Annotated in this window: 54 protein-coding genes and 1 pseudogene (1 of these 55 cut by a window edge); 39 read left to right on the top strand and 16 right to left on the bottom strand. The window is 72.1% G+C overall.

Features of this window, described 5'->3' with window-relative positions; all coding sequences use genetic code 11:
* Positions 1-642 (bottom strand): annotated as a pseudogene (locus ACGF0J_RS14885) (hypothetical protein); the annotation flags it as partial.
* Between the two features lie 66 nt (positions 643-708).
* On the opposite strand from ACGF0J_RS14885, the gene ACGF0J_RS14890 reads away from it, so the two are divergent.
* A complete protein-coding gene (locus ACGF0J_RS14890) occupies positions 709-1989 on the top strand; it encodes a hypothetical protein (protein ID WP_393145863.1) in 1281 nt (426 codons plus the stop codon).
* Between the two features lie 187 nt (positions 1990-2176).
* Here ACGF0J_RS14890 and ACGF0J_RS14895 read toward each other — a convergent pair whose 3' ends face one another.
* Positions 2177-3103, bottom strand: coding sequence for an MBL fold metallo-hydrolase (locus ACGF0J_RS14895; protein WP_393145865.1), 927 nt, complete (start codon positions 3101-3103; stop codon positions 2177-2179).
* A 109-nt stretch (positions 3104-3212) separates the two neighbouring features.
* On the opposite strand from ACGF0J_RS14895, the gene ACGF0J_RS14900 reads away from it, so the two are divergent.
* Positions 3213-3611 carry a single-stranded DNA-binding protein gene (locus ACGF0J_RS14900; protein ID WP_393145867.1) on the top strand — a complete coding sequence of 133 codons (399 nt, stop codon included), beginning with the start codon at positions 3213-3215 and terminating at the stop codon, positions 3609-3611.
* Positions 3612-3873: 262 nt separating this feature from the next.
* Here the strand turns inward: ACGF0J_RS14900 and ACGF0J_RS14905 are convergent, their stop codons facing one another.
* Entirely contained in the window at positions 3874-5310 is a 1437-nt protein-coding gene (locus ACGF0J_RS14905) for a DUF1015 family protein (RefSeq protein ID WP_393145869.1), read from the bottom strand.
* Positions 5311-5429: 119 nt separating this feature from the next.
* On the opposite strand from ACGF0J_RS14905, the gene ACGF0J_RS14910 reads away from it, so the two are divergent.
* A complete protein-coding gene (locus ACGF0J_RS14910; protein WP_393145871.1) occupies positions 5430-5858 on the top strand; it encodes a tetratricopeptide repeat protein in 429 nt (142 codons plus the stop codon).
* A gap of 472 nt (positions 5859-6330) precedes the next feature.
* Positions 6331-7302: an HAD-IIA family hydrolase gene (locus ACGF0J_RS14915; protein WP_393145873.1), complete on the top strand. Its 972-nt coding sequence runs from the start codon at positions 6331-6333 to the stop codon at positions 7300-7302.
* 97 nt (positions 7303-7399) lie between these two features.
* Here the strand turns inward: ACGF0J_RS14915 and ACGF0J_RS14920 are convergent, their stop codons facing one another.
* Complete coding sequence (locus ACGF0J_RS14920) at positions 7400-7747, bottom strand: SCP2 sterol-binding domain-containing protein (RefSeq protein WP_393145875.1); 348 nt, start codon at positions 7745-7747, stop codon at positions 7400-7402.
* 129 nt (positions 7748-7876) lie between these two features.
* Here ACGF0J_RS14920 and ACGF0J_RS14925 point away from each other — a divergent pair, with 129 nt between their 5' ends.
* The 13 genes from ACGF0J_RS14925 to ACGF0J_RS14985 all read left to right on the top strand — a co-directional run bounded on the left by ACGF0J_RS14925 (position 7877) and on the right by ACGF0J_RS14985 (position 20848).
* Positions 7877-8035: a hypothetical protein gene (locus tag ACGF0J_RS14925; RefSeq protein ID WP_393145877.1), complete on the top strand. Its 159-nt coding sequence runs from the start codon at positions 7877-7879 to the stop codon at positions 8033-8035.
* Positions 8032-8844: a TlyA family RNA methyltransferase gene (locus ACGF0J_RS14930; protein ID WP_393145879.1), complete on the top strand. Its 813-nt coding sequence runs from the start codon at positions 8032-8034 to the stop codon at positions 8842-8844. The genes ACGF0J_RS14925 and ACGF0J_RS14930 overlap by 4 nt, the downstream gene beginning before the upstream one ends.
* Positions 8841-9758 carry an NAD kinase gene (locus ACGF0J_RS14935; RefSeq protein ID WP_393145881.1) on the top strand — a complete coding sequence of 306 codons (918 nt, stop codon included), beginning with the start codon at positions 8841-8843 and terminating at the stop codon, positions 9756-9758. Before ACGF0J_RS14930 ends, ACGF0J_RS14935 begins: the two co-directional genes overlap by 4 nt.
* A 30-nt stretch (positions 9759-9788) precedes the next feature.
* The gene (gene recN / locus ACGF0J_RS14940) at positions 9789-11534 is read left to right on the top strand and encodes a DNA repair protein RecN (RefSeq protein WP_393145883.1); all 1746 of its coding nucleotides are present in this window, start codon (positions 9789-9791) and stop codon (positions 11532-11534) included.
* 137 nt (positions 11535-11671) lie between these two features.
* Positions 11672-12868 (top strand): putative cytokinetic ring protein SteA, encoded by a 1197-nt coding sequence (gene steA, locus ACGF0J_RS14945; protein WP_393146593.1) that lies wholly within the window; start codon positions 11672-11674, stop codon positions 12866-12868.
* A complete protein-coding gene (locus tag ACGF0J_RS14950) occupies positions 12865-13842 on the top strand; it encodes a copper transporter (protein ID WP_393145885.1) in 978 nt (325 codons plus the stop codon). Before steA ends, ACGF0J_RS14950 begins: the two co-directional genes overlap by 4 nt.
* A gap of 2 nt (positions 13843-13844) precedes the next feature.
* Positions 13845-14696, top strand: a complete 852-nt coding sequence (locus ACGF0J_RS14955; RefSeq protein WP_393145887.1) for a hypothetical protein — start codon at positions 13845-13847, stop codon at positions 14694-14696.
* 142 nt (positions 14697-14838) lie between these two features.
* On the top strand, positions 14839-16554 hold the full coding sequence (gene murJ / locus ACGF0J_RS14960; RefSeq protein WP_393145889.1) for a murein biosynthesis integral membrane protein MurJ: 1716 nt from the start codon (positions 14839-14841) through the stop codon (positions 16552-16554).
* A 103-nt stretch (positions 16555-16657) separates the two neighbouring features.
* On the top strand, positions 16658-17815 hold the full coding sequence (locus ACGF0J_RS14965; RefSeq protein ID WP_393145891.1) for a glycosyltransferase family 4 protein: 1158 nt from the start codon (positions 16658-16660) through the stop codon (positions 17813-17815).
* A gap of 179 nt (positions 17816-17994) precedes the next feature.
* Positions 17995-18981 carry a TerC family protein gene (locus ACGF0J_RS14970; protein ID WP_393145893.1) on the top strand — a complete coding sequence of 329 codons (987 nt, stop codon included), beginning with the start codon at positions 17995-17997 and terminating at the stop codon, positions 18979-18981.
* A 136-nt stretch (positions 18982-19117) separates the two neighbouring features.
* Positions 19118-19729 (top strand): phosphatidylserine decarboxylase, encoded by a 612-nt coding sequence (locus ACGF0J_RS14975; protein ID WP_393145895.1) that lies wholly within the window; start codon positions 19118-19120, stop codon positions 19727-19729.
* Positions 19716-20540 carry a CDP-diacylglycerol--serine O-phosphatidyltransferase gene (gene pssA, locus ACGF0J_RS14980; RefSeq protein ID WP_393145897.1) on the top strand — a complete coding sequence of 275 codons (825 nt, stop codon included), beginning with the start codon at positions 19716-19718 and terminating at the stop codon, positions 20538-20540. Before ACGF0J_RS14975 ends, pssA begins: the two co-directional genes overlap by 14 nt.
* 35 nt (positions 20541-20575) lie before the next feature.
* On the top strand, positions 20576-20848 hold the full coding sequence (locus ACGF0J_RS14985; protein WP_393145899.1) for a hypothetical protein: 273 nt from the start codon (positions 20576-20578) through the stop codon (positions 20846-20848).
* Between the two features lie 144 nt (positions 20849-20992).
* Here ACGF0J_RS14985 and ACGF0J_RS14990 read toward each other — a convergent pair whose 3' ends face one another.
* Positions 20993-21649, bottom strand: coding sequence for an MBL fold metallo-hydrolase (locus ACGF0J_RS14990; RefSeq protein ID WP_393145900.1), 657 nt, complete (start codon positions 21647-21649; stop codon positions 20993-20995).
* Positions 21646-22428: a maleylpyruvate isomerase family mycothiol-dependent enzyme gene (locus ACGF0J_RS14995; protein WP_393145902.1), complete on the bottom strand. Its 783-nt coding sequence runs from the start codon at positions 22426-22428 to the stop codon at positions 21646-21648. The genes ACGF0J_RS14990 and ACGF0J_RS14995 overlap by 4 nt, the downstream gene beginning before the upstream one ends.
* A gap of 215 nt (positions 22429-22643) precedes the next feature.
* Here ACGF0J_RS14995 and uvrA point away from each other — a divergent pair, with 215 nt between their 5' ends.
* The 8 genes from uvrA to whiA all read left to right on the top strand — a co-directional run bounded on the left by uvrA (position 22644) and on the right by whiA (position 32612).
* The gene (gene uvrA / locus ACGF0J_RS15000) at positions 22644-25484 is read left to right on the top strand and encodes an excinuclease ABC subunit UvrA (RefSeq protein ID WP_393146595.1); all 2841 of its coding nucleotides are present in this window, start codon (positions 22644-22646) and stop codon (positions 25482-25484) included.
* A gap of 216 nt (positions 25485-25700) precedes the next feature.
* Positions 25701-26321: a Rieske (2Fe-2S) protein gene (locus tag ACGF0J_RS15005; protein WP_393145904.1), complete on the top strand. Its 621-nt coding sequence runs from the start codon at positions 25701-25703 to the stop codon at positions 26319-26321.
* 113 nt (positions 26322-26434) lie between these two features.
* Positions 26435-26920 (top strand): ubiquinol-cytochrome c reductase iron-sulfur subunit, encoded by a 486-nt coding sequence (locus ACGF0J_RS15010; RefSeq protein ID WP_393145906.1) that lies wholly within the window; start codon positions 26435-26437, stop codon positions 26918-26920.
* A gap of 47 nt (positions 26921-26967) precedes the next feature.
* A complete protein-coding gene (locus ACGF0J_RS15015) occupies positions 26968-27444 on the top strand; it encodes a Rieske (2Fe-2S) protein (protein ID WP_393145908.1) in 477 nt (158 codons plus the stop codon).
* Positions 27445-27516: 72 nt separating this feature from the next.
* Positions 27517-29463, top strand: a complete 1947-nt coding sequence (uvrC, locus tag ACGF0J_RS15020) for an excinuclease ABC subunit UvrC (RefSeq protein WP_393145910.1) — start codon at positions 27517-27519, stop codon at positions 29461-29463.
* 73 nt (positions 29464-29536) lie between these two features.
* Positions 29537-30403: an RNase adapter RapZ gene (gene rapZ / locus ACGF0J_RS15025; protein ID WP_393145912.1), complete on the top strand. Its 867-nt coding sequence runs from the start codon at positions 29537-29539 to the stop codon at positions 30401-30403.
* 239 nt (positions 30404-30642) lie between these two features.
* Positions 30643-31560: a uridine diphosphate-N-acetylglucosamine-binding protein YvcK gene (gene yvcK, locus ACGF0J_RS15030; RefSeq protein ID WP_393146597.1), complete on the top strand. Its 918-nt coding sequence runs from the start codon at positions 30643-30645 to the stop codon at positions 31558-31560.
* Positions 31561-31631: 71 nt separating this feature from the next.
* Positions 31632-32612, top strand: a complete 981-nt coding sequence (whiA, locus tag ACGF0J_RS15035) for a DNA-binding protein WhiA (protein ID WP_393145914.1) — start codon at positions 31632-31634, stop codon at positions 32610-32612.
* A 236-nt stretch (positions 32613-32848) separates the two neighbouring features.
* Here the strand turns inward: whiA and ACGF0J_RS15040 are convergent, their stop codons facing one another.
* Positions 32849-33478 carry a hypothetical protein gene (locus tag ACGF0J_RS15040; protein WP_393145916.1) on the bottom strand — a complete coding sequence of 210 codons (630 nt, stop codon included), beginning with the start codon at positions 33476-33478 and terminating at the stop codon, positions 32849-32851.
* A 184-nt stretch (positions 33479-33662) separates the two neighbouring features.
* Here ACGF0J_RS15040 and gap point away from each other — a divergent pair, with 184 nt between their 5' ends.
* The 5 genes from gap (at position 33663) to ACGF0J_RS15065 (ending at position 37393) form a co-directional block, all read left to right on the top strand.
* Complete coding sequence (gene gap, locus ACGF0J_RS15045) at positions 33663-34667, top strand: type I glyceraldehyde-3-phosphate dehydrogenase (protein ID WP_393145918.1); 1005 nt, start codon at positions 33663-33665, stop codon at positions 34665-34667.
* Positions 34667-35854 (top strand): phosphoglycerate kinase, encoded by a 1188-nt coding sequence (locus ACGF0J_RS15050; protein ID WP_393145920.1) that lies wholly within the window; start codon positions 34667-34669, stop codon positions 35852-35854. The genes gap and ACGF0J_RS15050 overlap by 1 nt, the downstream gene beginning before the upstream one ends.
* A 3-nt stretch (positions 35855-35857) precedes the next feature.
* Positions 35858-36634, top strand: coding sequence for a triose-phosphate isomerase (gene tpiA / locus ACGF0J_RS15055; RefSeq protein ID WP_393145922.1), 777 nt, complete (start codon positions 35858-35860; stop codon positions 36632-36634).
* Positions 36635-36733: 99 nt separating this feature from the next.
* Complete coding sequence (secG, locus tag ACGF0J_RS15060) at positions 36734-36964, top strand: preprotein translocase subunit SecG (RefSeq protein ID WP_101786920.1); 231 nt, start codon at positions 36734-36736, stop codon at positions 36962-36964.
* 84 nt (positions 36965-37048) lie between these two features.
* On the top strand, positions 37049-37393 hold the full coding sequence (locus ACGF0J_RS15065; protein WP_393145924.1) for an RNA polymerase-binding protein RbpA: 345 nt from the start codon (positions 37049-37051) through the stop codon (positions 37391-37393).
* Positions 37394-37564: 171 nt separating this feature from the next.
* Here ACGF0J_RS15065 and ACGF0J_RS15070 read toward each other — a convergent pair whose 3' ends face one another.
* Complete coding sequence (locus ACGF0J_RS15070) at positions 37565-37903, bottom strand: MmcQ/YjbR family DNA-binding protein (protein ID WP_393145926.1); 339 nt, start codon at positions 37901-37903, stop codon at positions 37565-37567.
* A gap of 85 nt (positions 37904-37988) precedes the next feature.
* Entirely contained in the window at positions 37989-39611 is a 1623-nt protein-coding gene (locus tag ACGF0J_RS15075; protein ID WP_393145928.1) for an amidohydrolase, read from the bottom strand.
* 124 nt (positions 39612-39735) lie between these two features.
* On the opposite strand from ACGF0J_RS15075, the gene ACGF0J_RS15080 reads away from it, so the two are divergent.
* From ACGF0J_RS15080 to add, 3 genes are all read left to right on the top strand, one after another.
* Positions 39736-40761, top strand: a complete 1026-nt coding sequence (locus tag ACGF0J_RS15080) for a GNAT family N-acetyltransferase (protein WP_393145930.1) — start codon at positions 39736-39738, stop codon at positions 40759-40761.
* 81 nt (positions 40762-40842) lie between these two features.
* Positions 40843-41673 carry a hypothetical protein gene (locus tag ACGF0J_RS15085; RefSeq protein ID WP_393145932.1) on the top strand — a complete coding sequence of 277 codons (831 nt, stop codon included), beginning with the start codon at positions 40843-40845 and terminating at the stop codon, positions 41671-41673.
* 177 nt (positions 41674-41850) lie between these two features.
* Positions 41851-42912 (top strand): adenosine deaminase, encoded by a 1062-nt coding sequence (gene add / locus ACGF0J_RS15090; RefSeq protein ID WP_393145934.1) that lies wholly within the window; start codon positions 41851-41853, stop codon positions 42910-42912.
* Between the two features lie 61 nt (positions 42913-42973).
* Here the strand turns inward: add and pgl are convergent, their stop codons facing one another.
* The 5 genes from pgl to tkt form a co-directional block, all read right to left on the bottom strand.
* Positions 42974-43747: a 6-phosphogluconolactonase gene (pgl, locus tag ACGF0J_RS15095; RefSeq protein WP_393145936.1), complete on the bottom strand. Its 774-nt coding sequence runs from the start codon at positions 43745-43747 to the stop codon at positions 42974-42976.
* Positions 43748-43899: 152 nt separating this feature from the next.
* Positions 43900-44814 carry a glucose-6-phosphate dehydrogenase assembly protein OpcA gene (locus ACGF0J_RS15100; protein ID WP_393145938.1) on the bottom strand — a complete coding sequence of 305 codons (915 nt, stop codon included), beginning with the start codon at positions 44812-44814 and terminating at the stop codon, positions 43900-43902.
* Positions 44814-46445, bottom strand: a complete 1632-nt coding sequence (gene zwf, locus ACGF0J_RS15105) for a glucose-6-phosphate dehydrogenase (RefSeq protein WP_393145940.1) — start codon at positions 46443-46445, stop codon at positions 44814-44816. The genes ACGF0J_RS15100 and zwf overlap by 1 nt, the downstream gene beginning before the upstream one ends.
* A gap of 85 nt (positions 46446-46530) precedes the next feature.
* The gene (tal, locus tag ACGF0J_RS15110; RefSeq protein WP_393145942.1) at positions 46531-47622 is read right to left on the bottom strand and encodes a transaldolase; all 1092 of its coding nucleotides are present in this window, start codon (positions 47620-47622) and stop codon (positions 46531-46533) included.
* A 2-nt stretch (positions 47623-47624) separates the two neighbouring features.
* Positions 47625-49655, bottom strand: a complete 2031-nt coding sequence (tkt, locus tag ACGF0J_RS15115) for a transketolase (RefSeq protein WP_393146599.1) — start codon at positions 49653-49655, stop codon at positions 47625-47627.
* Positions 49656-50010: 355 nt separating this feature from the next.
* On the opposite strand from tkt, the gene ACGF0J_RS15120 reads away from it, so the two are divergent.
* Both ACGF0J_RS15120 and ACGF0J_RS15125 read left to right on the top strand, forming a co-directional pair.
* A complete protein-coding gene (locus ACGF0J_RS15120; protein ID WP_393145944.1) occupies positions 50011-50979 on the top strand; it encodes a heme o synthase in 969 nt (322 codons plus the stop codon).
* A 65-nt stretch (positions 50980-51044) separates the two neighbouring features.
* Positions 51045-52208, top strand: coding sequence for a PrsW family intramembrane metalloprotease (locus ACGF0J_RS15125; RefSeq protein ID WP_393145946.1), 1164 nt, complete (start codon positions 51045-51047; stop codon positions 52206-52208).
* On the opposite strand, the gene ACGF0J_RS15130 is transcribed toward ACGF0J_RS15125, so the two are convergent.
* A complete protein-coding gene (locus ACGF0J_RS15130; RefSeq protein ID WP_393145948.1) occupies positions 52180-52875 on the bottom strand; it encodes a vancomycin high temperature exclusion protein in 696 nt (231 codons plus the stop codon). The genes ACGF0J_RS15125 and ACGF0J_RS15130 overlap by 29 nt on opposite strands.
* 61 nt (positions 52876-52936) lie before the next feature.
* A complete protein-coding gene (locus tag ACGF0J_RS15135) occupies positions 52937-53926 on the bottom strand; it encodes a heme A synthase (RefSeq protein WP_393145950.1) in 990 nt (329 codons plus the stop codon).
* A 96-nt stretch (positions 53927-54022) separates the two neighbouring features.
* Between ACGF0J_RS15135 and ACGF0J_RS15140 the strand changes: the two genes are divergently transcribed.
* The 4 genes in view from ACGF0J_RS15140 to ACGF0J_RS15155 are tightly spaced (each overlapping or abutting the next) and all read left to right on the top strand, a layout consistent with a single transcriptional unit that may run on beyond the window.
* On the top strand, positions 54023-55171 hold the full coding sequence (locus ACGF0J_RS15140; RefSeq protein ID WP_393145952.1) for an NAD(P)/FAD-dependent oxidoreductase: 1149 nt from the start codon (positions 54023-54025) through the stop codon (positions 55169-55171).
* On the top strand, positions 55168-55416 hold the full coding sequence (locus tag ACGF0J_RS15145; protein WP_393145954.1) for a (2Fe-2S)-binding protein: 249 nt from the start codon (positions 55168-55170) through the stop codon (positions 55414-55416). The genes ACGF0J_RS15140 and ACGF0J_RS15145 overlap by 4 nt, the downstream gene beginning before the upstream one ends.
* Positions 55413-56924, top strand: a complete 1512-nt coding sequence (locus tag ACGF0J_RS15150) for an NAD(P)/FAD-dependent oxidoreductase (protein ID WP_393145957.1) — start codon at positions 55413-55415, stop codon at positions 56922-56924. Before ACGF0J_RS15145 ends, ACGF0J_RS15150 begins: the two co-directional genes overlap by 4 nt.
* A protein-coding gene (locus ACGF0J_RS15155) for a dihydrodipicolinate synthase family protein (protein ID WP_393145959.1) crosses the window boundary here: on the top strand, positions 56921-56944 show its beginning. 870 nt of this gene lie beyond the right edge of the window; the window shows 24 of its 894 coding nt (coding positions 1-24); its start codon is at positions 56921-56923; the stop codon falls past the right edge of the window. The genes ACGF0J_RS15150 and ACGF0J_RS15155 overlap by 4 nt, the downstream gene beginning before the upstream one ends.

A 56944-nucleotide genomic window follows, 5' to 3' on the forward strand; every position in this document is an offset into this window, starting at 1 on the left:
CCGGGCGGGTTCCGCGATCGTGATGACCGTGGCCCCCGTCGTGACTTCCGTGATGATCGCGGCCCGCGTCGTGACGACGACCGGCGTCCGTACCGCGAGCGTGATGATCGTGGCCCGCGTGGGGAAGGCGGGTTCCAGGATCGCCGCGAGGGCGGCTTTCGTGATGATCGGGGTCCGCGTCGCGAGGGCGGCTACCGGGATGACCGTGGCCCTCGTCGCGAAGGCGGGGTCGGGGGTGACCGTGGTCCGCGTCGTGAGGGCGGGTTCCAGGATCGTCGGCCGGGCGGGTTCCGCGACCGCGATGACCGCGGGCCGCGTCGTGACGATGACCGGCGTCCGTTCCGTGACCGCGATGACCGTGGTCCCCGTCGTGAGGGCGGCCCTCGCGACGACCGCGGGTCCAGGCCTGGGTTCCGTGACGATCGTGGTCCGCGTCGCGAGGGCGGCGCCTACCGGGATGATCGCGGCCCTCGCCGTGAGGGCGGCTTTCGTGATGATCGTGGTCCACGTCGCGAGGGCGGCTACGGGGACGACCGTGGCCCTCGTCGCGAAGGCGGATACCGGGACGAACGAGGCTCCCAGCGAGAGGGTGGTTACCGGGGCGACCGCGCCAGGCCCTTTTCGCGCGACCGTGACGAGCAATCGGCCGGCGGATCGCGGGCTCGCTACGGCAGGCCGGACCGGGATGAGGCGCCGCAGCGTGAGAGGTTGCCCGACGTCGCGCCCGACATCACCGCGGACGAGCTCGACAAGGAGGTGCGCGACGAACTGCGGTCCCTTCCCGGCGACCTGGCCGAGCTGGTGGGCAGGCACCTCGTCGCGGCAGAGCGCGCCCTCGAGGACGACGATCCGGACCGGGCGCACGAGCACACCAACGTGGCGCGGAGGTTCGCGGCTCGGATAGGTGTCGTTCGCGAGGCGGCCGGCATCGTCGCCTACCGTGCCGGTCACTACTCCGAGGCGCTCAGCGATCTGCGGGCCGCTAGGCGGATGACCGGTTCTGACGCCTATCTGCCTGTCATGGCAGACTGCGAGCGTGGTCTCGGCCGACCCGAACGCGCCCTTGACCTGGTACGTTCGCCCGAGGCAGAGCGTCTCGACAGGGCCGAGCGCGTCGAGCTGGCCATCGTGGAGTCCGGCGCCCGTCGTGACCTCAACCAGCACGACGCCGCGGTCATCACCCTCCAGCGCCTTCCCGAGCTCCGTGACCCGGAGCCGAAGCCCTGGTCGGCGCGGCTCGCGTTCGCCTACGCTGACGCGCTGGCCGACGCAGGCCATCAGGAGGCGGCGACCGACTGGTTCGCGAGGGCGATGGCGTTCGACGAGGAGGGTGAGACCGACGCGGCCGAGCGCTACGCCGAACTGACCGGCGCCGTCATCGAGGACCTCGAAGAGGACTTCGACGGCGAGCCGGGCGAGGTGGTCGACCAGGCGGACGAGGAGGAGGAGCGGATCGAGGACGAGGCGGGGTTGGCCGAGGCCGACGATCTTCTCGCCGACGCCGACGCCGACGCCGACGCCGACGCCGACGCCGCTGACGACACCGAGGACGCCGACGCTGGGGCGCAGCCCGGTGATGAGACCGACGCGGGTGACCTCAGGGGCGCCGACATCGCGGACGAGACGGAGTCTGTCCTTGAGGACGACGCTGAGGACGTGGTGGCAACCGGCGATCTGAAGGACGACGCCGAGGACGACGGCTCTGACGACGCCGAGGACGACCGACGGGCCCAGGGGCGCGGCACACGTGACGATGTCCTGACCGCCGAGAAGGGCGCCTCGAAGCCGTCCACTTCTGGAGTTCCGGGTACGCTCGCAGATGAGAAGCCGGTCGAGGGCGCTTCGGCGATCGGCGAGGACACGTCCAAAGCGCAGCCGGCGGAAGCGGCCCCGGACATCAACCCGTCCTTCATCGAGCCGAACTTCGGCGACATCCTGGACGAGCCCGGAGACGCGGCGACCGCGGACAGGCCCAAGCGCGACGACTGACGTCCTGAGGCCTCCGCGCTGATGAGCCGCCGTACCTCCCATCAGGGATGTACGGCGGCTCGTTCGTGTCAGGGGTTGCCGTGCGGAACGGCCCGTCGAGAGCGGTCCCGGGGAAGGCGCGGCGTGGTCGGGGCGGCGCGGTGGACGGGGGAGCCGACCGCCGCTGACGGCCGTCCCTCCGTCGCCGCTACGGCGAGACGCGGTCGAGCCAGTGGAGGATGCCGGCGACGTTCGACGGTGCGCCGCTCAGCAGTTCGAATTGTTCTGCCGTCTCGTCGCCGTCCTTGAGCGCGCTGTAGCGCTCCTTCGTACGGTCCCGAACCATGGCCACCGCATGATCGAGATCCAGGCCTTCGGCGTGTGCCTGCCGGGTCAGGTCCACCCAGACGCGCAGTTCCTCGGCGGACCGTTCGAGCGTCTCCTGGACCGCGTTCACGGGGCCGTAGTGGCTGAACAGCAACCGCTGCGGTCCCAGCGCCTCGAAGAGCGCGATCGAGTTGAGCGCCGTCTGCAGGTCGAAGTCGGGTGGCGGTGTGGCGGGCCGCAGGTCACCGGTCTCGGGGAGGTAGACGCCGGCGGCGTCGCCCACGTACAGGTCGCCGGTGCCCGAGTCGACCAGCCCGACGTGGTGCTTGGCGTGTCCGGGTGAGTAGTGGCTGCTGAGGGTTCTGCCGTTGCCCAGGTCGATGGAGCCGGTGTCGCCCAGCGCGACGATGCGTTCGGCCTCGGTCGGCGACAGCTCGCCGAACAGCGTGTCCAGCTTGTCGCCCCACACCATACGGGCGCTGGCCATCAGCCGCGACGGATCCGCCAGGTGCCGGGCGCCCTTCTCGTGCACGACGATCTGGGCGGAAGGGAAGAACGTGGCGATGTCGCCTACCCCTCCGGCATGGTCGAGGTGGATGTGCGTGACCACCACCGTCGCGAGGTCCTGCGGGCCCACGCCGAGCGAGGCGAGGGCGTCGCGCACCACAGGCGCCGACGTGGACGTGCCCGTCTCCACCAGGCAGGGGCGGTCGCCCAGGATCAGGTAGCCGGCCGTGATGCCGGTGTAGCCGGCCATTTTGGTGTCAATCTCATAGACGTCGCCGCCAAGGGCGGTGATGTTGTCCACAGGCGCTCCAAGAGCCGTGTCCGCTATCCCCAGAACGGCGTTCGGGCCGATCCGGTCTCCCCTTCATCGTAGATAGTGATCTCCACCTGAGCATCGATGGGAGGCGGCAGTGGACCGCAACGAGGTCGTTCTGGTGGGAAGGCTGTCCGGGGCAGCCGAGGACAAGACGTTGCCGAGCGGCGACACCCTGACGAGATGGCGCCTGGTGGTGCGCCGACGCCGCCGTCACAGGCGGGGCGGCACCCTGACCGACAGCATCCCCTGCGTCACGTTCGATCCGGAGACGGCCGAACTGGTCCGGAGCCTGCGGCCGCCTGCGCTGCTGGAGGTCACGGGCGCGTTCCGATGCCGCATCTATGGGCCGTCCACCGCGAAGGTCTGGCGCTATGAGGTGGAGGTCCTCTCGGCCAGACCCATCGAGGCGGATCCGACGCGGCACGCGGATCCGGGGAAACCTCCGCAGCCTTCCCCGCCTCGTCCGGTGGCTGCACTCGCCGGGGTGGGGTGACGAGACGCCGCCATCTGCGTCGTGGGGCATGTCATCCCACTGGGCCCGCCCCAGCACTCGTCCGCATACGACCGGCAGCCTGCGTCGCCCAGCGCGTCGGATCGCGTGCACCCGGTTCAGGTCGCGCCGGAGCCGGAGAGGGCGAGGCATGCCGCGGCGCAGGCACCCCGGCTGGCAGGGACGGCGGGCTCTGCATGCCGACCAGAGGCGTGTGCTGGGAGCTTCGGCCCCCGGGCGTGCCCCACGGTGACGGCGTATCCCCTCACCCGGTGGCGAACGTGCGCAGGAGCAGGCCCGTCCGGGGCTTGGGGCCGAAGGAGGTCGACTTCCGGGGGACCCGTTCCCCGGCCGCCGCCACGGCCAGCACGTCCTCGACGGCGAGCGGCTTCAGGATCACCGCCGTGCCACCGGATCGGATGGCCAGGTCGGTGGCGGCCTGAGCGTCGTGATGCACGATGCGCACGGCGTGCTCGTCGTCCTGCATGCCCCACACTTTGGGCAGGACGAAGCAGGTCAGGATGGAGGTGTTGAGCGAGTTCCAGCGGTCGGAGCGGTCGGCCGGCATGGCGTGGGCCAGTTGCACTGGATCGGGGTCGGTGAGCAGATGGCTGCCGCCCTCGCCCGCCAGCAGGAAAGCGGGCTCCGCGGCGGCGTCCAGCGCGGCCAGGCCGTCGGCGAGCGTGGGATGGTCGTGGACCTGCCATGACCCCTTCGCCCTGGCCGCGGCCTCACCCAGCGGCAGCCCGGGGATGACGCGGTGGATGGCCTTGAGGTCCGGTGGGTACGCGGTGGAGTCCACGAGCAAGGCGAGCCCGAAGTCCCACGGTCCCGCCGGGGTGCCGGCCGGTGAGGTCGACGTCGAGCGGGAGGCGTGTTCCTGGCGCTGGAGGATGCGGTAGGTCGCGTACCGGTGATGGCCGTCGGCGATGAGGGCCTGCCGGGGACGCAGGTCGGCGTTGACGGCGTCGATCTCGGCCTGGTCGGTGATCGCCCACAGGCGGTGGGTCAGGCCGTCGTCCGTGCGGGCGTGGACCAGGGGAGGACGGGTGGTGGCCACCTCTTCCACGAGGCGGGTCGCTGCGCCGTGATCGCCGCCGTAGAGGAGGAAGATGGGTTCGAGATTGGCCTGGGTGGTGCTCATCAGCGCCAGACGGTCGGCGACGGGGCCGGGGAAGACGTCCTCGTGGGGGAGGATGACGCCCTGCGCCGGGTCTGCCAGGCCCACGTCGCCGATGAGGCCGCGTTGCAGGACACCGGGACCGCTCTGCTCGTAGGCATACAGGGCCGGGCGTTCATCCCGTTCGAGGACACCTGAGGACATCCAGGCGCGCAGGGTGTCCCGGGCGGGGCCGTACTTCTGCGCGGGGTCCGAGTGATCATGAGGTTCCGGGGCGTGCAGCTCGCCGGTGGGGTGGGCGGTTGGCGAGGCGCGGCGCGGGGTGGCGGCGGGCGCCGGCCCGGCCGCCGGTGTCGGGGGCGGACCCGCTTGGTCCGCGGACGCGGGCTCGGGCGGCGTGCAGGGAAGGATGAGCCGTACGACGTTGTTGGGATGGGAGTCAAGGAGCGCACGGACATCGCCGTCGGAGATCAGGTCGTAGGGCGGAGACGTCACCTTGGCTGGATCGTCGACGACGAAGCGGACGCCGCGGAAGGGCCGTAGCACCAGCCCATCCGGTACCGGCAGTTCAGGAGTGCCCATACCGGGCATGCTCCCATAAAGGCCCGAGTCTTCTGGAAGTCGCCCCAACGCCCCAGCCGCGCCCGGTGACGCGGCGAACCGAGCGGATCCGTCGTCTGCCGATGAAGGAGACCTCACGCATGGTCCAAGGAACGAATCCCCACGATGATTCCCATGGTGCCCCCGAGGGCTACGTATACGACTGGTACCAGCGCGGCGTGAAGTTGCTGCAAGAGGGCAGTCCGGCGGCTGCGGCCGCGCTGCTCGAACGTGCCGCCTCGGCCGAGCCGGACTCGCGGAGCATCCGCGAGGCGCTGGCCCGGGCCCAGTTCAACTCCCGGCAGTACGCGGAGGCGGCGGAGAGCTTCCGGCAGATCGTCGATGCCAACCCCGCTGAGGACTATGCCCACTTCGGGCTCGGGCTGGCGCTGTGGCGGACGGGAGATGTCGAGGGTGCGCAGGAGCCACTGGCGATCGCCGTGGCCATGCGTCCCGATGAGCGTAACTATGTGTCCGCGTTGAAGAGCGTACGGGCTACCTTGCGGGCCCGGAGAGAGATGTCGAGGTAGGGCTGAAGCTCAGAGGGCTGGCGCGGCCGTACGGCGGGGCGGGAGGCGGCGGGCGTTGGCGGGCGTCTCTGGGCGTTCGGTGGGCGCTCCTGGGCGGCCTTCCCGGGTGTCGGGGGGCGTCCTCGGGTGTCGGGTGGCGTTCCCGGGTGGGCTGGGCGGTGTACCTGGGTGTCGGGCGGTTCCCGGGTGGGCGGTGTTTCCAGGTGTCGGGCGGTTCCCGGGTGGGCGGTGTTTCCGGGTGTCGGGTGGCGGCCTCGGGCGTCGGCGGAACTCGCGCCTCGGCACCCGGGCGGCCGCTCCTCGGGGGCCCACGCGGCTGGCCGAGAGCGTCGGATGGGGCGCTGTGCGCAGCCGGTTGCAGGCTGAACCCTCCGCGAGGAGGGCTGGCTGTCGGTGAGGGTGCTGGGCGGCGTTAGAGTCGCTCAGGCGTGAGAGTGCGACGAGGCGTGAGAGTGCGACGAGAAGGGGCCACGTGCTGATCGACGGCTACGACACCCTGCTGCTCGACCTCGACGGGGTCGTTTACCTGGGCAGGCACGCGGTGCCGGGGGCGCCCGAGGCGTTGGAGGCGGTCCGAGGGAGAGGCGCCCGGCTGGCGTACGTGACCAACAACGCCTCGCGGACTCCGGCGGCGATCGCCGCGCACCTGCGGGAGCTGGGGGTGGCCGCGCGCGCTGCCGATGTCGTGACGTCCGCCCAGGCCGCCGCCCGGGTGGTGTCGGAACGGGTTCCGCCGGGCTCGAACGTGCTGGTCGTCGGCGGGTCCGGACTACGGCTCGCCGTACGGGACCGGGGGCTCAGGCCGGTCAGCACGGCGTTGGAGGCGCCCGCGGCCGTGGTGCAGGGGATAGCGCCCGGCCTGTCGTACGGGCTGCTGGCCGAGGGGGCGTTGGCGGTGCGGCAGGGGGCGCTGTTCGTGGCGTCCAACGGGGACAGCACCATGCCGACCGGCCGTGGCGTGCTGCCGGGGAACGGGTCGATGGTACGGGTGATCGCCGCCGCGACGGGGGTGGAGCCGGTGTACGCGGGCAAACCGGACCCGCCGCTGCACCGCGAGTCGATGATCCGCACCGGAGCGCGTCGGCCGCTGGTCGTGGGGGACCGGTTGGACACCGACATCGAGGGGGCGACGAACGCGGGCGTGGACAGCATCGTGGTGCTCACCGGGGTGGCCACACCGCTCGACCTTCTCACGGCCGCTCCGCAGCACCGGCCCACCTATGTCGCGGACGGGCTGTCCGCGCTGCTCGAACCGTACCCGGAGGTGCGTGAAGGGGTGTGCGGCGGCTGGCGGGCCCGATGGGCGGACGACGTCCTGCGTCTTGAGGGCGACGGCAGCCGGATCGACGGGCTGCGGGCAGCGTGCGAGGCGGCCTGGAGCCGGGCCGGGCGGGGACGCGTCGAGGAGGACGCGGTCAAGCAGGTGCTCGACCGCGTCGGCTAGGCCCAGGAGGTCTCGATGATGTGACCCATGCGCCCGCCCATCGCCAGATGGTTAGCGCGAGCATCAAATATCTTGGGAGTGGACGGGTCAACCACCGTCAGAGCAGGCGGCGCAGGCGCAACAGGTCGCCGAAGCTGGCCTCGACCTTCACCCGGCCGCCGAGCAGCGCGCGCGCCAGGTCGAGCTCCCCGTCGACCAGTGCGATCAGGTCGTCGCTCACGATCGTCAGCCGCACGTCCGCCGCCCGGCCGCCGGCCGGAGGGTCCTCGGCGAACGGGTCGAGCCCGTCATGGTGCAACCGGCCGTAGTAGGTCACGCCGAGGTCGGAGACACGGCAGCTCAGCGTGCGCTCCACCACGTGCTTGGCCCGGTCCTCCTCGTCGATCTCGTGGAACTGGGCGACGAGCTTGGCCAGTGCCGCCCGGCACTCCTCGACGCTTGCCATGGTGCGCATCCTTTCTGGGCCTTGTCCGGGGACGTAGCGTTCCACATCCGCGGCACCCCGTATGCCCCCTCAACGCGTGACACACCCGCCGAGGTGCCGGGCGCTCGCGTGAGGCGTTACCGTCGTGTCATGAGTGCGCTGCCTGAGCAGACCGGAGACGACCGGGTCGACGCGGTGCTCACCGGCCTCGGCCGCCTGGCCGGGCTGCCGGTGAGTGAGCACGTGGGGGTGTTCGAGGAGGCGTTCGCCGGGCTCGAGACCACGCTCGCCGCCGTGGACGACCAGTGAGTCGCCGGCTACGCCTGGACAGCGAGATGGTGCGCCGGGGCCTGGCCCGCTCGCGCGAGCAGGCGAGCCAGCTCATCGAGGCCGGCCGGGTCACCGTGGGCGGACAGCGGGCGGGCAAACCGGCCACCCAGGTCGACACGGCCTCGGCCATCGTCGTCGCCGAGTCCGCCGACGGGCCCGACTACGTCTCGCGCGGCGCGCACAAGCTGCTCGGGGCGATCAGCGCGTTCGGCGGCCTGTCCGTCGAGGGGCGGCGCTGCCTCGACGCGGGCGCCTCGACCGGCGGGTTCACCGACGTGCTGCTGCGCCACGGCGCCGGCCACGTGCTGGCGGTGGACGTCGGCTACGGCCAGCTCGCCTGGTCGCTGCGCACCGACGAGCGGGTGACCGTCATGGAGCGCGTCAACGTGCGCGACCTGACCCCGGACATGGTCGGCGAGGCGCCGACGCTGATCGTCGGCGACCTCTCGTTCATCTCGCTGCGGCTCGTGCTGCCCGCCCTGGCCTCGGTGGCCGCCGCGCGGGCCGACTTCGTGCTGCTGGTCAAGCCGCAGTTCGAGGTCGGCAAGGACCTCGTCGGCGCGGGCGGCGTGGTGCGCGATCCGCAGTTGCGGACGCGGGCCGTGCGCGACGTTGCCGGACGCGCCGGGGAGCTGGGCCTGGCCGTGCGCGGCGTCACCGCCAGCCCGCTGCCCGGCCCCTCCGGCAACGTCGAGTACCTCCTCTGGCTGGGCAAGGGAGAAGGCGCGCCGCCCCTCGCCGACCTGGAGGCGGAGATCGAGCGCGCCGTCGCGGAAGGGCCGCAATGAACCGTACGAGCCGGGGGGACCGCACAGTCCTGGTCACCGCGCACACAGGACGTGAGGCGGCGGTCGAAAGCGCCCGCCTCGTCATCACCCGTCTGGTCGACGCCGGCTTGACCGTCCGGGTGCTCGACACGGAGGCCCCCGAGATCGGCTGCGCGGGCGTCGAGGTCGTGCCCGGCGACCCGAGCGCCGCCAAGGACGCCGAGGTCCTCATCGTGCTCGGCGGCGACGGCTCGCTGCTGCGCTCGGCGGAGCTGGCCCGGCCCACCGGCACGCCGCTGCTCGGCGTCAACCTCGGCCACGTCGGCTTCCTGGCCGAGGCCGAGGTGGCCGACCTCGCCTCGGCCGTCGACGGCGTGGTCGAAGGCCGTTACGACGTCGAGGAACGCATGACGATCGACGTGCTCGCCCGGCAGAACGGCCAGGTCATCGCCGACACCTGGGCGCTGAACGAGGTGTCGGTGGAAAAGCGGGACCGCATGCTGGAGGTCGTGGCCGAGATCGACGGCCGGCCTCTGTCGCGCTGGGGCTGCGACGGCGTCATCTGCGCCACGCCCACAGGTTCGACGGCCTACGCCTTCTCCGCCGGCGGCCCGGTCGTCTGGCCCGAGGTGGAGGCCCTGCTCCTGGTGCCGATCAGCGCGCACGCGCTGTTCGCCCGGCCGCTCGTCGTCTCGCCGCGTTCGGCCATGGCCGTCGAGATCCTGCCCGACACGCCCGGCGGGGTGCTGTGGTGCGACGGGCGGCGGCGGTTCGACCTGCCGTCCGGCTCGCGCGTCGAGGTCCGCCGCGGCTCCGAGCCGGTCCGGCTGGCGCGGCTGCACGGTGTGGAGAGCACCGGCGCGCCGTTCACCGACAGGTTGGTCGCCAAGTTCGAACTACCCGTTCAGGGCTGGCGTGGACGGGTGCGTCCCTGAGTCAATGGGCTGGCAGGCGCGTAGGATCACATGCGCACAGGTGTTCGGAGCGACGGGAGTGGGCAGTTGCGACCCAGGGTCGAGGAGGTCCGCATCCAGGGGCTCGGCGTCATCGATGAGGCCGTCCTCGAGCTTTCGCCGGGCTTCAACGTGGTCACCGGTGAGACCGGCGCCGGCAAGACGATGGTCGTCACCGGCCTCGGGCTGCTGTTCGGCGGCCGGGCCGATCCGTCGCGCATCCGGCCCGGCGCCGACCGGGCCACGGTCGAGGGCACGCTCGTCATCGAGCCGGGCGGGCGCGTCGCCCAGCAGGTGGAGGACATCGGCGGCGAGGTCGACGAGGGCGAGCTGATCATCTCCCGCACCGTCTCGGCCGAGGGCCGCTCCCGGGCCTGGCTCGGCGGGCGCACCGTGCCCGTCGGCACCCTGACCTACCTGGCCGACGACCTGGTCGCCGTGCACGGGCAGATGGACCAGCAGCGGCTGCTCCAGCCGGCCAGGCAGCGCGCCGCGCTCGACCGCTACGCCGGAAACGACCTCGTCAAGCCGCTGCGGGCCTACACCCAGGCGTACAAACGGCACAAGCAGGTCGCCGCGCTGCTGGAGGAGCTGACCACCCGGGCGCGCGAGCGGGCCCAGGAGGCCGACCTGCTGAGGTTCGGCCTGGAGGAGATCGAGAAGGTCGACCCCAAGCCCGGCGAGGACGTCGAGCTGCGCGGCGAGGAGGAGCGGCTCTCGCACGCCGACGCGCTGCGCGGCGCCGCCACCAGTGCCCACGCCGCGCTGCTCGGCGACCCCATGCAGACGGCCGACGGCTCGCGCGACGTGATCTCCCTGCTCGGCGAGGCGCGCGCGGCCGTCGACGCGGTGCGCGACTTCGACGCCGAGCTGGCCGGGATGGCCGACCGGCTCGCCGAGGCGGGCTACCTGATCGCCGACGTCGCCACCGATCTCGCCGCCTACGCCGAGTCCGTCGAGGCCGACCCGGCCCGGCTGGCCGCCGTGCAGGAGCGGCGGGCGCTGCTGTCCGGCCTGATCCGCAAGTACGGTGAGGACAGCTCGGCCGTGCTGGCCTGGGCCCAGAGCTCGGCCGCCCGGCTGGCCGAGCTGGAGGGCGACGACGAGCGCATCGACGAGCTGGCCCGCGAGCACGAGGAGCTGACCGGCCGGCTCACCGAGCTGGCCGCCGAGCTGACCAGGGTGCGTCAGGCAGCCGCCGAGCGGTTCGGCCGGGCCGTCACCGAGGAGCTGACCGCCCTGGCCATGCCGCACGCCCGCGTGGTCGTCCAGCTCACCCGGTCGGCCGACTTCGGGCCGGAGGGCGTCGACGAGGTGGAGCTGCGGATGGCCGCCCACCCCGCCGCGCCGCCGCTGCCGCTCAACAAGGGCGCCTCCGGCGGCGAGCTCAGCCGCGTCATGCTCGCCATCGAGGTGGTCTTCGCGGGGGCCGATCCGGTGCCCACGTTCGTGTTCGACGAGGTCGACGCGGGGGTCGGCGGCAAGGCCGCGGTGGAGATCGGGCGCAGGCTGGCCCGGCTGGCCCGCACCGCCCAGGTCATCGTCGTCACCCATCTGCCGCAGGTGGCCGCCTTCGCCGACCAGCACCTGGTGGTGGAGAAGACCAGTGACGGCAGCGTCGTGCGCAGCGGTGTCGTCACGCTCGACCATGAGGGTAGGGTGCGCGAGCTGTCGCGCATGCTGGCCGGCATGGAGGACTCCGAGCTGGGCAGAGCCCACGCCGAGGAGTTGCTGGACCTCGCCGCCGCCGACCGCTGACCGAGGTGCTCGCGCGAGGTGGCGGGGCAGGACCGAGTGACGTGGGTGACGGGCCGGACGGATGAGCTGAGTGACATAGCGGACACGCCCCGCGATGCGTGGCCGCTCAGCTGTTTCCCTCTGGCAGGATGTTCATGATGAAGGTTCCGGGGAGCAGGATGCCGGGCCTCCGCGGCAGGAAGGTCGACGACCTTCCCGGTGTCACGGCAGTGGCGAGAATCGATCGGCGGACGAAGAGGCTTACCAAGCGCCTCCAGCCCGGCGAGATAGCGATTATCGACCACGTCGACGTCGACCGGGTCAGCGCGGAGGCGCTTGTCGCGTGCGGTGCGGCGGCCGTGGTGAACGTCGCGGCCGGTATCAGCGGCCGCTACCCCAACCTGGGGCCCCAGATTATTCTGGAGGGCGGAGTCCCGTTCGTGGACAACGCCACCCCGGAGCTGTTCGAGCGGGTCAAGGACGGCGACGTCGTCCGCCTGCACGAAGGCATCGTCTACCTCGACGACGAGCCGGCGGGCAAGGGCGAGGCGCAGACCCTGGAGGCCGTCGAGGCGGCGATGGCGGAGGCCAGGGCCGGGCTGGCGGTGCAGATCGAGGCGTTCGCCGTCAACACCATGGAATACGTGCGCGGCGAGGGCAAGCTGCTCATCGACGGCGTCGGCGTCCCCGAGATCCGCACCCCCCTGGAGGGCCGCCATGTCCTCATCGTCGTGCGCGGCTACCACTACAAGGAGGACATCGCCACCCTCCGCCCCTACATCCGCGAATACCGCCCGGTGCTCATCGGCGTCGACGGAGGGGCCGACGCGCTGCTGGAGGCCGGCTACCTGCCCGACGTGATCGTGGGCGACTTCGACTCCGTCTCCACCAAGGCCCTCACCTGCGGCGCCGAGCTCGTGGTGCACGCCTACCGCGACGGCAGGGCGCCCGGCCTGGAGCGCGTCCACCAGCTCGGCCGCGAAGCCGTCATCTTCCCCGCCACCGGCACCAGCGAGGACATCGCGATGCTGCTCGCCGACGACAAGGGCGCCGAGCTGATCGTCGCCGTCGGCACCCACGGCACGCTGGAGGAGTTCCTCGACAAGGGCCGCTCCGGCATGGCCAGCACCTTCCTCACCCGGCTGCGCGTCGGCAGCAAGCTCGTCGACGCCAAAGGGGTGAGCCGGCTCTACCGCAGCCGCATCTCCACCTCGCAACTGCTCCTGCTCGTGATCACCGCCCTGACCACCATGGGCGTAGCGATCTTCCTGTCGCCGATCGGCCGCGGCTGGCTGAACGGCCTGCAAGTCGTCTGGAACGCGTTCATCTTCTGGCTGGTCGGACTCTTCTCGTGATCGATTTCCGCTATCACCTCGTCTCCATCGTCGCGATCTTCCTGGCGCTGGCCGTGGGCATCGTCCTGGGCACCACCCTGCTCCAGGAGCCCGCGATCGAGACCGTCAAGAGGACCAACGAGCTGATGGCCAAGGCCAACGACGGGCTCACCGCCGACCTCGACGCGCTGCGCAGCAAGGAGGGCGGCAACAACGAGTTCGTCACCGCCCTGACGCAGAAGCTGGTCGAGAACGAGCTGAACGGCGAGCGCGTCCTCATCGTCGAGGCCCCCGGCTCCAGCACCGCCTACCGGGAGGCCCAGCACCAGGTGCTCCTCCAGGCGGGCGCGGCTATCGCCGGGCGGGTGACGCTGGCCGAGAGCTTCCTCGACCCCAAGAGCACCGGCGTGATCGACGGGCTGGCCACCCAGCTCAAGCCCGAGGGCATGGCCTTCGCCCCGACCGCGACCGCCTACGACAGGGCCGGCGCCCTGCTCGCCGCCACCCTCATGACCACCGACGCCGCGCAGGCCGGCACCGCCAACGCGACCACCCCGGGCGTGCTCGAAGGCTTCGAGGCCGGCGACCTGCTGAGCGTCGAGGGCGAGCCGGGCAAACGGGCCACGCTCGCGGTGCTGTTCGCCCCCGAGAAGCCGTTCACCGGCGGCAACGCCGACACCCAGGCCGAAGCCCTGGTCTCCCTCGCCGCCGCGCTCGACGCCCAGGGCAAGGGCACCGTGGTCACCGGGAGCGCCGCCACGGCGGCCGCCGCCGGTGGCCTGATCAGCGCCGTGCGCGACGACGGCGACACCGCCAAGCGCGTCTCCACCGTCGACACCCCCGATATCCCCGCGGGCCGCGTCGTGACCGTCTACGCTCTGCGTGAGCAGGTGAGCGGGCGCGCCGGCCAGTACGGCATCGGCCCCGGCGTCTCGGCGTTCACCCCCGCGCCGCCCACCGCGGCGACCCCGACCCCCTCCGAGGCAGGGAGCTGACCATGGCCCGAGGCCTGTTGTCCGCGCTCGCCGGCGCCGCCATCGGCGCCGTCGCCGCCCGCGCCGCCTACACCGCCCTCACCAGGGCCAGGCCGCTCGACCCCGGCGACCGCTGGACCCGCAAGAACCACCGCGGCGAGCCGCTCACCCTCCTGGAGGGCCCCGCCTTCGTCGCCGGCTCCGCCGCCGCCGTCGCACTCGCCCCCGGTCTTCCCGGCCGCGTACGGGCTGCTGCGCTGCTGGCCGGCGGCGGCAGCGGGGCGTTCGGCGCTTACGACGACCTCTACGGCACCACCGCGTCCAAGGGCTTCAAAGGTCACCTGAGCGCGCTCGCCCGCGGTGAGGTCACCAGCGGCGCCGTGAAGATCCTCGGCATCGGCGCCACCGGGCTCGGCGCCGCCGCGCTCGTCTCCGACGGGCCCGCCGACACTCTCGTCAACGGCGCGGCCATCGCGGGCGCAGCCAACCTCGCCAACCTTTTCGACCTGCGGCCCGGCCGGGCCATCAAGGTCGGGCTGCTCACCGGCGGGCCGCTCCTGGCCGCCTCGCTGCTGCGTGAGCGGCCGGTCGCCGCCGCGCTGGCCGCCGCGCCCCTCGGCGCCGCCGCCGCGCTGCTGCCCGACGACCTCGGCGAACGCGCCATGCTCGGCGACGCCGGAGCCAACGCCCTCGGCGCCCTCCTCGGGCTCGCCGCCGTGACCCGGCTCGGCCGTCCCGGCAGGCTCGCGCTGCTCGGCACCGTCGCCGCGCTGACCGCGGCCTCCGAGAAGATCAGCTTCACCAGGGTCATCGCGGGCAACCGCGTCCTCAACCACCTCGACATGCTCGGCCGCCGCCCGGTCGACCCCGTGTGACCTCAGCGACCGTTCCCGGGCGCGCGCATGTCGGTGCGGCCTGCCAGGATGTTCCCGTGATCGGGGAACGGGGGCGGCGGCCCGGCTCGGCGCGGACGCCGGGCGGCCGGGACGGTGGGCACGAGGCCGGTGGTGAGCCGACGTGGTGACGGCCAGGCTCGCGCGGGGCGTCGCGGGCGGGGCGATGCTCATCGGCGCGATCACGATCCTGGCGCGCGTCACCGGCTTCGCCAAGCAGTACGCCTTCGCCCAGACCGTCGGCACCGACTGCCTCGCCACCGCCTACTTCACGGCCAACCAGATCCCCAACATCGTCTTCGAGGTCGTGGTCGGCGGCGCGCTGTCCGGCATGGTCGTCCCCGTCCTCGCCGGAGCGGCCGCCGCGAGCGCCGCCACCGACGGAGCGGTCTCGTCTTCCGGCGGCGCGGTCTCGTCTTTCGACGGCGGGATGCGGGCACCCGACGGCTCGCCGGCGGCGCGGCGGCGCGTCGAGTCGATCAGCTCGGCGCTGCTGACGTGGGTGCTCGTCGTACTGGTGCCGCTCGGCGCGCTGGTCGCCCTGCTCGCCGGGCCCGTCATGGGGCTGTTCTTCCACGACGGCGTGGCCGGCTGCGAGACCGGATCCGTGCATGCCGTCGCCACCCGCATGCTGGTCGTCTTCGCCCCCCAGATTCCGCTGTACGGTGTCGCGGTCGTGCTGTACGGCCTGCTCCAGGCGCACCGGCGCTTCGCCGGGCCCGCCCTGGCGCCGCTGGTCTCCAGCATCCTGGTCATCGTGGCCTACCTGGTGTTCGTCCCGCTCAGCGGGAACGAGACCGACCCGGCGGACGTGCCGAGGGCCGCCGAGCTGGCGCTGTCCGTGGGCACCAGCCTCGGCGTGCTTGCCCTGGTGCTCACGGTGGCCGGTCCCGTGGCCGGGCTCGGCCTACGCTGGCGGCCCACCCTGCGCTTCCCGCCGGGCGTCGCCCCGCAGGTGCGCCGGCTCGCCCTGGCCGGGGTGGCCGCGCTGCTCGCCCAGCAGGCGGCCATGATCGTGGTGCTCCTGCTGTCCAACCAGGCCGTCGGCAGCGGCGCCATCGCGGTCTACAACTACGCGTGGGCCATCTACCTCGTCCCCTACGCCGTGCTCGCCGTACCGATCGCCACCAGCGCGTTCCCCGGGCTGTCGGCGCAGGCGCAGGCCGGTGAGGCGGCCGCCTTCGCCCGACTGGCGGCAGGCGCGACGCGGGCCGTCGTGCTCGTGTCCGGGCTGGCCGCGGGTGTCCTGGCAGCCGCCGCCGAGCCGGGGGCCGTGGTGTTCCTCGGCACCGACACCAAGGTGCCTCCCGACCAGTTGGCGCGGACCATCATGCTGTTCGCGCCGGGGTTGATCGGCTACGGGCTGATCGCGCACCTGAGCCGGGTGCTGTACGCGGCCGGTCATGGCCGGGCCGCGTCCATCGGCACGGTCACCGGGTGGGTGGTGGTGATGGCCGGTCAGACGGTGTTCGTGCTGGTGCTGCCCGACGACTGGAAGATCGCGGGGTTGGCGCTCGGCATGACCGCGGGGATGACCGCCGGAGGCGCGCTGCTGCTGGCCTTCGTCGTGCGGGCCAGGGGCCGGTCCGCCGCGGCGGGCCTGGGGCGGGCCGTGGCGGCGGCCGTCGTGGGCGGGGCCGCCGGCTACCTCGCCGGGGCCGCCGTGGTCGCGGCGCTCGACGCGCGGGGCATCCTGGCCAACGCCGGGGCGGTCGTGCCGACGGCGCTCGCGGCGCTGGCGGCCGGGGGGCTCGCCGTGGCCCTGGTCGACCGGGACGACGCCAGGGCCGTGGCCGGCCGGCTCGCGCGGGGAAGGAAGACGGGCGGGGCCGGCGAGTGACCCCGCCGCCCGGATCGCCGACGTGGCGGTCCGGGCGGTCGCCGGTACGAGGGTGGCGTGACAGATGGTGGCGGGATCCTGCGAGAGAGGAACGACAGTGCGGGTGGCATTCGTCCTGGGCACCACGTCCGGCGGCACGGGCCGGCACGTGCGGATGCTCACCGAGGGGCTCGTCAAGCTGGGGCACCAGGTGCTCGTCGTGGGGCCGCCCAGTGTGGAGGAGCGGTTCGCCTTCACCGGCGCCGGCGCCCGGTTCGTGCCCGTGCCTGTCTCCGATCGGCCGCACCCGCTCAACGACGCCCGTGCCGTGCTCGCCCTCAGAAGACTGACCAGGAACGCCGATGCCGTGCACGCCCACGGGCTGCGGGCCGGCGCACTGGCGGCCCTGGCGGCACCGGCGCTCCCGGCCCGGGGCGGCCGGGCGCCGCTCGTGGTGACGCTGCACAACGCGCTCACCGCGGGCGGGTTCGTCGGCCTCGTGTACGGGACGCTGGAGCGGATCGTGGCGCGGCGGGCCGACCGGGTGCTGGTCGTCTCGCCCGACCTGGGAGAGCGGATGGAACGGCTCGGCGCGGGCGACGTGCGCCCCGCCGTGGTGCCCGCGCCCCCGCTCAGGCCGGCACGGCGCACGCCCGAGGAGGTACGCGCGGACCTGGGGGCGGGGGAACGGCCCATCGTGCTGACCGTGGCGCGGCTCGCCCAGCAGAAGGGTCTGGAGAACCTTCTCGACGCCGCCCGGGGGCCCTGGGCGGGCGGCGGCCGGGAGACCGTCACACCGGGAGCCTCCGCCGGGCCGTCCGGGGAGTCGAGCGGGAGGGGCCGGCCGCTGTTCGTGGTGGCCGGGGAGGGGCCGCTGCGAGAGGCGCTGCAGCGCAGGATCGACGCCGAGGCGCTGCCCGTGATGCTGCTCGGCGAGCGGGACGACGTGCCCGACCTGCTGGCGGCCGCCACCGTCGTGGTGTGGACCAGCAGGTGGGAGGGGCAGCCGCTCAGCCTCAGCGAGACCCTCATGGCCGGCCGGCCCGTCGTCGCGACCGCCGTCGGCGGGATTCCCGACCTGCTGGGCGGGGCCGGAAGGCTGGTCCCGTACGGGGACGCCGGCGCGCTGCGCTCCGCCGTACGGGAGCTGGTCGAGGATCCGCGGGCGGCGGCGAGGATGGCCGAGGCGGCCGCGCGGCGCGGTGCCGAGCTGCCGGACGCGGCCGACGCCGTGGCGGACGTGCTGGCGGGCTACGGAAAGCCAAGATCATACGGAAGGTGAGGGGGGCCTTACGCGTTCTGTATACTGCGTCCGTTAAGGGAGGGGAGTATCCCTTCGCGGCAGCCTCGTCATCACGGTGTAGCCCCACTCCACGGGGCCCCCGGGGCTGCCGGTCCGCGTGCTCGCGGGCGGGAGAGACCTCCGGCACTCGTTTTTCAGCATGCCGGAGGTAGTGTGGCGTGAGCGTACCTGTCTGGGCCTATTTCGCCGTGATCGGCGGTCTGTTGGTGGTCCTCGCCGTCGATCTGTGGATCGTCGACCGCGGTGAGGCCCGTGAGTTCTCGATGCGGCAGGCCAGCTACTGGGTCACTTTCTACGTCGCACTGGCAGTGATCTTCGGTGTGGTGCTGTGGGCCACCGAGGGGGCCGGCAAGGCGGGTGAGTTCTTCGCCGGCTACATCACCGAATACAGCCTCAGCGTCGACAACCTGTTCATCTTCTTCATCATCATGAGCAGGTTCGCGGTGCCGAAGGCCTACCAGCACAAGGTGCTGCTGGTCGGCATCCTGCTCGCCCTGGTCATGCGGGGCATCTTCATCGCGCTCGGCGCCGCGGCGCTGGAGCGGTTCAGCTGGCTGTTCTACGTCTTCGGGGCCTTCCTCATCTACACGGCGATCAACATCGTCCGCCAGCACGTCAAGGGCGAGGAGGAGGAGTTCAACGAGAACGTCCTGCTCAGGTGGGTGCGCAAGGCGTTCCCGACCACGGAGACCTACGTCGGCTCCAAGATCACCGTGAAGATCGACGGCAGGCGGATGGTCACCCCCATGCTGATCGTGATGATCGCGATCGGCTCCACCGACCTGCTGTTCGCGCTCGACTCCATCCCCGCGATCTTCGGTCTCACCACCGACCCGTTCATCGTCTTCACCGCCAACGCGTTCGCCCTGATGGGGCTGCGCCAGCTCTACTTCCTGCTGGGCGGGCTTCTGCAGCGTCTGGTCTACATCAGTTATGGTTTGGCGTTCATCCTCGGGTTCATCGGGGTTAAGCTGATATCGGAGGCCTTGCATGGCAGCGGGGTCTCCTGGGCGCCCGAAGTACCCATCTGGCTGTCGCTCTCGATCATCGGTGGCACCATGGTCATCACGACCGTGGCCAGCCTGGTGAAGGCCCGCGTCGACGCGCGCAAGAGCGAGGAGAGCACCCCGACGAGGGCTGGCTGAATGGCTTTCGAGGCGCTTTGCTTGTGTAGTTGCGCCGTGTCATAGTTGCTCATTCCGCAACGGAACACGGCAAAGCGCCCAGTCCAGTCATCACCTAAGGTTGTCCGTGTCAGACGATTCTGCTAAGACGAGCCGCATGCGGCTCGCACGCGGGGTGTCCCCGTGGCTCTTCCCGACAGTGGCCGCCACGGCGGCCACCGCGCTCCTGACGCGCCGGGACCGGCGATGGGCGCTCGCGGCGGTGCCGCTGAGCGCTCTGACCGGCGGCATGCTCTGGTTCTTCCGCGACCCCGACCGGACCATCGGCGAGGGGCGCGTCCTCTCGCCGGCGGACGGAGTCGTCCAGAGCATCGACCCCTGGCCCGACGGCCGCATCCGGGTCGCGATCTTCATGAGTCCGCTGAACGTCCACGTCAACCGCGCCCCCCTTGCGGGAAATGTCACCTCCGTGCAGCATGTGGCAGGTGGCTTCCTGCCGGCATTCAACAAGGACAGTGACCAGAACGAACGCGTGGTGTGGCATTTCGAGACCGCGCTCGGCGACATCGAGATGGTGCAGATCGCGGGCGCGGTGGCGCGCAGGATCGTGCCCTACCTGAGCGACGGGTCCAAGGTGGAGCAGGGCGACCGGATCGGCCTGATCAGGTTCGGCTCCCGGGTCGACATCTACCTGCCCGAAGGCATCTCGCCCGCGGTCACCGTGGGCGAGAAGACGGTTGCGGGGGTGACCAGAATTGACCACGGCTGACGCCGGCAGTTGGCAGGCGGAAGAGGAAGAACCCCAGGGGCCGGTCGGCAAGGCCTTCCGGCTCTCGGCCGCCGACTCGCTCTCGCTGGGCAACGCGCTCTGCGGGTTCCTCGCGGTCTGCGTCCTGGCCTCCTCGGCGATCCGTTCGTTGCAGGACGGCGGCGACTTCAGGCCGGCGCCGAGCTACTTCGCCACCGCCGTGGTGCTGCTGCTCATCGGCGCCACCTGCGACCTGTTCGACGGCCTGGTCGCGCGGCGCTTCCGCGCCTCGGCGATGGGGGCCGAGCTCGACAACCTCGCCGACGTGATCAGCTTCGGCTTCGCGCCCGCGTTCATGATCGTTATCTGGGGTGGTTTCACCGACAGGGTCCCGTTCCCCGTCGTGCTCGCCGCCGCCGCAGCGATCCTCCTCGGCGGCGTCGTCCGGCTGGCCAGGTTCGCCTGCGTCAAGACCAAGAGCGGCGACTTCATGGGCCTGCCCATCCCCATGGGCGCGATGACCGTGATCTCCATCGTGCTGCTGTTCGAGCCGAGCATGCCGGCGCTGCTGGCGGTGCTGGGCGTGGCCTGGCTGATGGTCAGCCGGATCGAGTACCCCAAGCCGAAGGGGCAGCTCGCCGCCGTCGTCCTCGGCTGGATCATGGTCAACGTGGCGTTCCTCGCCTTCTGGGTCGCCTGGCCCGAGGGCGGCGACCTGCCCATCAAGATCGGCGCCACCATGCAGATCGCGCTCGTGGCGGCGATCCCGCTGCGCGTGCTGTTCTACAAGCGTGAGCAGCGCAAGGAAGCCGCGCGGATCATCGGCGACTGACCCGGCATCGCGCCGTCTTCGGGTTGGATGGAGCCATGGCAGGCACTCCGCGCGAGCACACCCGCACCTACTACCTCGGCAAACTCGCCGCGGAGCTGGAGGAGCGCGGTCTGACCGCCACGCTGCGCCCCTACCCGCCGTCGCTGCGGGTCAGCGACCCCGACAACGCGATGCTGGCCGAGACGGTCGACTGCGTGCCGCTGTCGGACGGATGGTTCTACCGCTGGTCGTGGGGCGAGGTCGTCGGCCTGGCCGACGACCCGGCGCTCGCGGCGCAGCGCATCGCCCAGGTTCTCACCGCCCGCTGAGCGGGCTCCCCGCGCGGATTCCCGCCTCCACGACGATCCGCGAACCGTGTGCCTCCCGCGCCCGCGACGGGAGGCACGGCTCACGGGCGGCACGGCTCACGGGAGGCGCGGCCGCCGTACGGATGCCGCGTGGCCCCCGGGCCGTCACCAGCCGCGGGCCTTCCAGTCCGGCAGCGCTGGGCGCTCGGCGCCCAGCGTGGTGTCCTTGCCGTGGCCGGGATAGACCCACGTCTCGTCGGGCAGCCGGTCGAAGACCCGCTCCACCACGTCGGTGTAGAGCCGCTCGAACCGCTCGGGGTCGCGCTCGGTGTTGCCCACCCCGCCCGGGAACAGCGAGTCACCGGTGAACAGGTGCTGATCGGTGCCCCCGCCGTCGTACAGTAGGGCGATCGAGCCCGGGGTGTGGCCGCGCAGGTGGATCACCTCAAGGGTCACCACGCCCACCGCGATCCCGTCGCCGTGCTCCACCTCCCGGTCCACCGGCACGGGCAGCGCGGGCGCGTCCAGCGGATGCGCGAGCACCTGCGCCCCCGTCACCTTGGCCACCTGCTCCAGCGCCTGCCAGTGGTCGCCGTGGCGGTGGGTGGTGACGATCGAGCTGATCGGCTCGTCGGAGATCAGCGCCAGCAGCCGGTCGGCCTCCGCCGCGGCGTCGATGAGCACGCCGTCTCCGGTCTCGGCGCAGCGCAGCAGGTAGGCGTTGTTGTCGTACGGTCCCACGGCCAGCTTGTAGATCGTCAGCTTGGGCAGCTCGCGGACGTCGGCGGGGCCGCCGACCTGGACGTCGCCTGTGTACGTCATGGGTAGTCCTCCGGGGGCGTCGCGGGCAGATCGGCGGGAGAGAGCCTCGTCAGCCACGGCGGAGCCGCGGGGACACGCATCTCCTGGCCGGGGGCGGGCATCCGCCCCTCCTGTACCACCCTAATCCCCTCGCCCGCCGATCTTCCCGTGAGCCAGGCGAGCACGTCGGCGGCGCCGCCCGCCACGACCGGCCCGTCGCCGAGGTCCTTCCACTCCGTGCCGTCCGGCAGCCGGATGCCGCTCACCGTGCTCTGCTCGTACGGCCAGGTCCGCAGGCAGTCGTGCAGTTCCCTGCGGACGAACCGCTCCGGCCAGCGGTCCGGGCCGTACCCGGCGCCGAGGTCGACGTGGTGCATGCCGATCTCGCGCAGCCGCCTGACCAGCACGTACCAGGCGGGGTGCGTCGGCGGGCGCAGGCCGCCGACCTGCGCGCTCCACGCGGACTCCGGCAGGGGCCGCGCGGCGGCGTCCAGCCGGGCGGCGCCGGCCTCCAGGTCGGCCAGCTGCTCGGCGGCGGAGCGGCCCGCGCCGGCCTCGATCCCGGCCTCGCGCGCCTCCGGGGAGGCGTACTGCGGGGTGGGAACGCCGGTGCTGGCCCAGGTCAACAGGTTGACGAGGCTGTCGGCGTTCCGTGCGAGGTGGGCCAGGACGTGGCCCCGCGTCCAGCCGGGCAGCCGGGACGGCGCGGCGACGTCCTCGTCGGACAGGGCCGCGGTGGTGGCCAGCAGGTCACGGGTGGCCGCGGTCAGCTCCTCCCGGAGCGCAAGAACAACTGTCATGTCGGATATTTCACCATCTGTGCACTCTGGGGGGTCGTGCGGGAATGAAAGAGCTGGTCATCGGGTTAGCGGCAAAGGCATGCTGCCCGCGCGGGCGGAGGCCGTAATCTGGGAGTGACGGATTTTCGGGGGCGGAGTACGGCCCACCGAAATTGTCGGGGCCCCCGTCTACCATCCCCGTGGACCTATCCGCCTTCTTCGACATCGGGATCGCTGTGGCAGACCGCCTGATCGTGCGTGGTGCGCGCGAACACAATCTCAAAGACGTCTCCCTGGACCTTCCGCGAGACTCTCTGATCGTCTTCACCGGGCTGTCCGGCTCGGGCAAGTCGAGCCTGGCCTTCGACACCATCTTCGCCGAGGGTCAGCGGCGCTATGTCGAGTCCCTGTCGGCCTACGCCCGCCAGTTCCTCGGCCAGATGGACAAGCCCGACGTCGACTTCATCGAGGGCCTGTCGCCCGCGGTGTCGATCGACCAGAAGGCGACCAGCAAGAACCCCCGCTCGACCGTCGGCACGATCACGGAGGTCTACGACTACCTGCGGCTGCTGTGGGCGCGCATCGGCAAGCCGCACTGCCCGGTCTGCGCCCGCCCGATCGCCAGGCAGTCCCCCCAGCAGATCGTCGACCGGGTCATGGACCTCGACGAGGGCACCCGCTTCCAGGTGCTCGCCCCCGTCGTGCGCGGCCGCAAGGGTGAGTACGCCGAGCTGTTCCGCGAGCTGCAGACCAAGGGCTTCGCCCGGGCCAGGGTCGACGGCACGGTGGTGCGGCTGGAGGAGCCGCCCACGCTGAAGAAGTACGAGAAGCACGACATCGAGGTCATCGTCGACCGGCTCTCGGTCAAGGAGTCGGCCAGGCGCCGCCTCACCGACTCGGTCGAGACGGCGCTGCAGCTGTCCGGCGGCACGATCACCCTGGAGTTCGTCGACCTGCCCGAAGGCGATCCGGGCCGCGAGCGCTTCTACTCCGAGCACCTCTACTGCCCCTACGACGACCTGTCGTTCGAGGAGCTGGAGCCGCGCTCGTTCTCGTTCAACTCCCCGTTCGGCGCCTGCCCCGAGTGCACCGGTCTCGGCACCAAGATGGAGGTCGACCCCGACCTGGTCGTGCCCGACCCCGAACGCACGCTCCGCGACGGCGCCCTGCACCCGTGGTCGGGCGGCCACACCAGCGAATACTTCGTCAGGCTGGTCGAGGCGCTCGGTCACACCATGGGCTTCACCCCCGACACCCCCTGGGAGAAACTGCCGAAGAAGGCGCACAAGTCGCTGCTGTACGGCCACGACGAGCAGGTCCACGTCCGCTACAGCAACCGCTACGGCAGGCAGCGCGCCTACTACACCACCTACGAGGGCGTCATCCCGTGGGTGCAGCGCAGGCACGCCGAGGCCGAGAGCGACTCGACCCGCGAGCGGTTCGAGGGCTACATGCGCGAGATCCCCTGCCCGGCCTGCAAGGGGGCGCGGCTCAAGCCGGTGTCGATGGCCGTGACCGTGGCCGGCAAGTCGATCGCCGAGGTGTCGTCCCTGTCGATCGGCGAGTGCGCCGCGTTCCTGGCCGGGCTCAAGCTGTCCGACCGCGACATGCAGATCGCCGAGCGGGTCGTCAAGGAGATCAACGCCCGCATGGGCTTCCTGCTCGACGTCGGGCTCGACTACCTCACCATGGACCGGGCCGCCGGGACCCTCGCCGGCGGAGAGGCGCAGCGCATCCGGCTGGCCACCCAGATCGGCTCCGGCCTGGTGGGCGTGCTGTACGTGCTCGACGAGCCGTCCATCGGCCTGCACCAGCGCGACAACATGCGCCTGCTCGACACCCTCATCAGGCTGCGCGACATGGGCAACACCCTGATCGTCGTCGAGCATGACGAGGACACCATCGCCGCGGCCGACTGGGTGGTCGACATCGGACCCGGCGCGGGCGAGCACGGCGGCCAGGTCGTCGTCTCCGGCACGGTCAACGACCTGCTCACCAGCGAGGAGTCGCTGACCGGCCAGTACCTGTCGGGGCGCCGCAGCATCCAGATCCCCGCCCAGCGGCGCAAGCGTGACCGCAAGCGGCAGATCACCGTCAAGGGCGCCCGCGAGCACAACCTCAAGGGCGTGGACATCGAGTTCCCCCTGGGGCTGTTCACCGCCGTCACCGGCGTCTCCGGGTCCGGCAAGTCGACGCTCGTCAACGACATCCTCTACGCCGCCCTGGCCAAGGAGCTGCACGGCGCCCGCACGGTTCCGGGCCGCCACTCGCGGATCAACGGCATGGACCAGGTCGACAAGGTCGTGCACGTCGACCAGTCGCCGATCGGTCGCACCCCGCGCTCCAACCCGGCCACCTACACGGGTGTGTTCGACCACGTCCGCAAGCTGTTCGCGGCCACCACGGAGGCGAAGGTCCGCGGCTACCAGCCGGGACGCTTCAGCTTCAACATCAAGGGCGGCCGGTGCGAGGCGTGCGCGGGCGACGGCACCATCAAGATCGAGATGAACTTCCTGCCGGACGTCTACGTGCCCTGCGAGGTCTGCCACGGCGCCCGCTACAACCGCGAGACGCTGGAGGTCCACTACAAGGGCAAGACGATCTCCGAGGTCCTCGACATGCCGATCGAGGAGGCGCTCGGCTTCTTCGACGCGATCCCGGCCATCAGGCGCCACCTGCAGACGCTGCACGACGTCGGCCTCGGCTACGTACGCCTCGGGCAGCCGGCCACCACGCTGTCCGGCGGCGAGGCGCAGCGCGTCAAGCTCGCCTCCGAGCTGCAGCGGCGCCAGACCGGTCGCACCATCTACGTCCTCGACGAGCCCACCACCGGCCTGCACTTCGAGGACATCCGGCGGCTGCTCGGGGTGCTCGGACGGCTGGTCGACGGCGGCAACACCGTGATCGTCATCGAGCACAACCTCGACGTCATCAAGACGGCCGACTGGGTCATCGACATGGGCCCGGAGGGCGGCTCGCGCGGCGGCACCCTGGTCGCCGCGGGCACCCCCGAGGACATCGCCCTGGCAGACGACAGCCACACCGGCCGCTTCCTGCGCAAGATCCTGCAACTCTAGGGAGGCGGCGCCTCGGCCGGGCGCCGTCCTGCCGGGGCGCGGCCGGGCCACCACGACGAGGACCCGCCGGGTGCCGGCGGAACGGAGCGCTCGGGCGGGCGCACCCGGAAACGGGACCGGTGGGTGGTCGGCCTAAGGTATGCACAGACCTGCAGGGGGTCGGCGGCGACGCGGAGGGGCCGGCAGCACATGAACGATTCGGAGCGAGGTTCCGCCATGTCCGGAAACAGGCCGCAGGACGCGGCCGCGAACGGACGAAGCGCCGGACGGGAGCCGGGCCGGCCCCCGGGTCAGGAGCCGCCACAGGAGCACGGACCGGACTCCGGGCGGGCGTTCGGGCCGGACTCCGGGCCGGGCTCCGAGCGGGCGTTCGGGCCGGACTCCGGGCCGGGCTCCGAGCGGGCGTTCGGGCCGGACTTCGGGCGGGGCTCCGGGCGGGTGTTCGGGAGGCGTGAGGCGCTGGGTGTGGCCGGGGTCGCGGTCTGCGGGCTGGCGCTGACCGGCTGCGGCTCGGGCGGCTCGGACCCGGGCCGGGCGCCCGGCATCAAGGGCAAGGTCATCGCCAGGACGGCGGACGTGCCCGTGGGCGGCGGCAAGGTCGTCGACCAGTACAAGATCGTCGTCACCCAGCCGAGCGAGGGCGTCTACAAGGCGTTCAGCGCGATCTGCCCGCACCGTGGCTGTGCCGTGGGCTCGCCCGAGAACGACGTGATGACCTGTCCGTGTCACGGCAGCGAGTTCGCCGCCGACACCGGCAAGTGCCTCAAGGGCCCGGCCACCGGGCCGCTGACGCCCTACCAGGTGAAGGTGGAGGGCGACGGCATCGTCGTGGTCTGAGCAGTCGGTCTGTGTAATTCTGCGTGGTCGCGGGGATCGGGACACGGGAGGCTGAACCGGAGGCGGGGCTCCGGCCGTACCTCGAGTCAGACCCGACCCTGGGAGGACGCACCATGACCGAAAAGACGCGCCGGGCGGTTGTGCTCGGAGCCGGAGGCGCCGGGCTTGCCGTGGTCCTGTCCGCGTGCGCGGGCTACGGCGACCCGGCGACGCAGGCCAGCGTCGCGCCGCCGGCCGAGGAGCCGCTGGCGGACGAGACGGCGGAGGCCCCCGACGGCGACGCCTCGCCGACGAAGAAGGCCAAGGCCCAGGGCAAGGCGCTCGCCGGCACCGGGGACATCCCCTCCGGGGGCGGGAAGGTCTTCGAGGGGCAGAAAGTGGTCGTCGTGCAGACCCAGTCGGGCGACTTCAAGGCGTTCAGCGCGGTGTGCACGCACGCGGGCTGCACCGTCGCGTCCGTCTCGAACGGCACGATCAACTGCCCGTGCCACGGCAGCAAGTTCAAGATCGAGGACGGCTCGGTGGCCGCCGGTCCCGCCGAGGAGCCGCTCGCGGAGAAGAAGATCAAGGTGGACGGCGACAAGATCATGCTGCTCTGACTTCCGCTCTCATCAAATCTTCATCTTTCTGCGGTTGGCTGAACCGTATGGCGGATGACCTTCTCAAGAGCCGCAGGGCGGTGATCGCGAGCGCCGGGGCCGGTGGCCTCACGCTGGCGCTCGCCGCCTGCGGCGGCGGCGACACCGGTGACACCGGCACCACGGCCGCCCAGCAGTCCACGCAGCCCACGGCCTCGTCCGGCGCCCCGAGCGCCGCCGAGAGCAGCGCTCCCGCAGGCGGGGCGCTCGCCAGGACCGCCGACATCCCGGTCGGCGGAGGCGCCGTCTTCAAGGAGCAGAAGGTCGTGGTCACGCAGCCCACGGCCGGTGAGTTCAAGGCGTTCAGCGCCGTGTGCACGCACAAGGGCTGCGCGGTCGCCGGCGTCGAGGGCGGCCTGATCGACTGCCCGTGCCACGGCAGCAAGTTCAAGATCGAGGACGGCTCCGTCACGGCCGGTCCCGCGGACAAGCCGCTCCCCGAGGTGCGGATCTCCGTGGAGGGCGACCAGATCACCCTGGCATGAGAGCCCGGCCGCCGTTTCTCCCGAGCGAGAACGGCGGCCGGGTTGTCGGTGACGAACGTTAGGCTTGCGAACGTGGCGAGATCAGCGGGCGCTCCCCTCAGCTTCCGGCCGAGACCGGGTTCCATCCCCGAGTCTCCGGGCGTCTACCGGTTCCGTGACGCCCACGGCCGGGTGATCTACGTGGGCAAGGCCAAGAGCCTCAGGCAGCGGCTCAACTCCTACTTCGCCGACTTCTCGGCGCTGCACCCGCGCACCCAGACGATGCTGACCACCGCTGCCGACGTCGACTGGACGGTCGTCGGCACCGAGGTGGAGGCCCTGCAGCTCGAATACTCCTGGATCAAGGAGTTCGACCCCCGCTTCAACGTCAAGTACCGCGACGACAAGTCCTACCCCTACCTGGCCGTCACCATGGGCGAGGACTTCCCACGCGTGCAGGTGATGCGCGGCGCCAAGCGCAAGGGCACCCGCTACTTCGGCCCCTACTCCCACGCCTGGGCGATCCGCGAGACCGTCGACCTGCTGCTGCGGGTCTTCCCGGTACGCACCTGCAGCGCCGGGGTGTTCAAACGGGCCGGTCAGATCGGCCGGCCGTGCCTGCTCGGCTACATCGACAAGTGCTCGGCCCCCTGCGTCGGCCGGGTCACCCCCGAGGAGCACCGCGACCTCGCCGAGGACTTCTGCGACTTCATGGCGGGCAACACCAGCCGCTTCATCAGGCGGCTGGAGAAGGACATGCGTGAGGCGGCCGCCGAGCAGGAGTACGAACGGGCCGCCCGGCTGCGTGACGACATCCAGGCGCTGCAGCGCGCCCTGGAGAAGCAGGCGGTCGTGCTCGGCGAGGGCACCGACGCCGACGTCATCGCCCTGGCCGAGGACCCGCTGGAAGCCGCCGTCCAGGTGTTCTACGTGCGCGGCGGCCGCATCCGCGGCCAGCGCGGGTGGGTGGTGGACAAGGTCGAGGAGACCACTCCCGGCGAGCTGGTCGAGCAGTTCCTCCTACAGATGTACGGCGAGGCCGGCCCCGAGGCGATGCCCCGCGAGGTGCTCGTGCCGGCACTGCCGCCCGACGCGGAGGCGATCACCGAGCTGCTGACCGAGCAGCGCCGCGCCCGCGTCGAGGTGCGGGTGCCCCAGCGCGGCGACAAGAAGGCGCTCATGGAGACCGTCGAGCGCAACGCCAAGGAGTCGCTCGCCCAGCACAAGATCCGCCGGGCCGGTGACCTGACCACCCGCAGCAAGGCGCTGCAGGAGATCGCCGACGCGCTCGACCTCGACCAGGCCCCGCTGCGCATCGAGTGCTACGACGTCTCCCACCTGCAGGGCGAGAACGTCGTGGCGTCCATGGTGGTGTTCGAGGACGGCCTGGCCCGCAAGAGCGAATACCGCCGCTTCGCCGTCAAGACCAAGGAAGGCGACGTCGCCTCCATCCACGAAGTGATCATGCGGCGGTTCCGGCGCTACCTGGAGGAGCGTTCGGCCACCGGTGAGCTGGCCGCGGGCGAGCCGGGCGCCGACGACCCGCAGGAGGCGCACGGCCCGATCGACCCCGAGACCGGCCGGCCGCGCAAGTTCGCCTACCCGCCCAACCTCGTCGTGGTCGACGGCGCCGGCCCCCAGGCGGCCGCGGCCCAGCGGGCCCTCGACGAGCTCGGCATCGACGACGTCGCCGTGTGCGGGCTCGCCAAGCGGCTGGAGGAGGTGTGGCTGCCCGGCGACGACCAGCCGGTCATCATGCCACGCTCGAGCGAGGGCCTCTACCTGCTGCAACGCGTGCGAGATGAGGCACATCGCTTCGCCATCGCCTACCATCGGTCCAAGAGGGCCAAGACCGTGAAGGAGAGCGCGCTCGACGGCGTGCCGGGTCTCGGCCCCGCTCGGCGGCAGGCGCTGCTCAAGCACTTCGGCTCCGTGAAGAAACTGCGCGAAGCCACCGTCGCCGAGATCTGCGAGGTCCCCGGCATCGGTCCGTCGACCGCCGAGGTGATCGCATCGACGCTGAAGGGGGAGTCACCGTGAAGACGCGCCAGGGAGCGCCGGTGCCGAGAGACGACGAGACGGTCGTGAGCAGAAGCGCGGCCGGAGCGGCGACATGAGCGCGGGGCGGTCGTTCGTCATCGTCACCGGCATGTCCGGGGCGGGGCGCAGCACCGCGGCCAAGGCACTGGAGGACCTCGGCTGGTTCGTCATCGACAACCTGCCGCCGGGCCTGCTGTTCGCCATGGCCGAGGAGGCGGGCAAGGTCAAGCTCGCCGCCGACAAGGTGGCCGCCGTCGTCGACGTGCGCAGCCTCGCCTTCACCACCGACCTCAACGCCGCCATCGAAGAGCTGGAGGCGCGGGGCGTCGGCGTGCGGGTCGTGTTCCTGGAGGCCAGCGACGAGGAGCTGGTGCGCCGCTTCGAGAACGTCCGCCGCCCCCATCCGCTGCAGGGCGAGGGCCGGCTCGTCGACGGCATCGCCCGCGAGCGTGGCATCCTGCGCGAGGTGCGCGCCAACGCCGACCTCGTCATCGACACCTCCTCGCACAACGTCCACGAGCTGCGCAACAAGATCGTCACCTACTTCGGCGGCGAGGACCGGCCCGGCCTGCGGGTCAACGTGGTGTCCTTCGGCTTCAAGTACGGCCTGCCGGTCGATGCCGACCTCGTCGTCGACTGCCGGTTCCTGCCCAACCCGCACTGGGTGCCCGACCTGCGCCCGATGAACGGCCTCGACGTCCCCGTACGCGACTACGTGCTCGGCCAGCCGGGGGCCAAGGAGTTCCTCGACGCCTACGAGGAGGTCCTGGGGGTGGTCGCGGCCGGTTACGCGCGCGAGGGCAAGAGCTACGCGACGCTGGCGGTCGGCTGCACGGGCGGCAAGCACCGCAGCGTGGCCATGGCCGAGCAGGTCGCCGCCCGGCTGCGCGACCGGGGGATGGAGGTCCAGGTGAGTCACCGGGATGTGGGGCGGGAGTGACCGATGAACGCCGGGGCCCGGCCCCCGCGCGTCCGTCCGCGCCGTCCCACCTCGGTGCGGTGTGTCCGTCCGGGGCCGCTCCCGGATCCGGCGACACCGATCCGTCCGTGACTCGGTCGCCCTCCGGGCAGGCCCGTCCCGCGACGGCGACGGCGGCTCCCGGCGGGATCCCGCTGCTGGGCGGCGTGCCGGCGTCCGAGGCGTCGCCGCAGGGCGGGGCGCGGCCGGACGGCCCGCGGGTGGTCGCGCTCGGCGGGGGGCACGGGCTCTACGCCTCGCTGTCGGCGCTGCGCGCGGTGACCGGCGCGCTGACCGCCGTCGTCACTGTGGCCGACGACGGAGGCTCCAGCGGCCGGTTACGGCGTGAGCTCGGCGTGCTGCCTCCCGGCGACCTGCGGATGGCGCTGGCCGCCCTCTGCGGCGACGACGAGTGGGGCATCACCTGGAGCGAAGTGGTCCAGCACCGGTTCCGCAGCGAGGGCGATTTGCACGGCCACGCCGTCGGCAACCTGCTGATCGTGGCCCTGTGGGAGCTGCTCGGCGACCCGGTGGCCGGGCTCGACTGGGTGGGGCGGCTGCTCGGCGCGCAGGGCAGGGTGCTGCCGATGGCGTCCGTGCCGCTCGACATCGTCGCCGAGGTGGAGCTCGACAGCGTCATCTCGACCGTGCGCGGGCAGGTGGCGTGCGCGCTCACCCCCGGCCGCGTGCAGGCGATCTCGCTCGTCCCCGAGGACCCGCCGGCGCGGCCCGAGGCCGTCGAGGCGGTGCTGGAGGCCGACTGGGTGGTGTTCGGGCCGGGGTCGTGGTTCACCAGCGTGCTGCCGCACCTCAAGGTCCCCGAGCTGGCCAGGGCGCTGCACCGTACCAAGGCCCGGCGGCTCGTCACGCTCAACCTCGCCCCGCAGGCGGGGGAGACCGACGACTTCTCGCCGCAGCAGCACCTGGAGGTGCTCCGGCAGCACGCCCCCGAGCTGACGATCGACGTCATCCTGGCCGACACCGGCGTGGTCGACGACCCGGGCGCGCTGGACAAGGCCGCGGCGGCGCTCGGCGGGCGTGCGGTGCTCGCCGACGTGGCCGCCGCCGACGGCTCCCCCCGGCATGACCCACGACGTCTTGCCTCGGTCCTGGACGAGATTTTCCTCCAGAAGCGTTGATCCTGGTCGGCGCGGCGCGAAGGTGCGAGAGACTGCTGAGAGCCGGTCTGAATGGGGGAGGACTAACGCTTATGGCGATGACAGGTGTGGTCAAGGACGAGCTGAGCCGACTGCCGGTGCTGAAGCCCTGCTGCCGCAAGGCCGAGGTTTCGACGCTGTTGCGGTTCGCCAGCGGCCTGCACCTGGTGGGCGGGCGCATCGTGATAGAGGCGGAGCTCGACACCAACGCCACCGCGCGACGGCTCATCAAGGACATCGGCGAGGTGTTCGGCCACAAGGCGGAGGTCCTCGTCCTCGCGCCCGCCGGGCTGCGCAAGGGCTCACGCTACGTCGTGCGCGTCTACCGCGACGGTGAGGCGCTCGCCCGGCAGACAGGGCTCATCGACAACCACGGGCGGCCGGTGCGCGGCCTGCCCCGCCAGGTCGTGGCGGGCGCGTCGTGTGACGCCGAGGCGGCCTGGCGCGGGGCGTTCCTCGCCCACGGGTCGCTCACCGAGCCGGGACGTTCCATGTCGATGGAGGTGACCTGTCCCGGCCCCGAGGCGGCGCTGGCGCTCGTCGGCTCCGCCCGACGGCTCAAGATCCACGCCAAGGCGCGGGAGGTGCGGGGCGTCGACAGGGTCGTGGTCCGCGACGGCGACGCCATCAGCGCCCTACTGACCCGGCTGGGCGCCCATGACAGCGTGCTGGCCTGGGAGGAGCGCCGCATGCGGCGCGAGGTGCGCGCCACCGCCAACCGGCTGGCCAACTTCGACGACGCCAACCTGCGACGCTCGGCCCGGGCGGCGGTGGCGGCCGGGGCCCGGGTGCAGCGGGCGCTGGAGATCCTGGGCGACGAGGCGCCCGACCACCTGGTGGTGGCCGGGCGGCTGCGCGTCGAGCACAAGCAGGCGTCGTTGGAGGAGCTCGGCCAGATCGCCGACCCGCCGCTGACCAAGGACGCCATCGCGGGACGGATCAGGAGGCTGCTCGCCATGGCCGACAAGCGGGCCTCCGACCTGGGCATCCCCAACACGGAGGCCAACCTGACCGTCGACATGCTCGCCCCGTGACCTGAGCGGATCTGACCGACGCGACGAGTCTCGGGGTGACCGCCGGGAGTTGCCGGAGGCCGCTCGGGGTCAGCCGGGGGTCACCGGGGCACGGGTGCGCCAGGGGGCGTCACGCCGGGTGCGGGGAGCTGACGGTCGCGTTGAGGGGGCGGCACGCCGGGTGCGGGGAGCTGACGGTCGCGTTGAGGGGCCGGCGGCCGGGACACGGGTCGGGGGTGTGGCGGACGCCGGGGCGGTCAGCGGGCGGCGGGTGGCGGGTCCTGGTTCGGGTCGCGGGGGGTGAAGAGGCCGGCCGCGGCCGCCGTGCTGGTCGGCTTGGGCGGCTGCACCGGCTCGAACGGGTCCCGGTACTCAGGCTCGGGCTGCTCCTCCTCCGCCCGGTTCTCGGCCGCCGTCGTCTTCCGGCGCATCCGCAGCACGCGCACCAGGGTGAGCAGGAACGCGGTCCCGGCGGCGGCGACGGTCGCCCAGAACTGCCCCGATGTCTGGGCCGTCCGCCACAGGGCCAGCGCGGCGCCGGTGGCCTCTTCCTGGAGCGCGGCAGCCGGGACCCCCTGCTCCCAGCGCAGCCCGACGGCGCCGGCGACAGAGCCGAGCGCCCGGGCGCAGACCGCGTAGAGCAGTGCCGCCATCGGCAGGAAGAGGCTCCTGGCCCGGACGGTCCAGGCGGCCAGGCCGATGATCAGGCCGGCGGCGACGGACAGCACGACGGGGAAGACCAGCGCCGGATCACCGGCGAACCACCGGGCCTCATAGGGCAGCCGGTAGAAGAAGGTCCCGCAGGCCGCGTACGCGGCCGCGCCGAGCAGCATCGCGATGAAGCCCACGACCAGGCCCGACAGCAGCCCGGATCTTCGCTGTGACATCTCAGCCCCCAGAGAATGCCCGAATTTACTCCGACGAGTCGGGCACTTTACTCGAACGCTCCAAATTGCGCCTCTCGAACGGGGATACGCAGGGCGGGGGTTGCAGTGGTCTAAACCAATTTGGTTCCGATAGGGTTGTGCCGAGGTAACAGCCCGCCATCACGTACTGAGGAGATCGGTTCCCGTGACCATCCGCGTAGGCGTCAACGGCTTCGGCCGCATCGGTCGTAACTTCTGGCGTGCGGTCGCCGCCAGCGGCAAGGACATCGAGATCGTGGCGGTCAACGACCTGACCGACAACGCGACGCTCGCCCACCTGCTGAAGTACGACAGCATTCTCGGCCGTCTGCCGTACGAGGTGAAGGCGTCGAGCGAGGAGATCACCGTCGACGGCAAGGCCATCCGGGTCTTCGAGGAGCGCGACCCGGCCAAGCTGCCGTGGGGTGAGCTCGGCGTCGACGTGGTGGTCGAGTCGACCGGTCTGTTCACCGACGCCACCAAGGCCAAGGTGCACGCCGACAACGGCGCGAAGAAGGTCATCATCTCCGCCCCGGCGAAGAACGAAGACGTGACGATCGTCATGGGCGTCAACCACGACTCCTACGACCCGGCCAAGCACACGATCATCTCCAACGCCTCCTGCACCACCAACTGCCTGGCCCCGATGGCCAAGGTCATCCACGACACCTTCACCATCGAGAAGGGTCTGATGACCACCATCCACGCCTACACGCAGGACCAGAACCTGCAGGACGGCCCGCACAAGGACCTGCGCCGCGCCCGTGCCGCCGCCCTCAACGTGGTGCCCACCTCCACCGGCGCCGCCAAGGCCATCGGCCTGGTGCTGCCCGAGCTGAAGGGCAAGCTCGACGGGTTCGCGATGCGCGTGCCGATCCCCACCGGCTCGGCCACCGACCTCACGGTCGAGGTCGGCCGCGACGTGACGGTCGAGGAGGTCAACGCCGCGCTCAAGGCCGCCGCCGAGGGCCCGCTCAAGGGCATCCTGACCTACACCGAGGACGACATCGTCTCCTCCGACATCGTCACCGACCCCGCCTCCTGCATCTTCGACGCGGGCCTGACCAAGGTCATCGGCAACCAGGTCAAGGTCGTCGGCTGGTACGACAACGAGTGGGGTTACTCCAACCGCCTCGTCGACCTCATCGAGCTGGTGGGCGCGGACCTCTGATGCGCTCGCTCGACGATCTCGACGTGCGGGGTCGGCGCGTGCTCGTGCGCGCCGACCTCAACGTTCCCCTCGACGGGGAGACGATCACCGACGACGGGCGCATCCGCGCCTCGGTGCCCACGATCGAAAAGCTGGCCGACCGGGGCGCGAAGGTCGTCGTCTGCGCCCACCTGGGCCGGCCCAAGGGCCAGGTCAAGCCGGAGTTCTCGCTGAAGCCGGTGGCCGCGCGGCTGCGGGAGCTGCTCGGCGGTGACGTGGCGTTCGCCACGGACGTGGTCGGCGACAGCGCCCTCGCCACCGTGGCCGGGCTCCAGGACGGCCAGGCGGCGCTCCTGGAGAACCTCCGTTACGAGCCGGGCGAGGAGTCCAAGGACGACACGCTGCGCGGCGAGTTCGCCGCCAAGCTGGCCGCGCTCGCCGACCTGTACGTGGGCGACGGGTTCGGCGCGGTGCACCGCAAGCACGCCAGCGTCTACGACGTGCCCCGGATGCTGCCGCACGCGGCCGGCGGCCTGGTGCTCGCCGAGGTCGAGGTGCTGAGGCGGCTCACCGAGGACACCGAGCGCCCCTACGTGGTGGTGCTCGGCGGCGCCAAGGTCTCCGACAAGCTCGGCGTCATCGCCAACCTGTTGACCAAGGTCGACCGGCTGCTCATCGGCGGCGGCATGGCCTACACCTTCCTCAAGGCCCAGGGCCACGAGGTCGGCGGGTCGCTGCTGCAGGAGGACCAGCTCGACCAGGTGCGCGGCTTCCTCGACGAGGCGGCCAAGCGCGGCGTTGACCTGGTGCTCCCGGTCAACGTGCTGGCGGCGACACACTTCGCGCAGGACGCGCCGTACGACGTGGTCGAGGCCACCGCGATCCCGGCCGACCGGGAGGGCCTCGACATCGGCCCGCGCACCCGCGAGCTGTTCGCGAGCAAGCTGGCCGACGCGCGCACGGTCTTCTGGAACGGCCCCATGGGCGTGTTCGAGTTCGACGCGTTCGCCGGCGGCACGAGGGCGGTCGCCGAGGCGCTGGTGGCCTCCGAGGGCTACACCGTGGTCGGCGGTGGCGACTCCGCCGCCGCCGTGCGCAAGCTGGGTCTGCCCGAGGACGGTTTCTCCCACATTTCCACCGGTGGAGGGGCGAGCCTCGAGTACCTCGAGGGCAAGACCCTGCCCGGCCTCGCCGCCCTGGAGGGGTGACCCGTGAGAAAGCCGCTCATCGCCGGCAACTGGAAGATGAACCTCAACCACCTTGAGGCCATCGCGCTGGTCCAGAAGCTGGCCTTCGCGCTCAACGACAAGGACTTCGACAAGGTCGAGGTGGCGGTGCTGCCGCCGTACACCGACCTGCGCAGCGTGCAGACGCTCGTCGACGGTGACAAGCTGCGCATCGTGTACGGCGCGCAGGACCTGTCGCAGCACGAGGCCGGCGCCTACACCGGTGAGATCTCGGGTGCGATGCTGGCCAAGCTCGGCTGCACCTACGTGGTGATCGGCCACTCCGAGCGGCGCCAGTATCACGGCGAGGACGACGACCTGGTCAACGCCAAGGTACGGGCCGCCTACCGCCACTCCATCACCCCGATCCTGTGCGTGGGCGAGGGGCTGGAGGTGCGGCAGGCGGGCGGCCAGGTGGCGCACACTCTGGCGCAACTGGAGAACGCGCTGCGCAAGGTCCCGGCCGAGCAGGCACAATCGATAGTGGTCGCCTACGAGCCGGTGTGGGCGATCGGCACCGGTGAGGTGGCCACTCCGGAGGACGCCCAGGAGGTCTGCGGGGCGTTGCGGGAGCGACTCGCTGAGCTGTACGACGCCGAACTGGCCGCCAAGGTCCGTATCCTTTACGGAGGCTCGGTCAAGTCAGGCAACATCGCCGGGATCATGGCTCAACCCGATGTCGACGGCGCGCTCGTGGGTGGCGCCAGCATCGATGCCGGGGAGTATGTCAAGATCTGCCGTTTTTCTGATGTGCCCGGCTAACTGAGCGGTTCAGGAGGTACGACTTGACAGCAGGCCGTACCCTCTAGAGGCAAGTTTGAATCGTCACGCGTCACAGAGCATTGAAGGAACAGGCATACCGTGGAACTCGGAATCTCCATCGCCCTCATCCTGGCGAGCCTTCTCATGATCCTGCTCGTCCTGCTCCACAAGGGCAAGGGTGGCGGTCTGTCCGACATGTTCGGCGGCGGTTTCTCGTCGAGCTTCGGCGGTTCGTCCGTGGTGGAGCGCAACCTCGACAGGTTGACGGTCATCACGGGCGTGATCTGGTTCGTCTGCATCGTCGCGCTCGGTCTGCTGGTCAGGCCCTGAACGACCGGACCCCGAGGGGGTCAACGCGCGTGACAGTGATTCTCCCCCCGTGTCTCGCGGGGCGATCGAGCGAGGAGTTCATCCGTGGGTAGTGGCAACGCGATCCGTGGCAGCCGTGTCGGCGCCGGCCCGATGGGGGAGGCCGAGCGCGGCGAGGCAGCTCCGAGAGTGCGGGTCTCGTTCTGGTGCGCCAACATGCACGAGACGCGCCCCAGTTTCGCCAGCGACGCCGCGGTCCCCGAGCAGTGGGACTGCCCGCGCTGCGGCCTTCCGGCCGGTCAGGACGAGCAGGCTCCGCCTGCGCCGCCCAAGAACGAGCCGTACAAGACGCACCTCGCCTATGTGAAGGAGCGCAGGAGCGACAAGGACGGCAAGGCGATCCTGGAAGAGGCGCTCGAGCGTCTGCGCAACACGAAGTCCCCCTGGTAGGACCATTCGTCCGCGCGTGACGATCAACGGTGCGGGCCCCGGCGGCATGCCGGGGCCCGTCGCCTTCCCCGAGGCATTCCCGCTCGCCTGTCATCCTCGCCTGTCATCGCGACCTCGCGGGCCGCGCCGGAAGGCGCTCGGCCGGATGTCACCGGCGGCTCGTGGCCTTCCTCAGCCGGTCCTGGCGGCGTAGACCTTCTTCGGCACGACCATCCGCCACGCCTCCAGGACCAGCTCACGCATCTCGTCGTGGTCCAGGGCGGCCAGACGGGCGCACACCCAGTTGTAGCGCAGGTCGCGCTCGGGTGGCAGGAGGAACTTGGCCGGCTCGGCGGCCACCAGCGCGGCTCGTTCCTCCTTGGGGAAGGCGAAGCCCATCACCGTCTCGTCACGGGAGAACGCCACGTACACGATCGAGCCCACCCGGAACTTGATCCGGTCCCGGATGAGGTGCTCCGACGAGCGCGGCAGCGTGACGGCGAGCTGCCGCACGTCCTCGACTGTGACCATGCCGCCACCCTAGCTCGCCGGGCCGCCTGCCCGGCCGGGCTCACGGCGACGTAGCGGTCGGGACCGATGTCTCCGCGGGGCGGGGCTACGAGCCGGCCCGCTGGTACACCGGCTCACCCGCCACGAACGTCATGCGCACCCCGGTGGTCCAGATCTTCTCAGGGGGCAGCGCGAACGGGTCACGATCGAGCACCACCAGGTCGGCCGGCCGGCCCGCCTCGACGACGCCGGCGGGGGAGCGGTTGATCCAGGCCGAGCCTGCCGTGTAGGCCGTCATCGCGGTCGCCAGGTCGATCCGCTGACCGGGCAGGAACGGCTGCTGCGCCGTCGGGTAGTCGGCGTGCACCGAGCCGCCCGGTTCGGTGCGGTTGACCGCCACGTGCATGCCCTGCAGCGGGTCGGCGTTGGAGACCGGCCAGTCACTGCCCGCGCAGATCCGGGTCCCGTGCGCCAGCAGGTCGGCGAACGGGTACTGCCACGACGACCGCGGCTCGCCCAGGTAGGGCAGCGTCAGCTCGTCCATCTGCGCGTGATGGGTGGCCCACAGCGGCTGCAGGTTGGCCGTCACGCCGAGCGCCGCGAACCGGGGCACGTCGGACGGCTCGATGATCTGCAGGTGTGCGATGTGGTGGCGGTTGCCGGGGTCGGTGCCCTCCAGGCTGTCGAGCGTCTCGCGCACCGCCCGTTCGCCGATCGCGTGGAAGTGCACCTGGAAACCGAGCCGGTCCAGCTCGCGCACGTACGTCTTCAGGTCGTGCGGGTCCACGTACGACAGGCCCGTGCCTCCGCACAGGCAGTACGGTTCGAGCGTCGCGGCGGTGAAGTTCTCGGTGATGCCGTCCTGCATGATCTTGACCGAGGTGGCGGCGAACCGGTCGAGGCCCTCGGCCGACGCCCGCCGTTCGACCAGGTCGTCGATCTGGTCGAGTCCGCGGGTGCGGTCCCACCACAGCGCGCCGACCACGCGGGCCCGCAGCCTGCCGGACCGGGCCGCCGACAGGTATGCGGGGAGCTGGTCGTCGGAGCCGGCGTAGGAGCCGACGATCGCGTCCTGCCAGCCGGTGATGCCCAGCGAGAACAGGTGGTTCTCGGCGTCGGACAGCGCCGCCTCCATGTCCTCGGCCGTGGGGCGGGGGGTGAGCAGGCCGACCAGGTCCATGGCGCCCTCGTGCAGGACGCCGCTGGGGGTGCCGTCGGGGTCGCGTTCGATGCGGCCGTCGGCCGGGTCGGGCGTGTCGCTGGTGATGCCGGCCAGCTCCAGGGCGCGGCTGTTGACCCAGGCGGCGTGGTGGTCACGCTGGATCAGGTAGGCGGGCCGGTCGAGGAAGTCGAGCTGGGAGCGATGGGGCAGCCCGCCGGGGAACGCCGACATGTCCCACCCGCCCCCGTCGATCCACACCTTGTCACGATTTTTCGCTGCATAGTCGGCTACCTTGGCGAGGTACTCGTCCAGGCCGAAGATCTCCGACAGGTCACACCTGGCGCGTTCGAGCCCCGCCTGCACGGGATGCAGGTGGGCGTCGGTGAACCCCGGCACCAGCAGCCCGCCGTCCAGGTCGACGGTGTCCGCGGCGCCGGGGCCGCCCGCGAGCCGCGCCAGTTCGCGCTCGGCGCCCACGGCGGCGATCATCCCGTCGCGGACCAGCACCGCCTCGGCGAAGTCGCCCTTGGCGGTGAAGACACGCCCGCCGCGGAAAAGGATGTTCATGAGGCTCCTCTGTGCGTCAATTCTGTGCCGTCAATTCCGCCGAAACCCGATTATTGGCGGACATCTCGCTACATGAAACGAGGCGTTAGCGGAGGCGTAACAGCTCCCCGGCATGCTCGTTCACATGGGATTCTTGCGCATCCGCACCACGGTGGACGAGCGGCCGGGACGGCTGGCCTCCCTCGCAGCGGCACTGGCCGCGCGGGGCGGCAACATCCTGGGCCTGAGCGTCCAGTCCGACGCCGACGGCACGGTGGACGAGTTCGTCGCCGACATCCCCGCGGGCCCCGAGGCCGTGCGCGAGGCCCTGGAGAGCGCCGGCGGCCGCCGCGTCCAGGTCGTCGAGGCCACCGCCCACGAGCTGACCGACGAGCCGACCCGCGCGCTGCTGCTCGCCTCCCGGCTGCGCACCTCGCCCTGGCGGCTGCCCGAGCTGCTGGGGGAGCTGCTGCGCGCCGACGACGCCCGGTGGATCTATGGTGATGCCGTGAGCGATCTTCCCGACCCCACCCAGCTCGTCGTCCCCGTGGCGCCCCGGCGAGCCGTCCGGCTGCGTCGCTCGGAGCTGGCGTTCACGCTGACCGAGGCCGCCCGCGCCGCCTCCTTCGCCCGGCTCGCGCAGCCCCCGGTGGAGCAGGGCAACGGCGAACGCACGGTCAAGGTGTCCGACGGCGTGGAGGTCTGCGTCCGTCCGCTCACCTCGATCTACCGCGAGGCCGTCCGCGACCTGCACGACAGATGCTCGCCGGAGACGCGCAGGTTCCGCTACTTCACCTCGATGCCGGCGCTGCCGCCGCGCATGTTCGACCGGCTGTGCGACCGCAGTCGCGGCCACTCGCTCGTCGCCGGCCATGACGGGCGGGTCGTGGCCATGGCGCACCTGATGTTCACCCCGGATCCCGGAATCGCCGAGATGGCCATCCTGGTCGAGGACCGCTGGCAGGGGCGCGGTCTGGGCTCGGCGCTGGCCAGGATGCTGGTCGGCGCGGCCCGCGACCTCGGCTACGCCGAGGTCAAGGCGACCATGCTGTCCGACAACGCGCGCATGCGCCGGCTCCTGGCATCGCTGGGCGCCACGCTGTGCTACACCGAGGACCCGGGGGTGGTGGAGGGCCGGCTGCCGGTCGGCGTCCTCACGACCTCGGCCTGAGCCCCACCCGAGGGACGCCGGGGCGCGGCACGCGTCCCGGCTGCGCGCTACGAAACGGGCCGGGCGGGGTATCTCACCTGCGTGGATCTTGACGAGGTGGCCGGCCGGCTCTACGCGCTCCCGCCGCCCGAGTTCACCGCCGCACGCGAGGCCGAGGCGCGCGCGGCCAAGGACGCGGGAGACGTACGGCTCGCGCGTGAGATCACCCGGTTGCGCAAGCCCACGGTCTCGGCATGGGCCGTCAACAAGGCCGCCCGGGAGCACCCGGGCGACCTGGACGAGCTGCTGAAACTGGGAGAACAGCTTCGGCGGGCCTGGCAGGAGCAGGACGCCGGCGCGCTGGCCGAGCTGACCAGGCGACGCGGCGCCGTGTCCGGCCGGGTCGGGCGGCTCGTCAAGGAGGGCGCAGGGCTCTCGGCGGCGGCCGCGGCCGAGGTGGACCAGACGCTCGACGCCGCCGTGGTCGACGCGGACGCGGCCGCGCAGGTGCGGGCCGGGCTGCTGGCCAGGCCCCTCAGCTACAGCGGCTTCGCCCCCGCTCCGGCCCCCGCCCCCGCTCCGGCCCCGGCCACCGCCTCGGTACCGGCCCCCGCCCCTGCCTCCGGGCGGTCCCGGGGCGCGGCGTCCGCCGGGGCGCGCCGCAGCGCCAGGGCCGAGGAGGCTGCGAAGGCCCGAGCCCGACAAGAGGCCGAGGAACGCCGTGCGAGGCAGCGGGAAGAGGCTGAAGCGGCCCACCGCGAGTGGCGGGAGGCGCTCGCCGAGGCCGTCCGGGAGCACGAGGAACGGGCCGCCGACGTCGCCCGGCTGGAGCGCAAGCTCGCCAAGGCCCGGCGGCGCCTGACCGAGAGCGAGCAGCGTCTGGAGATCGCTCGGCGTGCGGAACGGCACGCGCGGCACCGCCTGGAGGGCTAGGTTCGGCTCGACCTGGCCGACCTCGCCTCGGAGGTCGTGCCAGCACGGCCCGATCATCGCCCTGTTGGCCGCACTGGTCCACCAACCGGAGCCCACAAGCGTGAAACTGACAGTCTTTCGTCAGATTTGAGCCGGAAAGCTGTCGGTACGGCGGATGCACGTTCTAGGGTCGTCGCCATGGCCCTGCACACCACCGGACCCGAGTCCTCCGGCGACGCCACAACCGACGCCTTCATCGACGCGCTGCCCAAGGTAGAGCTGCACGTCCACCTGATCGGCTCCGCCTCCGTGCCCACCGTCCTGGAGCTGGCCCGCCGCCATCCCGGCGGCGGCGTGCCCACGGACGAGGAGGAGCTGCGCGCCTTCTACACCTTCACCGACTTCCCGCACTTCGCCCGCGTCTACCGGGCGGTCAACGGCCTGGTCAGGGAGCCGGAGGACGTCGCCACCCTGGTGACCGGGCTGGCCCGCGACCTGTCCGGCCAGGGTGCCCGCTACGTCGAGCTGCAGGTCACCCCGTACGCCCACCACATGGTCGGCATGCCGATGCGCGAGGTGACCGAGGCGCTCGACCACGGCGCCCGCCGGTCGCTGGCCGACCACGGCGTGGAGATGACCTACATCTTCGACATCCCCGGCGAGTACGGCGTGGAGGCGGCCGATGTCACCGTCGCCCACGCCCTGGAAGAACCTCCCGCCGCATTGGTAGGTTTCGGGATCGGAGGGATCGAGCAGGAACGCCCCGCCTACCGGGACGCCTTCCGCGACGCGTTCGCCGCCGCCCGCAACGCCGGCCTGCACAGCGTCCCCCACGGCGGCGAGATGACCGGCCCTGAGACGATCTGGGAGGTCATCGACGGCCTCGGCGCCGAGCGCATCGGCCACGGCATCTCCTGCCTGCGGGACCACAGGCTCATGGCGCACCTGCGCGAGACGCAGCTTCCGCTGGACGTGTGCCCCACGTCCAACGTGTGCACCGGCCAGGTGGCCCGCATCGAGGACCACCCGCTGCCCCGGCTGCTGAAGGAGGGGCTGTTCGTCACGCTCAACAGCGACGACCCGCCCATGTTCGCCACCACGCTGGCGGACGAGTATCGGGTGGCGGCGCGGGTCTTCGGCTTCGACCGGCCGCTGCTGGCCCAGTTGGCCCGCAACGGCGTCACCGCCTCCTACCTGCCGGACTCCCGCAAGCGGGCCCTGCTGGCCGAGATCGACGCCCTGGCCGCCGCGACGGCCTGAACCCGCGAACCCTCGCCGACCAGGCGGTCCCGCCCGCGCGGAAGTGGGGCGGCGGAGGGCGTCAGGGAGAGGCGATGCGGCCGAGACCCGGAGGGATCTTGGCGGCGGCGGTGCGATCCAGGAGGAACAGCGTGCGGGACCGGCCGCGGGCGCCCGCCGCCGGGACCTGCATGGTGCCCGACTCGGACAGCGCCAGCCGCACCGCGCCGGCCTTCTCCGCGCCGGCCGCCACCACCCACACCTCGCGCGAGCTCTGGATCGTTGGCAACGTGAGCGAGATGCGCGTGGGCGGCGGCTTGGGAGCGCCGTGCACGGCCACCGCCGGGCGGGTGTCGTAGAGCGCCGGCATGCCCGGGAACAGCGAGGCCACGTGCGCGTCGGGACCCATGCCGAGCAGGGTCACGTCGAACGACGGCGCCGGACCGTGGTCCTCCGGGCGGGCGGCCTTGCGCAGCTCGGTGGTGTAGGCGTCGGCCGACTCCTCCGCCGTCAGGCCCGAGTCGGGGCCGAGCATGACGTGGACGCGCTCGGGGTCGACGTCGACGTGGTCGAGCAGCGCGCGGCGGGCGCCGGTCTCGTTGCGCTCGGGATCGCCGTCGGGCAGGAACCGCTCGTCACCCCACCAGATGTCGAGCCGCCGCCAGTCGACCGCGTCGCGGGCGGGCGTGTCGGCGATCGCGGCGAGGGTGGCGATGCCGACCGTGCCTCCGGTCAGCACCAGCGACGCCGAGCCCTTGGCGGACTGCGCGTCGACGAGCCGGGTGATGATCCGCGCCGCCACGGCTTTGGCCAGGATGTCGGCGTCGCGGTGCACGACGATGGTGGGAACGCTCACGAGGCCCAGTCTTTCACGGCCGCGAGGGCCCGAGATCCAGGACAGCCCGAAATCCGCGACAGCCCGGAAGTCGCGAAGGCCCGGGACCGCGCCCGGCAACGGGGCCGGGGCGGCCCCGGGACCGGGCACGGCCAGGGGTGCAGGCGCGTGGTTCAGGCGCGGTACGTGCGGGCCACCCGCTTGACGGCCGCCTCGTACGTCTCGTCGGAGTCGAGCCGTCGCAGCTCCTCGGCCAGCAGCTCCGGCGTGTGCCGCCGGGCCAGCGCCACGTTGCGGTCGGGCCGCCCGGGACGGGCCAGCGTGGCGAGCCGGGCGTCGCTCCTGGTGATCGACAGCTCGCCCTCGCTCGTCGCCAGCCGCACCGAGGTCAGGCCGGGCCCGCCGGACGTCCCCACCTTGACCGGGGACCCTAGCTTCTCCGACAGCCACGCCGCCAGCAGCGGCGCGCTCGGGTTGCCGCCCACGGCCTCCACGACGCCCTTGCGGACCTTGCCGACGGGCTGGTCGAACGCCGCCGCGAGCAGGCTGCGCCACGGCGTCAGCCGCGCCCACGCCAGGTCCGTGTCGCCGGGCGCGTAGCCCTTGGCCCGGGTCACCAGCGCCTTGACGGCGTCGTCGCCGGAGGCTCTGGCGTCGGTGATGCGGCGCTGCGCGAGCATCCCGATCGGGTCCTTGGACGGCACCTCGGGGGCGTGGCCCGGCCACCACGCCACCACGGGGGTGTCGGGCAGCAGCAGCGGGCTGACCACCGAGTCGGCGTGCTCGGTCAGCTCGCCGTACAGGCGCAGCACGACCACCTCGCCCGGCGTGGACTCGCCGATGCGCAGCTCGGCGTCGAGCCGGGTGGGCTCGTCGGTCTCCCGGTTGATCACCACGAGGATGCGCGACGGGTGCTCGCGCGCCGCCTCGGTGGCCGCGCGCAGCGAGTCGTACTGGTCACGCTCCTCGCAGACCACCACCAGCGTCAGCACCATGCCGATGGCCGGCGCCCCCATCTGGTGGCGCAGCATCGTCAGCTGGTTGGAGATCTTGCCGGCCGTCGTGTCGCTCAGCATGAAGGTCGTCATCAGAGCCTCCTCCAGACGCGGCCGTCACGCGCCATCATGGCGTCAGCCGACGGCGGCCCCCACGACCCGGCGGGGTAGGGCTCCGGCTGGCCCTGCGTGGCCCAGAACTCCTCGATCGGGTCGAGGATCTTCCACGACAGCTCCACCTCCCGCTGGTGCGGGAACAGCGGCGGATCGCCGATCATCACGTCGAGCAGCAGCCGCTCGTACGCCTCCGGGGACGACTCCATGAACGACTCGCCGTAGGCGAAGTCCATCGAGACGTCGCGCACCTCCATCTGCGTGCCCGGCACCTTGGAGCCGAAGCGCACCGTGATGCCCTCGTCCGGCTGCACCCGGATGACGAGCGCGTTCTGGCCGAGGATCTCGGTGTCGTCCTTGGAGAACGGCAGGTGCGGCGCCCGCTGGAACACCACCGCCACCTCGGTCACCCGCCGGCCGAGCCGCTTGCCGGTGCGCAGGTAGAACGGCACGCCCGCCCAGCGCCGGTTGGCGATCTCCAGCTTGATGGCCGCGTACGTCTCGGTGGTCGAGTCGGCCGAGATGCCGTCCTCCTGCAGGTAGCCGACGACCTTCTCGCCGCCCTGCCAGCCGGCGGCGTACTGGCCGCGCGCGGTGTTGGCGGCGAGGTCGGCCGGCAGCCGCACCGCCTTGAACACCTTCTCCTTCTCGCGCCGCAGCGACTGCGCCTCGAAGGACGTCGGGTCCTCCATGGCGACGAGCGCGAGGAGCTGGAGCAGGTGGTTCTGGATCACGTCACGGGCGGCGCCGATGCCGTCGTAGTAGCCGGCCCGGCCGCCGATGCCGATGTCCTCGGCCATCGTGATCTGTACGTGGTCGACGTAGCCGCGGTTCCAGATCGGCTCGTAGAGGTTGTTGGCGAACCTCAACGCCATGATGTTCTGGACCGTCTCCTTGCCCAGGTAGTGGTCGATCCGGAAGATCGAGCTCTCCGGGAAGGCCGAGGTGGTGATCTCGTTCAGCTCGTGCGCCGACTTCAGGTCGTGCCCGAACGGCTTCTCGATGACCACCCGCCGCCACGAGCCGGGCGGCGCGTCGGCCATCCCGGTCCGCTTGAGCTGCTCCACCACGACGGGAAAGAACTTCGGCGGCACGGACAGGTAGAACGCATAGTTGCCGCCCGTGCCCCGGGTCTCGTCGATCTCCTTCAACGCCATCGCCAGCGCGTCGAACGCCCCGTCGTCGGAGAACTCGCCCGGCACGAAGTGGATGCCCTCGCAGATCTGCCGCCAGACCTCCTCGCGGAACGGCGTCCTCGCGTGCGCCTTGACCGCGTCGTGCGTCAGCTGGGCGAAGTCTTGGTTCTTCCAGTCGCGCCGGGCGAACCCGACCAGGGAGAAGCCGGGCGGCAGCAGCCCCCGGTTGCCGAGGTCGTAGATCGCCGGCAGCAGCTTGCGCTTGGCCAGGTCCCCGGTCACGCCGAACAACACCATCACGCACGGCCCCGCCACCCGCGGCAGCCGCTTGTCGCGCGGATCGCGCAGCGGGTTGGCGGCGGCCGCCTCCAGCGTGGTCGCCGCCTCGGCGGCGGAGGTGGCGACGGCAGAGGAGTCGTGCGAGGCGTCGTGAGCGGGGCCCGCCTCCTTCGCCGGCTCTGCCACGTCTGTCATCTCAAGCCTCCTGTGCGCTGCGGGATGGTGCTCCGCCGGAGGGAGCCGGCGGTGGCCGTCTCCCTCCGGCGGTGGTCCGACTCCATCAGGGGACCAGGTTCTTGGTGACGCTTTCGAGCAGTTCGCCCCAGGACGCCTCGAACTTCTGCACGCCCTCGTCCTCGAGCACCCGCACCACGTCGTCGTAGTCGATGCCGGCCTCCTTGAGCTCGGCCATGGTGTTCCACGCCTGCTCGTAGAAGGGGCGGACGGTGTCGCCCGAGATCTGGCCGTGGTCGGCGACCGCGTCCAGCGTCTTCTCCGGCATCGTGTTGACCGTGCCCGGCGCGACCAGGTCGTCGACGTACATCGTGTCGCGGTACTCGGGGTTCTTCACGCCCGTCGAGGCCCACAGCGGCCGCTGCGGGCGCGCGCCGGCGGCGCGCAGGCGCTGCCAGCGTTCGGAGCTCATGACCTCCTCGAACGCCGCGTACGCCAGGCGCGCGTTGGCGACGCCGGCCTTGCCCTTGAGCTCCGGCCTGCCGACCTGGTCGAGCCGCTTGTCGATCTCGGTGTCGACGCGGCTGACGAAGAACGACGCCACCGACTCGATCGCGGCCAGGTCGAGGCCCTTGGCCTGCGCGGCCTCCAGGCCGGCGAGCCAGGCGTCCATGACGTGGCGGTAGCGCTCCAGCGAGAAGATCAGCGTGACGTTGACGCTGATGCCCTCGCCGATGGCCTGCGTGATCGCCGGCAGACCCTCCAGGGTCGCCGGAATCTTGATCAGCAGGTTGGGCCGGTCGACCGCCCACCACAGCGCGCGCGCCTCGGCGACGGTCTTGTCGGTGTCACGGGCCAGCCGCGGGTCCACCTCCAGCGACACCCGCCCGTCGATGCCGTCGGTGGCGTCGTACACCGGGCGCAGCACGTCGGCCGCCCAGCGGATGTCGTAGGTGGTGATGGCGCGCACGGCCTCGCCCACGTCCACGCCGCGCACGGCGAGGTCGTGCATCTGGGTGTCGTAGGCGTCGCCCTTGCTGAGCGCGCTGGCGAAGATCGTCGGGTTGGAGGTGACCCCGACGACGTTCTTCTCGCGGATCAGCTGCTGCAGGTTGCCGGTGCGCAGCCGCTCGCGGCTGATGTCGTCGAGCCAGATGGAAACGCCCTGGCCGGACAGCTTGTTGAGGATCTCGCTCATCTTCAGTTTCCCGTCGTCTCGCCCTTGTCCTGACCGAGCTTGGCCAGGCTTGCCTTCGCGGCGGCGGCCACCCGCTCGGCCGTCAGGCCGAACTGCTCGTACAACGTCTTGTACGGCGCCGAGGCGCCGAAGTGGTCGAGGCCGACGATCTCGCCCGCCTCGCCGACGAACTCCCGCCAGCCGAGCGGGACGCCCGCCTCGACCGCGACGCGCGCCTTCACGCCCGACGGCAGCACCGTCTGCCTGTACGCGGTGTCCTGCCCGGTGAACCACTCGACACACGGCATCGACACGACGCGCGTCGCGATGCCCTGGCCTTCCAGCAGGTCGCGCGCCCCGACGGCGATCTCCACCTCGCTGCCGGTGGCGATGAGGATCACCTGGGGGACTCCGGACGACGCCTCGCGCAGCACGTAGCCGCCGCGGGCCACGGCCTCGGCGCTGGTGCCCTCGAAGACCGGCAGGTTCTGGCGGGTCAGCGCGAGCGCCGCCGGCCGGTCGATGTGCTCCAGCACCGCCTTCCAGGCGTAGGCGGTCTCGTTGGCGTCGGCGGGGCGCACCACGTCGAGGCCGGGGATCGCGCGCAGCGCCCACAGGTGCTCGATCGGCTGGTGGGTCGGGCCGTCCTCGCCGAGGCCGATCGAGTCGTGCGTCCAGACGTAGGTGACCGGCAGCTTCATCAGCGCGGCCAGGCGCACGGAGGGGCGCATGTAGTCGGAGAACACCAGGAACGTGCCGCCGTAGGGGCGGGTGCCGCCGTGCAGGGCGATGCCGTTGAGTATGGCGCCCATGCCGTGCTCGCGGATGCCGAAGTGCAGGGTGCGGCCGTAGCGGTTACCGGGGAACTCCTTGGTCTGGTATTCCTCCGGGATGAACGACGGCTCGCCCTTCATCGTGGTGTTGTTGGACTCGGCCAGGTCGGCCGAGCCGCCCCACAGCTCGGGCAGGACCGGCGCGAGCGCGCTCAGCACCTCGCCGGACGCCTTGCGGGTGGCCATCGAGGCGCCCGCCTCGAACGACGGCAGCGCCTCGGCCCAGCCGGCGGGCAGTTCGTGGCGGGAGATGCGGTCGAGCTCGGCCGCCCGCTCCGGGTTGGCCTCGCGCCAGGCGGTGTAGGCCCGGTCCCACTCGGCGTGCGCCTCGCGGCCGCGCTGGGCGACCGCGCGGGCGTGCTGCAGCACCTCGGCCGACACGTCGAAGGTCGTGTCGGGGTCCATGCCCATGACCCGCTTGGTGGCCGCGACCTCCTCGGCGCCGAGCGCCGAGCCGTGGATCTTGCCGGTGTTCTGCTTGTTGGGGGCGGGCCAGCCGATGATCGTGCGCAGCCGGATGAACGAGGGCCGGTCGGTCTCGGCGCGGGCCTCCTCCAGGGCCGCGTGCAGGGCCCGGACGTCCTCCACGTAGTCGCCGGTCTCGGTCCAGTCGACGCTGACGGTGTGCCAGCCGTAGGCCTCGTAGCGCCTGACCACGTCCTCGGACTTGGCGATCAGCGTGTCGTCCTCGATGGAGATGTGGTTGTCGTCGTAGATGACGGTGAGGTTGCCGAGCTTCTGGTGGCCGGCGATCGCGCTGACCTCGTGGCTGATGCCCTCCTCGATGTCGCCGTCGCTGACCATGCACCAGATGTGGTGGTCGAACGGCGAGGCGCCGGGGGCGGCGTCGGGGTCGAACAGGCCGCGCTCGCGGCGGGCCGCCATCGCCATGCCGACCGCGTTGCCCAGGCCCTGGCCGAGCGGCCCGGTGGTGGTCTCCACGCCGGCGGTGTGGCCGTGCTCGGGGTGGCCGGGGGTCAGGCTGTCCCACTGCCGCAGCCGCTTGATGTCGTCGAGGGTGAGACCGTAGCCGGACAGGTAGAGCTGGATGTACAGCGTCAGGCTCGAATGACCGCACGAGAGCACGAATCGGTCACGACCGATCCATGTCGGGTCTGTCGGGTCGTGTCGCATCGTACGCTGAAACAGCAGGTATGCGGCGGGGGCCAGGCTCATCGCGGTGCCGGGATGACCCGACCCCGCCTTCTCCACTGCGTCCATCGCCAGGGCTCGCACGACGTCGACGGCCTTGTCGTCGAGGTCGGTCCATTCGAGGGCTGGCACGAGTTCGGTGCTCAAGTGCTCGATCTCCGGAATCTAGTTGTCTGTTGTGGTGCCGGTTGGCATATCCCGCCCACACCGGACCTTAACCGAGTGGAACAGGCCGTGGATTCCCGCTCCTCCCCCCGGGCGCAGGCACATGGTCCTGCACGGCCGCACGGCCCGAGCACCCCATTGGCCGGACCGGGCCACCCTGCGACTACAGTTTGGTTGTTCGCAGGGCAGCCACGGCGCCCACCCACGGATCCGCTCTAATCAGAGGTTACGCGTTGACTCCGCACGTGCTGGAAGCGCCTTGACGGTGCTCACCAACAGGCAGGCGACGACCCCCGCCCCCGCGGCCGAGGTGCCGGGCACCACCGGGCGCCCCACCGGGCGCTCCGTCGGCATGGTCGTCAAGGCCTACATCGCCCTCACCAAGCCGCGGATCATCGAGCTGCTGCTCATCACCACGTTGCCGGTGATGTTCCTGGCGGCCGGCGGCCTGCCGCCGCTGTGGACCTCGATCGCGGTCATGGTGTTCGGCACCCTGTCGGCCGGCAGCGCCAACGCGCTCAACTGCTACGTGGACCGCGACATCGACCAGAAGATGCGCCGCACCCGGCGGCGCCCGCTGGCCCGCCACCAGGTGTCGCCGCGTGGGGCGCTGGTCTTCGGCATCGTGCTGGGCGTCCTGTCCACCGGGGGCCTGTGGCTGACCACCAACTGGCTGGCCGCCGTGCTGTCGACCGGGGCGATCCTGTTCTACGTCCTCGTCTACTCCATGATCCTCAAGCGCCGCACCGCGCAGAACATCGTGTGGGGCGGCATCGCCGGATGCATGCCGGTCCTCATCGGCTGGGCGGGCATCACCGAGCGGCTCGACTGGGCGCCGCTGGTGCTGTTCGGCGTGGTGTTCTTCTGGACTCCGCCGCACACCTGGACCCTGGCCATGCGCTACAAGGAGGACTACGCCGCGGCCAAGGTGCCGATGCTGCCCGTGGTGGCGACCGAGCGGCGGGTCATCCTGGAGTCGATCGCCTACACCTGGGCCACCGTGGCCTGCTCGCTGGCGCTGTGGCCGGTCGCGGGCACGACGCTGTTCTACCCGGTCGTGGCGGCCGTGCTGGGCGCGGTCTGCCTGTGGGAGGTGCACCGCCTGCTGGCCCGGCTCAACGCCGGCAGGACCGGCGTCGACCTGCGGCCCATGCGCTTCTTCCACTGGTCCAACGCCTATCTGGCGCTGCTGTTCCTCGCCGTCGCCATCGACCCGCTGCTGGCCTGAGCGGCCGCGGGGGCGGGCGTTCGCCGCGGCAGGACACCACATCCGTGATCCGTTACAGTCACCGTATGGCGTCCCGGGATCCACGCTGGGTGTTGAAGGACCGCCCGTCGTCCGCGTTGATCATCGGGCTGGTCGTGACCGGCGTGTGCGCGCTCGTGTCGTTCTCCTTCGACGTGCTCAACGGCGCGCCCGTGCAGTTCTTCATCGCGCTCGTGCTCGCCCTGGCGCCCGTGCCGCTGCTGCTGGCGGCCGTGCTGGCGCTCGACCGGATGGAGCCGGAGCCGCGCAGCAACCTCGTCTTCGCCTTCGCCTGGGGCGCCGGCATCGCGGTGCTGGTGGCGGGCGTCGTCAACTCGCTCAACCTGCACTACATCATCGACGCGGGCAACCTCTCCGCGACCAGCGCGCGCAACCTCGCCGCCACCTTCGGCGCGCCCGTGGTCGAGGAGACCATGAAGGGGCTCGTGCTGCTCGGGCTGCTGAGGTTCCGCCGCGCCGAGCTCGACGGGCCGACCGACGGCATCATCTACGCGAGCATGGTCGGCCTCGGCTTCGGGATGAGCGAGAACGTCAGCTACTACATCGCCGCGCTCAACTCCGAGCAGGGCGGGGTGGGGCTGGCGGTCACGGTGGTGCTGCGCGGCGTGCTCTCGCCGCTCGCGCACCCGCTGTTCACCTCGATGATCGGCGTCGCGGTCGCCTACGCCGCCCACCGGCACGGCCCCGAACGCGTCTTCTCGGTCATGGCGGGCTGGGCCGGCGCGATGGTCCTGCACGGTCTGTGGAACGGCCTGGTGTCCTACGGCGGCTTCCCGGGCCTGGTGGTGGCCTACGTGGCGCTGATGGTGGTGCTCGTCGTGCTCATCTGCGTGGTCGTCGCCGACCGGCGGCGCATCGTGGCCCTGCTGCAGCGCTACCTGCCGCCGTACGAGCCGACCAAGCTGGTGGACCAGGCCGACATCCACATGCTGTCGGCGCTGCCCCGGCGCAGGCAGGCCCGGCAGTGGGCCAAGCTGCACGGCGGCAAGCAGGGCCTGCGGGCCATGAGCGACTATCAGCTCGCCGCCACCGAGCTGGGGCTGCTGCACGCGCGGGCCGCCCGCCGGGTGGTGGACGAGCAGGCCTTCCACGAGGAGCAGCGGGCCCTGCTGGAGTGCATGAGCATCGCGCGGGCGCAACTCCCGGCGCCCGCGGGCGGGCCTAGCCGTCCCGCGCCAGGAGCGTCGTGAGCGACGTCTCCGGCGGCCCGGGGAAGACCGGGGCGGTGCGCAGCAGCAGGGAGTCGGCGAACGCCTTGCCGGTGGCCGCCAGCTCCCGCGCGGCGTAGACGTAGGTGGCCGCCGCCCACTGCCGGGTCGAGTCGTCGCCCACGCCGAACGCCTCCAGCCCCGCCGTCCGGCACAGCGTCACCGCCCGGGGCAGGTGGAAGGCCGGCGTCACCACGGTCAGCCGGCGGGCGCCGAACACCTGGCGGGCCCGAACGCAGGAGTCCCAGGTGTCGAAGCCGGCGTAGTCGAGCACCATGACCTCGCCGGGCACGCCCCTGGCCAGCAGGTAGTCGCGCATGGCCGTGGGCTCGTCGTAGTCGCGGCGGCTGTTGTCGCCCGACAGCAGCAGCGCCCTGACCCGGCCCGCCCGGTAGAGCTCGGCGGCGAGGTCGAGCCGGGCGGCCAGCATGGGGGTGGGGTGCCCGCCGGACAAGCCGGCGCCGAGCACCAGCGCCGCCTCGGCGCCGGGCACCCGGGCGGGCCAGCCGTCACCGCCGGCCACCAGCCGGTGTGGCGCGCTGCCGAGCCAGGCCCACGTCATGGGGGCCAGGGCCAGCACGCTGAGGAGCACGAGCGCGTGGTAGCCGCGCCGCAGCGTCTTCCGGGAGGGGCGGACTAATCGCCGCAAAGGGCACCTCTCAGCGGTGGGGGAGTGGCGGACCTTTCACCCAATACCCTGACACGAAGCGTCAGGCTGGGACGGCCGCTTCGGTGGGGGAGGGGCTCACGGCCGGTCCGCCCAGGGGATCGCGGGTGCGCAGCGCGGTGACCGCGCGCAGCGCCCCGATCCAGACCAGCGTCGAGCCGAGCACGTGCAGCCCCACGAGGACGGCCGGGACGCCCAGGAAGTACTGGACGTAGCCGATCACACCCTGTGCCAGCTCGACGCCGAGCAGCGTCAGCGCCGCGCGCCGCGCGTGCCGCGGCGCGTCGGTGACGTGCAGCGCGAACGCCAGTGCCAGCGTCAGCCCGACCACCAGGTAGGCGAGGTCGGCGTGCAGCCGGGCCACGGTCTCGATGTCGAGGTCGAAGCGGGAGGCCAGCTCGTCGCCCGAGTGCGGTCCGGTGCCGGTCACCACGACCCCGGCCACGAGCAGCGCGAAGACCGCGGCGAGCAGGACGTGGCCGAGCCTGCGGATGTCGCGGTGGACCACCCGCCGCACGGGGCCGTCGCCCTCGCCCGCCCGCCGGTAGAGCGCCCAGCACGCGGCGGTCAGCGCGGTCGAGATGAGGAAGTGCATGCCGACGGTGAACGGGTTGAGCATGGTGTTGACCACCACCCCGCCCCACAGGGCCTGGACGAGGATGCCGACCGGCTGCAGCCCGGCCAGCACGAGCAGTGACCGGCGGCGCGGCGCCAGCCGCATCGCGGCCACCACGCAGGCGAACCCCACCGCCAGCACCAGGAACGTCACCAGCCGGTTGCCGAACTCGACCAGCATGTTGGCCATCGCGACGTCGGGGTGCGGCACCGGCACGAAACTGTCGGGCGTGCACCGCGGCCACGTCGGGCAGCCCAGCCCGGAGCCGGTGACCCGGACGGCCGCGCCGGACACCGTGATGCCGGCGTTGACCACCACGGACGCCAGTGCCCAGCCGCGCAACGACCCGGCGGTGGGCGTCCAGAACGACCGCAGGAGTCGGACGAGAGGGTGCTGACGGTCGGTGGGTAGCTTCACGTCATCGATGGTACGGGCCGGGGGTGCCGGTCCGGCCACCGGGAACGCCCTTCTCAAGCCGTACGATATGTGACATATTACTGGCGGGAGGTGGGGATGTCCGACGTCATCGTCATCGGCGCCGGGATCGTCGGCGCCGCGTGCGCCTACTACGCCGCACGCGCCGGCCTCGACGTGACCGTGGTCGACCGCGGCCCCGTCGCGGGCGGCACCACCGGCGCCGGCGAGGGCAACGTGCTGGTCTCCGACAAGGAGCCGGGGCCGGAGCTGGAGCTGGCCGTGCTGTCCAACGGGCTGTGGCGCTCACTGGCCGAGCGCGTGGGCGGATTCGAGCACGAACCCAAGGGCGGCCTCGTCGTCGCCGAGACCCCCGAGGTGCGCGAGCAGCTCGCCGAGCTGGCAGCCAAGCAGGGCGTCGAGCACACCGTCGTCGCCGCCGGCGACCTGCGCGACTACGAGCCGCACCTGGCCGGCGGCCTGGCCGGCGGCGTGCACTACCCGCAGGACGCGCAGGTGCAGCCCATGCTGGCCGCCGCCCGGCTGCTCAGACACGGCGCCGACAGCTACGGCCGGGGCGCGCTCAGCCTGCGCACCGGCGTCACCGTGACCGGCCTCACCCGAGACGGCGACCGGGTCACCGGCGTGCGCACCACCCGGGGCGACATCCTCGGCGGCGCGGTCGTCAACGCGGCCGGCACCTGGGCCGGCGAGGTGGCCGCGCTCGCCGGGCTGCACCTGCCCGTGCTGCCCCGGCGCGGCTTCATCCTCGTCACCGAGCCGCTCGCCCGGCCGCTCATCCGGCACAAGGTCTACACCGCCGCCTACGTCACCAACGTGGCCAGCGACAACGCCGGGCTGGAGACGTCCGCCGTCGTCGAGGGCACCCCTGCGGGCACCGTGCTCATCGGGGCCAGCAGGGAACGCGTCGGCTTCGACCGGACCACGTCGCTGCCCGTGCTGTCCCGGCTCGCCGCCCAGGCCGTCGCCCTCTTCCCGGCACTGCGGGAGGTGCGCGCCATCCGCTCCTACTGCGGGTTCCGGCCGTACTGCCCCGACCACCTGCCGGTGATCGGCGAGGACCCGCGCGCGCCCGGGCTGTGGCACGCCTGCGGACACGAGGGCGCCGGCATCGGCCTCGCCCCCGCCACGGGCCACCTGATCGCCCAGGCGCTCACCGGCGCCCGCACCGACCTCGACCTGCATCCCTTCCGCCCCGACCGGTTCCCGGCCAAGGAGTCAGCGTGACAGACGCCTTCGAGATCACCGTCGACGGCCGGCCGGTGCCCGTGACGGCCGGGCAGACCGTCGGCGCCGCCCTGCACGCCGCCGGCGTCCGCTCCTGGCGCGCCACCCGCTTCGGCGGGCGGCCGCGCGGGCTGTTCTGCGGCATCGGGGTGTGCTTCGACTGCCTCGTCACCGTCAACGGCCGCCCGCCCGAACGCGCCTGCCTCCTGCAGGCCCGCCCCGGAGACGAGGTCACCACGTCATGACCCGCGCCTACGACCTCGCCGTCGTCGGGGGCGGGCCCGCCGGGGTGGCCGGCGCGCTCACGGCGGCCCTGGCCGGGATGAGCGTCGTGCTCGTCGACTCGGGTGCGCGGCTCGGCGGCCAGTACTTCCGCCACCCCGCCGGCGCGCATCCGGGCACGCCGGGGTTCGACCGGTTCCTGCGCCAGGGCCGGGCCCTCGCCGAACGCGCCGACCTCCTCCTCGGCCATCAGGTGTGGGCCGTGGAGAACGAGACCGCCGAGCCCCGGCCCGAAACCGTTCCCGCTGCCGGTTCCCGCGCCGCCGGAGGCGGCGGGTTCACCCTGCGCTGCACCGCACCCGACGGGAGCGCCGTCACCGTGCACGGCCGGCGCCTGCTCCTCGCCACCGGCGCGCACGACAGGCCGCTGCCGTTCCCCGGCTGGGACCTGCCCGGAGTCCTCACGGCGGGCGGCGCGCAGGCGCTGCTCAAGGGCAACGGGGTCGTCGCCGGCCACCGGATCGTCGTGGCCGGCACCGGGCCGTTCCTGCTGCCCGTCGCGACCGGCCTGGCCGGCGCCGGGGCCGACGTCCTCGGCGTGTACGAGGCCGGCAGCGGCCTGGGACTGGCCCGGCACCCGCTGCCGGCCGTCGGCAAGGCGAGGGAGGCCGCCGGCTACGCGGTCGCGCTGGCCAGGCACCGCGTGCCGTACCGGACCCGGCAGGCCGTGGTCGCCGCGCACGGCGAGCGCGAACTGGAGGCCGTCACCGTGGCCCGGCTCGACCGCGACTGGAACGTGCTGTCCACCCGCCGCGTCGCCTGCGACACCCTGGCGACCGGCTACGGGTTCGTGCCGCAGATCGACCTCGGCGTCCAGCTCGGCTGCCGCACGCGCGCCGACCTCGACGGCAGCCCGGTGCTCGACGTGGACGACCGGCAGCGCACCTCCGTGTCCGGCGTGTGGGCGGCAGGCGAACCGGCCGGCGTGGGCGGCAGAGAACTGGCCGAGCTGGAGGGCCGCATCGCCGGCCTGACGATCAGCGCCGCCGACGGCCCCGTCCCCCGCGTGCTCGCCCGGCGCAGGCACCGGCTGCGGGCCTTCGCCCGCGCGCTGCTGCTGGCGTACCCGATCCGGCCCGGCTGGCAGCGGTGGCTGCGGGACGACACGCTCGTCTGCCGGTGCGAGGAGGTGCCGCTCGCCCGCGTCCGCGACGCCCGCGAACTCGGCGCCACCGACGCCCGCGCGGTGAAGCTGCTGTCGCGGGCGGGCATGGGCTGGTGCCAGGGCCGCGTCTGCGGCCACGCCGTCGCCTGCCTCACCGGCGCGCCGGTCACCGAGCCGCGCCGCCCTCTCGCCCAACCGGTCACGCTGGGCGCGCTCGCCGCCCTGACGAGCATCCAGGACCCGACCGGCACCCAGGACCCGACCACCATCCAGGACCCGACCACCATGCAGGACCCGACCGGCACTCACGACCCGGCCGGCACCCAGGACCCGACAAGCACCACAGATGGGAAGGACTCAGCATGATCGAGCGCGTCAAGCCCTGG

This window comes from Nonomuraea sp. NPDC047897, assembly GCF_043204415.1.
Lineage (GTDB): Bacteria > Actinomycetota > Actinomycetes > Streptosporangiales > Streptosporangiaceae > Nonomuraea.

Bases quoted from the DNA above. Each gene is read 5' to 3' on its own strand.
- ACGF0J_RS14905 (WP_393145869.1), bottom strand. From the start codon at position 5,310: ATGGGCACTCCTGAACTGCCGGTACCGGATGGGCTGGTGCTACGGCCC.
- ACGF0J_RS14910 (WP_393145871.1), top strand. From the start codon at position 5,430: ATGGTCCAAGGAACGAATCCCCACGATGATTCCCATGGTGCCCCCGAG.
- ACGF0J_RS14920 (WP_393145875.1), bottom strand. From the start codon at position 7,747: ATGGCAAGCGTCGAGGAGTGCCGGGCGGCACTGGCCAAGCTCGTCGCC.
- ACGF0J_RS14925 (WP_393145877.1), top strand. From the start codon at position 7,877: ATGAGTGCGCTGCCTGAGCAGACCGGAGACGACCGGGTCGACGCGGTG.
- ACGF0J_RS14935 (WP_393145881.1), top strand. From the start codon at position 8,841: ATGAACCGTACGAGCCGGGGGGACCGCACAGTCCTGGTCACCGCGCAC.
- recN (WP_393145883.1), top strand. From the start codon at position 9,789: ATGCGCACAGGTGTTCGGAGCGACGGGAGTGGGCAGTTGCGACCCAGG.
- steA (WP_393146593.1), top strand. From the start codon at position 11,672: ATGAAGGTTCCGGGGAGCAGGATGCCGGGCCTCCGCGGCAGGAAGGTC.
- ACGF0J_RS14955 (WP_393145887.1), top strand. From the start codon at position 13,845: ATGGCCCGAGGCCTGTTGTCCGCGCTCGCCGGCGCCGCCATCGGCGCC.
- ACGF0J_RS14975 (WP_393145895.1), top strand. From the start codon at position 19,118: ATGCGGCTCGCACGCGGGGTGTCCCCGTGGCTCTTCCCGACAGTGGCC.
- ACGF0J_RS14985 (WP_393145899.1), top strand. From the start codon at position 20,576: ATGGCAGGCACTCCGCGCGAGCACACCCGCACCTACTACCTCGGCAAA.
- ACGF0J_RS14990 (WP_393145900.1), bottom strand. From the start codon at position 21,649: ATGACGTACACAGGCGACGTCCAGGTCGGCGGCCCCGCCGACGTCCGC.
- ACGF0J_RS14995 (WP_393145902.1), bottom strand. From the start codon at position 22,428: ATGACAGTTGTTCTTGCGCTCCGGGAGGAGCTGACCGCGGCCACCCGT.
- ACGF0J_RS15005 (WP_393145904.1), top strand. From the start codon at position 25,701: ATGTCCGGAAACAGGCCGCAGGACGCGGCCGCGAACGGACGAAGCGCC.
- ACGF0J_RS15010 (WP_393145906.1), top strand. From the start codon at position 26,435: ATGACCGAAAAGACGCGCCGGGCGGTTGTGCTCGGAGCCGGAGGCGCC.
- ACGF0J_RS15015 (WP_393145908.1), top strand. From the start codon at position 26,968: ATGGCGGATGACCTTCTCAAGAGCCGCAGGGCGGTGATCGCGAGCGCC.
- rapZ (WP_393145912.1), top strand. From the start codon at position 29,537: ATGAGCGCGGGGCGGTCGTTCGTCATCGTCACCGGCATGTCCGGGGCG.
- whiA (WP_393145914.1), top strand. From the start codon at position 31,632: ATGGCGATGACAGGTGTGGTCAAGGACGAGCTGAGCCGACTGCCGGTG.
- ACGF0J_RS15040 (WP_393145916.1), bottom strand. From the start codon at position 33,478: ATGTCACAGCGAAGATCCGGGCTGCTGTCGGGCCTGGTCGTGGGCTTC.
- ACGF0J_RS15050 (WP_393145920.1), top strand. From the start codon at position 34,667: ATGCGCTCGCTCGACGATCTCGACGTGCGGGGTCGGCGCGTGCTCGTG.
- ACGF0J_RS15070 (WP_393145926.1), bottom strand. From the start codon at position 37,903: ATGGTCACAGTCGAGGACGTGCGGCAGCTCGCCGTCACGCTGCCGCGC.
- ACGF0J_RS15075 (WP_393145928.1), bottom strand. From the start codon at position 39,611: ATGAACATCCTTTTCCGCGGCGGGCGTGTCTTCACCGCCAAGGGCGAC.
- ACGF0J_RS15080 (WP_393145930.1), top strand. From the start codon at position 39,736: ATGGGATTCTTGCGCATCCGCACCACGGTGGACGAGCGGCCGGGACGG.
- add (WP_393145934.1), top strand. From the start codon at position 41,851: ATGGCCCTGCACACCACCGGACCCGAGTCCTCCGGCGACGCCACAACC.
- ACGF0J_RS15100 (WP_393145938.1), bottom strand. From the start codon at position 44,814: ATGACGACCTTCATGCTGAGCGACACGACGGCCGGCAAGATCTCCAAC.
- zwf (WP_393145940.1), bottom strand. From the start codon at position 46,445: ATGACAGACGTGGCAGAGCCGGCGAAGGAGGCGGGCCCCGCTCACGAC.
- tal (WP_393145942.1), bottom strand. From the start codon at position 47,622: ATGAGCGAGATCCTCAACAAGCTGTCCGGCCAGGGCGTTTCCATCTGG.
- tkt (WP_393146599.1), bottom strand. From the start codon at position 49,655: ATGGACGCAGTGGAGAAGGCGGGGTCGGGTCATCCCGGCACCGCGATG.
- ACGF0J_RS15125 (WP_393145946.1), top strand. From the start codon at position 51,045: ATGGCGTCCCGGGATCCACGCTGGGTGTTGAAGGACCGCCCGTCGTCC.
- ACGF0J_RS15140 (WP_393145952.1), top strand. From the start codon at position 54,023: ATGTCCGACGTCATCGTCATCGGCGCCGGGATCGTCGGCGCCGCGTGC.
- ACGF0J_RS15150 (WP_393145957.1), top strand. From the start codon at position 55,413: ATGACCCGCGCCTACGACCTCGCCGTCGTCGGGGGCGGGCCCGCCGGG.